The organism is Micromonospora wenchangensis, assembly GCF_002210435.1.
In the GTDB taxonomy this organism is placed as follows: Bacteria; Actinomycetota; Actinomycetes; order Mycobacteriales; family Micromonosporaceae; genus Micromonospora; species Micromonospora wenchangensis.
Genome location: NZ_MZMV01000021.1, coordinates 56143 through 111100, shown reverse-complemented (window position 1 = coordinate 111100; position 54958 = coordinate 56143). Strand labels below are relative to the sequence as shown.

Here is a 54958-nt window from a genome sequence, read left to right as displayed (position 1 = left end):
ACCCCGCCGCCCACCACGCCGCCGCCGACCACCCCGCCGCCCACCACCACCCCGCCGCCCAGCTCCGGGGCCTGCCGGGTCACCGCCAGCGTCAACGCCTGGAACAGCGGCCTGACCGAGAACCTGACCATCACCAACACCGGTTCCAGCGCCGTGAACGGCTGGTCCCTGGTGTTCACGCTGCCCGGCGGGCAGAGCATCACCTCCGGCTGGAACGCCACCTACTCCCCCTCGTCGGGGCAGGTGACGGCGCGCAACGCCAGCTACAACGGCACCATCCCGGCCGGCGGCTCGATCGACATCGGCTTCCAGGCCAACCACACCGGCAACACCGCCAAGCCCTCCTCGTTCACCCTCAACGGCGCGGCCTGCACGGTCGCCTGACCGACCCGGTCGACCACCGGGTGTGACCACCGTCCGTGCCCGGCCGCCCTGTTCCGGGCGGCCGGGCACGGCGGCCCCCGGCCCACCCCCGGGGGCACGGCACGGGTCAGGTGGCGGCGACGCCGAACCAGCGGGACAACCGGTCACGCAACTCCCGTTGGTCGTCACCCACCCACGCCACGTGCCCGTCGGGTCGCAGCAGCAGCGCGGGCACGTCCAGTTCCCCGCCGGCGTCGACGACGCGGTCGACCCGGTCGGTCCAGCCCGCCACCGAGAGTTCCCCGGTCTGGTCCAGCAGCAGCCCCCGGCCCCGGTGCATCAGCCCGTAGAGGCGTCCCTGCTTCAGCTCCACGTCCCGCAGCCGCCGGCCGACCAGGTCGTGGCCGGCACCGAGGTCGTAGCGGACCGAGATCGCGGTGATCTTCTCGATCAGGTACCGGTTCACCTGCTCGAAGTCCATCAGCTCGGTCAGCAGCCGACGCACCGCCTGCGGACCCGCCTCCAGCGACATCAGCTCCGACTGCGCGCGGGTGTTGTCCAGCACGTCCGCCGCCACCGGCCGGCGCTCCGCCTGGTAGGTGTCCAGCAGATCCGTCGGCGCCCACCCGGCGACCTGCGCGGCCAGCTTCCAGCCCAGGTTGAACGCGTCCTGGAGACCGAGGTTGAGCCCCTGTCCGCCCAGCGGCGGGTGCACGTGTGCCGCGTCGCCGGCCAGCAGCACCCGGCCGACCCGGTACCGCTCGGCCAGCCGGGTGGCGTCGCCGAAGCGGGACAGCCAGCGGGGCGAGTGCACCCCGAAGTCCGTGCCGGCGGTCGCCCGCAACTGCTGCCGGAAGTCCTCGATGGTCGGTGCGACCGCCCGGTCCGCACTGACCCCGGCGGCCGGTACGACGACGCGGTACAACCCCTCGCCGTCCCCGACCGGGCCGACCCCGAACCGGAGCTGCGTCCGACGTACCCGGGTCATCACCGCGACGACCTCGTCGGATGGCGCGGTCAGCTCCATCACGCCCAGCAGCGTCTCGTTCCTGGTGGGCTCACCGGGGAACCCGACACCCAGCAGCTTGCGCACGGTGCTGCGACCGCCGTCGCAGCCGACGAGATAACGGGTACGCAGGCGGGTGCCGTCGGCCAGCTCGGCGGTCACCGCATCCCCGTCCTGGCTGAGCCCGACCAGTTCACTGCCCCGCCGGATGTCGACGCCGACCGCGGTGGCGTGCTCGGCCAGCAGCCGCTCGGTGACCGGCTGCGGGATGCCGAGGACGTAGCCGTGTGCGGTGTCCATCCCCGACGGCCACTCCTTGGCGATCCCGGCGAAGTAGCCGCCGACCCGGAACTGTCTGCCGTGCGCGAGGAACCGCTCCAGCAGGCCCCGCTGGTCCAGCAGTTCGATGCTGCGTACGTGCATGCCGAGCGACCGCACCACGCTGGTCGGCTCGGCGTCGCGCTCCAGCACCACCACCCGTACGTCGTGCAGCCGCAGCTCGGAGGCCAGCATCAGGCCGGTCGGCCCGCCGCCCACGATGGTCACGTCGATCATGGATTCCCCGTTCGACCGCTCGCGTCGTCCGATGCGTCGATACCGACGCATGCTTCGCGAAGCTCGGATTTCGCCAGGTTCTGGCGTCGAGTGGAGATTCTGCACCGGCACCGGGGTCTTGCCACAAGACCCGGGGTGCGATATACGTTAGAAGTGGCAGGGAGAGTCTGACTCCCTGCCTTTGCTGTTTCCCCCGCAGCCCCGTCTGCGCCGCCGCTCGTTTCGGCAGGGGATTCCGCCGCTACCGGCTCAGCCGTTCGGCGTGCTCGTGACAGCTCTGCGTGGCGTGGGTGATGAATTCGAGGATGTGCGCCAGCGTCTGGTCGTCGTACCGCCGCAGGAACTTCTGTCCGTCGGTCACGATCGGTCCGTAGATCGCGCCGATCTTGCGGTTGGCCGCCTCGGTGGGGCGGACGGTCACCCGGCGGCGGTCGGCGCTGTCGCGTTCCCGGGTCGCGTACCCGGCGCGTTCCAGCCGGTCGATCGCGGTGGTGACACCGCCGGTCGTCATCCCGGCCGCGGCGGCCAGCTCGCCGGGGCTCGGGGGCTCCGGCGCAAACAGCAGCTCGAGGCAGCGCATGTCCGTGCGGTTCAGGCCGAGCAGGTCGGCGGCGCGCTGATCGAGCACGTCGACCGCGCGCTGGTACGCCTGCATCGCCTCGCCGAGCTGCTCCGCCAGACCCATGGTGGGAAATTCTAGCCAACCGTCGTACAGTACCTAGATAATCTAGTAATCAGAGTTTCTAGAGGAGCGGGGACATGGACGTACTCGTGATCGGCGCCGGGACCGGCGGGATGTGCCTGGCACACGGCCTACGGCAAGCCGGCATCAACGTCGCCGTCTACGAGCGGGACCGCACCCGCAGCGACGGCCTGCACGGCTACCGCGTCGGCATCGACCCGCACGGCAGTCGGGCGCTCAAGGCATGCCTGCCCGACCAGCTCTACCGCACGTTCGTGGCGACCTGCGCCCGCGCGCCGGAACACTTCGTGTTCTTCGACGAGCGGCTCCGGCCGACGCTCGCGCTGCCCCTGCGCCCGGCCACCGACGACGTCGACAGCGAGCGGTCGGTGAGCCGGATGACCCTGCGCCAGGTGCTCTTCACCGGTATGCAGGACGTCATCCACTTCGACAAGACCTTCGTCCGCTACCAGCACCAGGCCGACGGTCGCGTCACCGCGCACTTCGCCGACGGGACCACCGCGACCGGCGACCTGCTGGTGGCCGCGGACGGCGTCAACTCGGCGGTACGCCGGCAGTACCTCCCGCACGCCCGCACCGAGGACACCGGCATCGTCGCGATCGCCGCCAAGGTGCCGATGACACCCCGGACCACGGCGCTGCTGCCGACGCGGTTCTTCCCCGGCATCGGCATGGTCCTCGCGCCCGGTGGCAAGTCCTGCATCCTGCACTGGATGGAGTTCCCCTGGGACGACCAGGGCCGGCCGAGGAACGACGACGAACTGCTGGCGCGCTGGCCCGGCCTGCTGTTCGACAACACCCGCGACTACCTCAACTGGGGCATCGCGGCGGCGGCCGACAAGTTCCCCGCCGACGTCACCCGGTACGGCGGCGACGAACTCATCCGTACCGCCCTGCGGATGACCCCGACGTGGAGCCCCCGGCTTCGTGAGCTGTTCGCCCTCGGCGACCCGAGCACCGCGTTCGCCATCACCATCCGCACCTCGGTGCCGGTCCCGGCCTGGCCCAGCACGAACGTCACCCTGCTCGGCGACGCCATCCACACCATGACGCCGGGCCGGGGGGTCGGCGCCAACACCGCGCTGCGCGACGCGCAGCGACTGACCGACGAGCTGACCCTCGTCCGTGACGGGCGCAAGGGGCTGGTCGAGGCCGTCCACGACTACGAGACCAAGATGATCGAGTACGGCTTCCAGGCCGTCCGGGACTCCCGGGAGCAGATGACCGCCGACGCCCTGGTGCACAAGCCGGTGCTGGGTCGCGTCGCGCTGGCCGGCATGCGCAGCTACCTGCGCGTGGTCGACCGGGTGCCGGCGCTCAAGCGCAGGATGATCGACGGCCTGTACGAGTACCGCGGCGGCCAGGACTGACCGGCACCGGGCACCGGGCGCACCGGCTGTGGCTTGCGCTTCGGCGACCGTGCGCCCCGCTCGGACAGCCAGGCCGATGACCCTCGGGCGGCCTTGCCGTCAGGACGCGGCGAGAAGTCGGATCTCGCAGCGGATACCGCTGGCCTTGGCGAGCCGACCGTCACTGGTCACGAGTGGACAGGCCATCATTTCCGCCGCCGCGACGTAGGCCGCGTCGTAGGCCGTGACATTGCCTCGCAACTGCCACATCCGGTCGAGCAGTCCAGGAACACCAACCTCATCGATGACCAACGAGGGCAGGGTGTCGATCGCCTCCGCTGCCCGAGCGAGGCCGAGCTTCCCACCGAGGACCTTGCCTCTGACCACGGACATGACCTCGACCAGAAGATGACCCGGAGCGGCCCAGTGGGGATCTCCGGTCAGCTCCGCCCGCGCCGCGTCGCCGACCGGCCCGTCATCGACCAGAGCGTCGGCCAGAACCGACGCATCCACGACGATCACGCGGCGCTCCCCCACGGTCCGCGCTGCTCCCGCTGGTCGTTCAACTCGGCGGCGCTCTCCCCCGGCAGGGAGCGAGCACCGTCCGATCGGCCGGCGAAGCGATCAAGGACCGCCGTGTTACGCAGCCGGCGAGCCTGAGTCTCCACCAGTTCCAGCAGGTATGCCTGGAGGGACTGTCCACGCGCCTTGGCTTGGGCCGCCAAGGCGTCTCGCACTTCCTCCGGCACGTCACGAATCTGAAGAGCAACCATGCATTCATTATGCATGCAGCACCGCCTCAAGCACCCAGAAGACTCGACCCAGCCAAGAGCCACAGGTCAGAGAGGTGCGTGGGGCGGGCGGGGTTCGAACCCGCGACCGAGGGATTATGAGTCCCCTGCTCTAACCGGCTGAGCTACCGCCCCCGTACCGCGCCGGATCGTAACCCGCCCGACGAATCACCGGCCACCGCCGCAGCGGTGCCACCCGTCGACACCGGCCGGCACGATGGGCTACGCGAGGATAACAGTCAGCAGCGACTGCGGTGGCACCCGAATCAGCCCACCGCGCGCAGTTCCGCGAGCACCGCCCCGGCCGTACGCCAGCCGCTGGCCAATGCCCCCTGGATGGACGGGCTGTCCCGGTGGTCGCCGGCCACGAAGATCCCTCCGCCGAGCGCCACCGGCTTGCGGAGCCGCCCCTGCGGGGGTGGCGCGGCGGGCAGCGCCTCGGGGACCGACACCGTCGTCAGGTGTTCCCAGTCCGCTGTGGAACGCCCGTAGAGCCGGTCCAGTTCGGCCCGGATCGTCGGCTCGGGCGGGGCGGTGGGGCCGACCACGGAGGTCGCCACGAGGTGCCGGCCGGGCGGGGCGTACGACGGCGCGGCCCGGCTCACCACCACCGTGTTGGCGACGAGTTCCCGCCGGTCGCCGTCGACGAGCAGGATCGGTTCGTCGAGCGGCGGCTCGGGGGTGCTGTGGTAGTAGGTGGTGTAGCTGTGGGTGCGTACCCGGGGCAGGGTGGGCAGCAGCGTGGTCGCCGCCGTCGGGTCGGCGGCGACCACGACGGCGCGGCAGGTGATCTCACCGGCCGGGGTGCGGACCCGGCCGGGGGCAACCGAGGTGACCTGGGTGTCGCAGCTGATCAGGTCGGCGGGCAGCGGGGCTGCCACGGCCTGCGGTAGCGCGGCCATCCCCCGGGCGGGCAGGCCGATCCGGCCCCGGACGAAGGACCGCAGAATCATCGCCAGCACGTGGCTGGAGGTTTCCAGTTCCCGGTCGACGAGCACGCCGGACAGGAACGGCCGGATCAGCTCCTCGATGATGGTGTCGGACAGGCCGGCCCGGCGCAGGGCGGTCTCGCTGGTGGTCTCCGGCGCGTCGAGTAGCCGGTGTGCCGGCAGGGTGGCGCAGCCGGTGGCGAGGGCGGCGAAGCGCAGCCGGTCGGGCAGCGAGCCGACGCCGGCGAGCACGGTGGCGGGTGTGCCGCCGGGTTCGCGCAGCGGGTGGACCAGCCGGTCGAGCCGGTCGCCACGGCGGACCAGCACCCCGGAGGTGAACCAGCCCAGGTCGAGGGTGCCCAGGTCGAGCAGGGTGCCGAGCCTCGGGTAGGCGGTGTTGAGCACCTGGAAGCCCCGGTCGAGCAGGTAGCCGTCGACGGTGTCGGTGGCGACTCGGCCGCCGATCCGGTCTCCGGCCTCCAGCAGCCGCCAGGGCACCCCGGCCCGGTGCAGCCGGCGGGCGACGGCCAGCCCGGCGAGACCACCGCCGACGATCACCACGTCCGTCTCAGCGACCATGTGCCACCTCCGTGTCGTCGCGCGCCGACCGGGACAGTCGGCTCGGCCACCACACCGTGGGCCCGATGTCGTACGACAGGGCGGGCACCAGCAGCGAGCGGACCACGATGGTGTCCAGCAGTACCCCGACGGCGACCGCCACACCCAACTCGACGAGCACCACCAGTGGGAGCACGGCCAGCGCCGAGAAGGTGGCGGCGAGCACGATACCGGCCGAGGTGATCACCCCGCCGGTGACGGTGAGCCCGGCCAGCACCCCGGCCCGGGTGCCCCGCCGGGCGGACTCCTCGCGTACCCGGCTCATCAGGAAGATGTTGTAGTCGATGCCCAGCGCGACCAGGAAGACGAAGGCGAACAGCGGGAACGACGCGTCCACGCCGGGGAAGTCCAGCAGGTAGGTGAAGACCAGCGCGCAGAGCCCGAGGGTGGCCAGGAAGGACAGCACCACCGTCGCGATCAGCAGCACCGGCGCGACCAGCGCCCGCAGCAGCAGCGCCAGGATCACCGTGATCACCACGAGGACGACCGGGATGATGACGTTGCGGTCCCGGGTGGACGCGTCGGAGGTGTCCACGTCGATGGCGGTGAACCCGCCGACCACGGCGTCGGCGGCCGGCACCCGGTGCACCGCCTCGCGCAGGTTGCGGATGGTCCGGGCGGCGGCGTCGCTGTCCGGCGGGTCGGTCAGGGTCGCCTCCAGTTGCACCCGTCCGTCGACCACCAGCGGTGGCGCGTCCGGGTCGGGCGGGCCGGCCTGGTCCCGCCGGGTCACCGGGCGTACGGCGGCCACCCCGGGCACACCCTGCGCGACCTGGGCGACCTGTCCGGCGGTCTGCTGCCGGGTGAAGATGGTCGCCGGGCTGCCGGTGCCGCCCGGGTAGTGCCTGGCGATCACCTCCTGCCCGGCGACGGAGTCGGTGCGGTTGGCGAACAGTTCGGACTGGCCGAGGGTGGTGGCCCCGAGCTGGGTGAGGCCGAGGGTGAGCAGCGCCAGCACCACGGCGGTGGTCAGCCACACCACCCGGGCCCGGCGGGCGACGAAGCGGGCGATGCGGGCCCACAGCCCGTGTTCGGCCTGCGGGTCCGCCCGGTCCACCCCGGGGGTACGCGGCCAGAACGCCCACCTGCCGCCGAGCACCAGCAGCGCGGGCAGGAACGTCAGCATCACCAGCAGGGTGGCGGCGATGCCGATGGCGGCCACCGGGCCGAGCGCCCGGTTGGAGTTGAGGCTGGACAGCAGCAGGCAGAGCAGGCTCACGATGACGGTGGCCCCGGAGGCGGCGATGGCCGGGGCGGCACCCCGCCAGGCGGTACGCATCGCGTCCCAGGGACGCTCGTGCCGGTGCAGTTCCTCCCGGTAGCGGGCGATCAGCAGCAGCGCGTAGTCGGTGCCGGCGCCGAAGACGAGCACGGTGAGGATGCCCTGCGCCTGCCCGTTCAGCTTGATCACGTCGTGCTTGGCCAACTGGTAGACGAAGACCGCCGCCAGCGCGTACGACATCCCCGCCGCCAGCAGCGGGAAGACCCACAGCACCGGGCTGCGGTAGACGACCAGCAGGATGATCAGCACCACGACCAGGGTGACCAGCAGCAGTGGCCCGTCGATGGCCGAGAAGACCTCGATCAGGTCGGCGAGCAGACCGGCCGGGCCGGCGACGTCCACGGTGAGCCCGTCCCGGTCGCCGCCGGCGATGCTCCGTAACTCGTCGACCACCTGGCCGATCTGTTCGCCCTCGGCGTCGTCGATCGGCACCACCACCTGCAGGGCCTGCCCGTCCTGGCTGGGGATCGGCGGGGGCAGCGGCCCGGTCACCCCCTTGACCTGGGCGAACCGGGTGCTGTCGGCGACCGCCCGTTCCTTGTCGGCCCCGGTGATGCCGGTGCTGCGCGCGTACACCACCAGGGCGGGGGTGGTGGGTCGGGCGACGAAGCCGGTGGCGAGGTCCTGGGCCCGGGTCGCCTCGGCGTCGGCGGGCAGGAAGGCGGCGTTGTCGTTGGTGGCGACGTCGCTCAGCCTGCCGGCGTACGGTCCGGCGATGCCGCCGACGACCAGCCAGGCCAGGACGACCGCCACGGCGATCAGCGTGGCCGTGCCCCGGCCCCGTCCACCGGCCATCCCGGTCCACCCCTCAGTCGACGCACCGGTCGACGCGGCGGGAGTCCAGGTCGACATCCGCCATCCTGCCGCCCAGGTACGTCGTGCGGGGCCGAAACCGCCCATCCGGCGCACCCTGTTCGCGGTCAGCGTTGGTCGTCGGCGGCGGGGAAGGGATACGCGAAAAAGCCCGTCGGCGGGGCCGACGGGCGAGAGTGGGAGACTGGGCTCCCCCGTTTGGACTCGAACCAAAAACCTGCCGGTTAACAGCCGGCTGCTCTGCCAATTGAGCTACGGGGGACTGCTTCGCCGCGTCGTACCGGATCTCTCCGGCGCTCGGCGACGGCACAAGAGTACAGGACTTCGGGGGGGTTCGGTCCAGGGGGTTACCGCATTCGACCGCCGCGCTACCGCCCGGAACGATCGACGCCCACAATGCGGACAATTCGTCATCCCGGCACAACCAGGTATGAGCTCGGAGCAGGATGGGTAGTTAGCTGTCGACCGAGGAAAACGTGGGGCGCGACGATGGTCGGTCCCGACCGGGCACCACCGGCGGGAGCGACGGGAGCGTCAGGTACGGAAGGAGCCGCCATGCGCGGAAAGATCATGTTTCTTGGCGGGCTGGCTGCGGGCTTCGTCCTGGGCGCCCGTGCCGGCCGGGAGAAGTACGAGGAGCTGGTCGTGCGGGGCCGTAAGGTGCTCGACCACCCGACCGTCCAGGAGGCCGCCGGGGTCGCCCAGGCCCAGGCCACCCGCCTGTACAGCGAGGGCAAGGACAAGCTCGGCCAGTCCAGGCTCGGCGAGAAGCTGCACACCGGCAAGCCGGAGTTGACCCCGGCCGACGACGCCTTCGCCGGCACCCCGGCCACCGTCGGCGCCAAGTCGGGCGTCAGCCCGACCAGCTCGACCACCACCACCCCGAAGCCCAAGGCGCCGGGCACCGGCACCAACGGCAGCACCCTCTGATCGTCCGTACGTCGTCGGGCCGGTCGCCACGTGGCGACCGGCCCGACGGGTGTCTCAGTCCTTGCCGCTGCTGAACGCCGCGTCGAACGCCGCCGTCGGAGCGTCGAACGCCAGCCGGCGGACGAACTCCAGCGCCTCCGGCGCGCCGACCAGCCGGTCCATCCCGGCGTCCTCCCACTCCACCGAGATCGGCCCGGTGTACCCGATGGCGTTCAACGCCCGGAAGCAGTCCTCCCAGGGCACGTCACCGTGGCCGGTGGAGACGAAGTCCCAGCCGCGCCGCAGGTCGGCCCAGGGAAGGTGGGAGGCGAGCCGGCCACGCCGGCCGTCCCCGGTGCGCACCTTCGCGTCCTTGCAGTCGACGTGGTAGATCCGGTCGGCGAAGTCGAAGATGAAGTTCACCGGGTCCAGCTCCTGCCACACGAAGTGCGACGGGTCCCAGTTGAGCCCGAACGCGGGCCGGTGGTCGATCGCCTCCAGCGTCCGCTTGGTGGTGTAGTAGTCGTACGCGATCTCGCTGGGGTGCACCTCGTGGGCGAACCGCACCCCCACCTCGTCGAAGACGTCGAGGATCGGGTTCCACCGGTCGGCGAAGTCCTGGTAGCCGCGCTCGATCATCGCCGGCGGGACCGGCGGGAACATCGCCAGCGTGTGCCAGATCGACGACCCGGTGAAGCCGACCACCGTGTCCACGCCGAGCTTCGCCGCCGCACGGGCGGTGTCCTTGATCTCGTCGGCGGCCCGCTGGCGTACCCCCTCGGGTTCGCCGTCGCCCCAGATCCGGGCGGGCAGGATGTCCTGGTGCCGCTCGTCGATCGGGTGGTCGCAGACGGCCTGGCCCACCAGGTGGTTGGAGATCGTGAAGACCTTCAGGTTGTGCTTGGCCAGCGTCTCCTTCTTGCGCTCGACGTACGAGTCGTCGGCGAGCGCCTTGTCGACCTCGAAGTGGTCGCCCCAGCAGGCGATCTCCAGCCCGTCGTAGCCCCATTCGGAGGCGAGTCGACAGACCTCGTCGAACGGCAGGTCGGCCCACTGGCCGGTGAAGAGCGTGATCGGTCGCGCCATCGTCTGTCTCCCCTGTTGTGGTGGGGATTCCTGAGCTGACCGGGGCGAGGGTGACCGGGCCGGGCCGGTACGTCGACGGCCGTGCCGGGTCACCGGTGGGTGCACACGCACCTGGGCCCAACGGGTTGCGCCTCCCGTCGGGTCACCGGCCACCCGCAGGTCGCCGCCCACCACTCTAAGCCCACCCCACCCCCCACGAAACCCCTCTCCCCCACCCGCGCCCCACCGTCTCCCGCTCGCCCGCGCCCGCCCACCCACCCACTCACCCGCCCGCCCGCCCGCCCACGACGATCAAGAGGTTTGCGTCACGACGGGGCGACCCGCGTGACGCAAACCTCTTGATCACCGGTGCTCGGCCCGGCCCGCGGCCGGCGGGCCGGACGGGGCGGGGTGGGTTGGGGTTACTGGGGGAGGGTCCACTTCTGGTTGGGGGCGGAGGAGCTGCACGTCCAGAGCAGGACCACGGTGCCGTCGGCCGAGTTGTTGCCGGAGACGTCCAGGCACTTGCCCGACGCCGGGTTGCGCAGGGTGCCGTCGGACTGGGACGACCAGACCTGCGGGCTGCCACCGGTGCAGGTCCAGAGCTGGATCTTGGTGCCGTTGGCGGTGCCGCCACCGGAGACGTCCAGGCACTTGCCCAGCGCCTTGATCGGGCCGTTCGGGGTGACCGTCCAGGTCTGCCGGGCGCTGCCGTTGCAGGTGAAGATCTGGATCTGGGTGCCGTCGGCGGTGGCGCCGTTGCGCACGTCCAGGCACTTGCCGCCGAGTCCCCTGATCGGCCCGGTGCCGTTGGTCGGCGTGGTGCCGCCCAGCTCCTTGATCCGGATGTTGCGGAACGAGGCGTCGTCACCGGTGCCGTGGTTCTGGATGCCGATGTGGCCGGCGAGCGAGCGGACCGGGTCGGTGTTGGTGAAGTCGTTGATCTTCGACCCGTTGAGGAAGACCTGGAGCCGTTCCCCCTCGACCAGCAGCTCGTAGGTGTTCCACTCCCCCGGCGGGTTCAGCGCCGCGTCCCGGGCGGCCTGGTCGGCGGCCTGGAACGAGTAGACCGAGCCGGTGGTCCGGTCGGCGGTGTCGGTGGCGTCGATCTGCACCTCGTAGCCGTTGTCCATCGCCGAGTTCGGGTCGCTCGACGGCGGGAAGCCGATCAGGACGCCGGAGTTGTCGTCCCCGTCGACCTTCCAGTCCAGCTTCAGCGAGTAGTTGGTGAACTGCTTCGCGCTGTACCAGAGCATGCCCAGTCCGCCGACCGAGCTGAGGGTGGCGTTGGAGTTGGTGAAGCTGCCCGGCCCGGCCTGCGACCAGCCGTTGGTGGAGCCGTTGTAGAGCGCGGTGTAGCCGGTCTCCGGCCGGCAGTCGGCCTTCGTCCGGCCGGCCGCGTACCGGATGCCGCCGAGCAGGTGGGCCCGGAAGGCCGGCTCGGAGTACGCCGACTGGTTGTGCCCCGCGCCGGTGTAGAACGACCGGCCGCCGTTGTACGTCTTGCACCACACGTGCGGGTGGTCGGCCCCCATCCCACCCCCCGAGTACGACGACTCGTCGAGGTTGGCCAGCACGTGCGCGGTGGAGCGGGCGTTGGTGCGGAAGTTGTACCACTCGTCGGTGCGCTGCCAGGTCGGGCCGAGGTGGGCGGTGGCCGCGTGCGCGCGGTCCTCCACCCGTACGGTGGCCTGCTGGATGGCCGGGTGGGAGGCGAACCACGCCCCGACCAGGTTGCCGTAGAACGGCCAGTCGTACTCGGTGTCGGCGGCGGCGTGCACGCCCACGTACCCGCCGCCGGCGGCGATGTACGACTCGAAGGCGCTCTGCTGGCTGGCGTTGAGCACGTCACCCGTGGTGTTGAGGAAGATCACCGCCTCGAACCGGGAGAGGTTGGCGGTGGTGAACTGGCCGCCGTCCTCGGTGGCGGTGACGGTGAAGTTGTTCGCCGCCCCCAGGTCGCGGATGGCCTGGGTGCCGACCGCGATGGAGTCGTGCCGGAAACCTGCGGTCTTGGAGAAGACGAGCACGTCGTAGGCGGCGTCGGCGGCGGACGCCGAGGTGGCCGGGGCGGTGCAGGCGAGGGCGGCGAGGACGGCGGTGGCCGCGCCGAGGATCGGTCGGAGGAGTCTCATGTCGTGCTCCAGTACGCCGGGGGGCGCGGGACCGGACGGACCGGTCCCGCGCCCGTCAGGTCAGGGCAGGGTCCACTTCTGGTTGGCGGCGCCGCTACAGGTCCACAGCAGGACCACGGTGCCGTCGGCCGAGCTGTTGCCGGAGACGTCCAGGCACTTGCCCGAGGCGGGGTTGCGCAGCGTCCCGTCGGTCTGCGCCGACCAGACCTGCGGGCTGCCGCCGGTGCAGCTCCACAGCTGGATCTTGGTGCCGTTCGCGGTGCCGCCGCCGTTGACGTCCAGGCACTTGCCCAGCGCCTTGATCGGGCCGTTCGGGGTCACCGTCCAGGTCTGCCCGGCCCCACCGTTGCAGGTGAGGATCTGCACCTGGGTGCCGTCGGCGGTGGCCGCGTTGCGCACGTCCAGGCACTTGCCGCCGAGTCCCCTGATCGGCCCGGTGCCGTTGGTCGGCGGCGGGCCGGTGCCGGTGTTCAGGGTGAACGCGTCCAGGTCGTAGAGCAGTCCACTGCCACCGGCGAAGGTCAGGTAGAGCGTGGTGGTTCCGGTGGGCGCGCCGGACACCGTGCCGGTGACCGTGGTGAAGACGTCCCAGCCGCCGGTGACCGGCACGCTGGCCTGCCCGAGCACGGTGCCGGTCGGCGAGCCGGCGCGGATCTGGACGGTGCCGCCGGCACCGGCCGAGGAGACCCGCGCGGTGAACGAGGTGACGTTGCCGAGCTGGTACGGGGAGAACCCGATCCAGTCCCCGTTCTCGATGTTGCCGACGGTCTTGCCGCCCTCGGCGGGGGTCTTGTCGAAGGTGGCGACGCCGGACGAGGTCTTGAAGTGCTCGGCCTGCCGCCGCCGGGGCTGGAGGGTGTGCTGGGTGTGCGTGGTGAGCCCACCGGCGTCGGTGTACTCGGCGTCGAAGATCGCGAAGATGTTCGCCGCCTCGTCGTGCTCACCGTCGACCGGGATGGTGATCGTGCCGGAGCAGCCGTTGGCCGAGGTGATCTGGTGGCCGTGCTGGTCGTGGCCGAGCACGTAGGTCATCTTGACCTTGGTGCAGTCGATCGTGCCGTCCTCCGGGTCGGTGACGGTGATGCTGAACGGCACCGTGTCGCCGAAGGAGAACAGCGAGCCGTCGCCGGGGCTGTTGATGGTGACCGTCGGGACGGTGTTGCCGACGCTGACGGTCACGCTGCTGGTGCCGGTCGCCCCCTGCGGGTCACGCACGGTGAGCGTCGCGGTGTACGCGCCGTTCGCGGTGTACGTCTTGCTGGGGTTGGCCGCGGTGGAGGTGGTGCCGTCGCCGAACGCCCACGAGTAGGTGAGCGTCCCGCCCTCGGGGTCGGTGGACCCGGCCGAGGAGAAGTTCACGGTCAACGGGGCGGGGCCGGAGGTGCGGTCGGCAGTCGCGCGGGCGATCGGCGCCCGGTTGCCGCCACCGACGTAGTCGAAGCGGTACAGGGCGGAGTTGGCGTCGCCGTTGTAGTAGCCGGTGCCGTAGTCGAGCAGGTAGTACGCCCCGTCGGGGCCGAACGCGGAGTCCATCACCTGCTTGCCCGTCCAGGGGAAGCTGTCGATGGTGCCGGGCGACCCGTCGCTGTTGAGGTGGATCGGCTTGACCCAGCCCCGGCCGAACTCGGTGGCGAAGAACTGCCCGTCGAAGGTCTGCGGGAACTTCGTCACCGAGGGGTTGTTCGGGTCGTACCGGTAGACCGGGCCGGCCGCCGGGGACTCGGAGCCGCTGCCGAACGCGGCCGGGCTGCCGGCGTCGCCGCCGTACCTGATCCACGCGGGCTTGGCCGGCGGGAGGGTGCCCAGGCCGGTGTTGCGGAACGAGTTGTTGGTCGGCCCGCCGGTGCAGTTGAACTTGGGGCCGGTGGAGTTGGTGGCGAAGTTCCACTCGTTGTACGTCTCGGACGTGGTGTTGGTGCCGGTGCAGTACGGCCAGCCGTAGTTGCCGGGGCCCGTGACCCGGTTGAACTCGACCTGGCCGGAGGGGCCCCGGTTGGCGTTGGTGCTGCCGGCGTCGGGGCCGTAGTCGCCGACGTAGACCACGCCGGTGGCCTTGTCGACGCTGATCCGGAACGGGTTGCGGAAGCCCATCGCGTAGATCTCGGGGCGGGTCTTCGCGGTGCCCGGGGGGAACAGGTTCCCGCTCGGGATCGAGTACGTCCCGTCGGGGTTCATCTTGATCCGCAGGAGCTTGCCGCGCAGGTCGTTGGTGTTGCCGGCGCTGCGCTGGGCGTCGTAGGCGGGGTTGCGGTTGGTGCGCTCGTCCAGCGGCGAGTAGCCGGCGGAGTCGAACGGGTTGGAGTCGTCGCCGGTGGACAGGTAGAGGTTCCCGGCGGCGTCGAAGTCGATGTCGCTGCCGACGTGGCAGCAGATGCCCCGGTCGGTGCCGACGTCGAGCACGTCGACCTTGCTGGCCTGGTTGAGGGTGAAGTCGCTGTTCAGGGTGAACCGGGACAACCGGTTGACGCCCTGCCAGGCGGACCAGTTGCTGCCGGTGGCGGGCGCGTCGCCGCCGGGGGTGGACAGCGGCGGCGCGTAGTAGAGGTAGATGAACCGGTTGGTGGCGAAGTCCGGGTCGACCCCGAGGCTCTGCAACCCCTCCTCGTCGTGGGTGTAGACGGGGATCGTGCCTATCACCCGGGTCACGCCGGAGGCGTCGGTGCGCCGCACCGTGCCGTTGCGGGCGGTGTGCAGCACGGACCGGTCCGGTAGCACGGCCAGCGACATGGGCTCGCCCATCTCGTTGACGCCCCGGGCCAGTTCGACCTGCTGGAAGTCGCTGGCGTTGATGGTGTGGGCGGCGGCCGGGGCGGCCGGGCCGGTGGTGGCGGCGACCGTGCCGGCGGTGACGGCCAGCAGCAACGCGGCTGCCGAGGGTAGCCACCGTCGGGAACGGTGACCGGTGGAGTCCTTTGTGGACATTGGAGGACTGTCCCTTCCTGACGGATCACGGCCAGGGCGGGACGCGTGCCGCCGCGCCGGATGCCGGGTGGTGGGGTGGAATGGTGGGGTGTGGCAGGGCACGCCGGGCGGCCGGGGGTGCCCCGGTCGGCCGGTCGGAACCCTCGGCCGGGGCGCGAACCGCCCGACGGAAGGTCGCTCGTCGAGGGGTTACCGCGCCGCCGGTTCACCTTGACGAAACATGCCCGTGATGCACAAACATTAATGGTGACCTATATCAATGTCCATACCCTCTGCCCACCGTTGTGGGTTTTCATCAGATGAAGCCCACGCCCCGGCGCAACCGGCCTGGGCCCCCGGAACGACCACCCACGCGGACATCCACATACATCTGATGAAAGAGGGCCGACCCCTGCCGGCCGGAGCACCGCCCACACCACCGGCGTCCACGTCCCGGACCGCCACAGCGGCCAGGGCGACACGGCTCAGTGCTGCCGGTGCACGGCCTGATCGGCCAGGGCGGCCAGCGCGGCACGGGCCGGCTCCGCCAACGGCACCTCGGCGAGCGCCACCCGGGCGGCGTCGGCCCGGACCCGGATCAACCGCTCGATCTTCTCCCGCGCCCCGGTCGCCTCGATGATCGTCCGCAGCTCGGCGGCACCCGCCGCGTCCAGCTCGGGATTGCCGAACAGGTCCCGCAGCCGGGCGGCCTGGGCCCGGTCGGCGGCGTCGCGGGCCATCGCCATCATCACCGTCGGCTTGCCCTCCCGCAGGTCGTCCAGGATCGACTTCCCGGTCACCGCCGGATCACCGAAGACCCCGAGCACGTCGTCGCGGAGCTGGAACGCGTCACCCAGCGGGTCACCGAAGTCGACGAGCGCGGCGATCAGCTCCGCCGGGGCCCCGGCCAGCGCCGCACCGATCTGCAACGGCCGGGTCACCGTGTACCGGGCCGCCTTCATCCGGATCACCGTCAGCGCGCTGGCCACCGAGCCGTCCCCGACCCCGGACACCAGGTCCAGGTACTCCCCGGCGATCACCTCGGTGCGCATCCGGGCGAACACCCGGTACCCCTGCCAGATCTGCGCCGAGGTCATCCCGCACTCGTGGAACATCTGGTCCGACCAGGCCGCGCAGAGGTCCCCGCAGAGCAGCGCGGTGTTACGACCGTACGTCTCCGGGTCGCCCCGCCACGCCGAACGGGTGTGCAGCTCGGCGAAGACCCGGTGCACCGACGGCGCGCCCCGGCGGTGGTCGCTGCCGTCCAGGATGTCGTCGTGGATCAGCGCGAACGCGTGGAACAGCTCCAACGCCGCCGCCGCCACCACGATCGGGCGGTCGTCCACGCCGCCGGCCCCCCGCCAACCCCAGTAGCAGAACAGCGGACGCAGCCGCTTCCCGCCGGCCAGCACGAACCGGTGCAGGGCGGAGAAGATGCCGCGCGGGGCACCGTCCGGCCAGTCCGGGCCCTGCCGGTCGAGGAACGCCACCAGCTCGGCGTCGAAGCGGGTGCGCAGCTCACTGGCGTCGGTCGGGGCGGCGGTGAGCGTCACCGCCGCTCCCCCGCGCCCGGCGGGCCGGACGGGGCCGTCGACGCCCCGTCGGCACCGGCTCCCAACCCGGCCAGCTCCAGCAGCAACGCCTTGACCTCGGTCGCGGCGAAGGTGTCCCGGGCCGCCGACGGGTCGGAGCAGAGCAGCACCGGACCGTCCGCCGGGTCGGCCGGCAACCGGCCGTGCGAACCACGCACCGCCCGCGCCCCCGCGTCCAGACCCACCACGCTCATCAGGTAGCGCATGCCGAGCTTCTTGCGGGCCAGCGCCACCCCCGCCCGCCGCTTCGCCGCACCCGGCGCGGCCGGGTCGAAGAACAGCTCCGCCGGGTCGTACCCGGGCTTGCGGTGGATCTCCACGTTGCGGGCGAAGTCCGGGGCACGGGCGTCGTCGAGCCAGTAGTAGTAGGTGAACCAGGAGTCCGGCTCGGCCACCAGCACCAGTTCACCGGCCCGCTCGTGGTCCAGCCCGGCCGCCGCCTTGCCCTCGGCGTCCAGCACCTCGGCCACCCCGGGCAGCCCGGCGCAGAGCTTCGCCACCGCCGCCACGTCCGCCGGGTCCTTCACGTAGACGTGGGCGACCTGGTGGTCGGCGACGGCGAACGCCCGCGACGTCCACGGGTCCAGGTACTCCATGCCGTCCTGGGTGTAGACCCGCAGCAGCCCCTCGGCGCGCAGCAGCCGGTTGACGTCCACCGGGCGGGAGACGTCGGTGATGCCGTACTCGGACAGCGCCACCACCGTCGCGTCGGCGGCCCGCGCGGCGTCCAGCAGCGGGGCGAGCACCGCGTCCAGCTCCGCCGCCGCGGCGGCGGCCCGGGGCGAGGACGGGCCGAAACGTTGCAGGTCGTAGTCGAGGTGCGGGACGTAGACCAGGGTCAGGTCGGGGGCGTGGTCGGCGAGGATGCGCTCGGCCGCCCGGCAGATCCACCGGGACGACGGCAGCCCGGCACCCGGCCCCCAGTAGGTGAACAGCGGGAAGGTGCCCAGCGCGTCGGTGAGCGTGTCGTGCAGTTCCGGCGGGTCGGTCCAGCAGTCCGGTTCCTTGCGCCCGTCGGCGTAGTAGATCGGGCGGGGCGTGACGGTCCAGTCGACGTCCGCGCCCATCGCGTACCACCAGCAGACGTTGGCCACCGTGTAGCCGGGCTCGACCCGGCGGGCCGCCTGCCACACCTTCTCCCCGCCGACCAGCGCGTGGTGCTGCCGCCACAGCAGCACCTCGCCGAGGTCGCGGAAGTACCAGCCGTTGCCGACGATCCCGTGCCCGGACGGCTGCTCACCGGTCAGCAGGGTGGCCTGCGCCGAGCAGGTCACCGCCGGCAGCACGGTGCCCAGTCCGGCGGAGAACCCCTGCTCGGCGACGGCGCGCAGCCGGGGCATGTGGGCCAGCAGCCGGGGGGTCAGGCCGACCACGTCCAGCACCACCAGCCGGCGGCTCATGCCGACACCCCGCTGCGTCCGGCGCGGCGGTGGCACCTCGTCGTGCCGGGTCGGTGACGCTCGCTCATCGTCGTACTCCCAGGGTCGTCGGGACGGCTCGTCCGGCCGGGGTGAGGCCGAGGGTGACCAGTTCGTCGCGGGCGAAGGCCAGTTCGGCGGCGATGCCCGCGGCCAGTTCCGCGTCGGTGCGCGGCCGCCGCGCCGCCGGCAGCACCCCCCACGTGTACGTCTCGACGTCCAGGTGGTCGCAGCCGGCGGTGGGGCCGGCGAGCAGCGCGGCCAACGCGGCGCGCAGCACCGGCACGGTGGAGGTCAGCGGCGGCTCGGGCGGGGCGTGCAGCGGCACGTGGTAGTGCACCCGCCACGCCCCGGGCAGCCGCGCGGCCAGCGCCTCGTCCAGGTCGTCGGCCGCGTACGCCGGGTCGGCCGGGTCAGCGGCGTGGGCGCAGCCGGCGGTCCGGGTCTGGTGCAGGAACCGGGGCTCCACCCAGCGGCCCAGCGCCCCGGCGTCGGCGACCGGGTCGGTCGACTCCAGCGCGGCGGACACCTGCACCTTGACCACCGGCAGCCCGGCGGCGCGCAGCCGGGCCAGCGCCTCGGCGGGCTCCTCCCAGGCGCAGGCGAGGTGGGCCAGGTCGAGACAGATCCCGAGGCGTTGCGGGTCCAGGTCGGCCAGGAGCGTGGCGGCCTGCCCGCTGCTCTCCACCACGCAGCCCGGTTCGGGTTCGAAGGCGACCCGCACCACCCGGCCGGTGTCGCGTTCCACCTCGGCCAGGCCGGCGCTGAGCGCGTCGAGCCGGCGACGGGCGGTGTCGGCGTGGGCCGCGTCCCAGGGGTGCCGCCAGGCCAGCGGCAGGGTGGAGATGGAGCCCCGGGCCGCGTCGTCGGGGAGCAGGTCGGCCAGGATCCGGGCCAGGTCGAGGGTGTAGCGCAGCCGCTCCCCGGTGGTCCAGTCCGGGTGGTACACCGCGCCCTTGACCACCGGGGCCTGGAAGGCCGCGTACGGGAAGCCGTTGAGGGTGACCACCTCCAGCCCCCGGTGGGTCAGCTCGGCGCGCAGCCGGCGGCGGGCGGCCGGGTCGGCGGCCAGCTCGGCGGCGACCGGGGCGGCCAGCCACAGCCCCAGGCCGAGCAGGTCGGTGCCGAGCGCCTCCCGCACCGGCAGGGCGTACGTGTCGAGTTGGGCGAGGATGCCGGCGGCGTCCTCGGCGGGGTGCACGTTGGTGCAGTAGCCGAGGTGGACGGTGCTGCCGTCGGCGTGCCGCAGCCGCATCAGTCGCCGCCGCGCAGGATGGAGTTGCCCTCGAAGGTGCCGCTGGTCGGGGTGTCCAGGTCGGTCAGGTCGAGCCGGCCGGACTGCCCGTAGAACTCCACCGGGTTGCGCCAGAGCACCAGGTCGACGTCGTCGTCGGTGAACCCGGCGGCCAGCATCGCCTCGCCGGTGGCCCGGGTGAGCAGCGGGTCGGACCGGCCCCAGTCGGCGGCCGAGTTGACCAGCATCCGCTCGGTGCCGTACGTGCGCAGCAGCTCCACCATCCGCGGCGGCGACATCTTGGTGTCGGGGTAGATGGAGAAACCCAGCCAGCAGCCGCTGTCCCGGGCCAGCTTCACGGTGACCTCGTTGAGGTGGTCCAGCGCCACCCGGCCGGGCGCGATGCCGCTCTCGGCGACCACCGCCAGGCTGCGTTCGACGCCGCGCGCCTTGTCCCGGTGCGGGGTGTGCACCAGGGCCGGCAGGTCGTGGTCGACGGCGAGGGCGAGCTGGGTGGCGAACGCCTCGTCCTCGGCCGGGGTCATGTCGTCGTAGCCGATCTCGCCGACCGCGACCACGGCGTCCTTCTCCAGGTAGCGGGGCAGCAGGTCGAGCACCGGCCGGCAGCGGGGGTCGTTGGACTCCTTCGGGTTCAGCGCCACGGTGGCGTGGTGCCGGACCCCGAACTGCCCGGCCCGGAACGGCTCCCAGCCGATCAGCGAGTCGAAGTAGTCGGCGAACGAGGCGGCGCTGGTGCGCGGTTGTCCCAGCCAGAAGGCCGGCTCGACCACGGCGCGGACCCCGGCGGCGGCCATCCGCTCGTAGTCGTCGGTGGTCCGCGACGTCATGTGGATGTGGGGGTCGAAGATGCGCATTCACGCCTCCCTGATGGTGAGCCGGTCGAGCAGTGCGGTGGCGTCGGCGGGGAGCTGCCGACCGGCGGCGTGCCGTTCCGCGGCGAGCGCGGCGAGCATGGTGGCCAGTTCCCCGTCGGCACGGTCGTCCAGGTCGGCGACGACGGCCAGCGGCACCCCGATGAACACGCACTTGAGCACCGCCTGCCGCCAGGCGTCGGCGGTCAGGTGCCGGGCGTACGGGCCGAGCGCGGCGGCGACCAGCCGGGTGTCGTTGGTGCGGATCGCGTCGTGCAGCAGCGGCACCCCGGCGTCGCCGACCGGCAGCAGCGGCAGGGCCCTGAGCACGGCCCGCTTCTCGGCGGCGTCGCCGTACCGGTAGACCTGCTCGACCTGCCCGGCGGCCCGGTCGGCGGGCAGGGCGGCCAGCAGCAGCGCGCGGGCCGCCTCGTCGGCGCTCCAGCCGGGTGCGCCGGGCAGTTCGTGCCGGCCGCACCGGCGGGCGGCGGCCGGGAAGTACCGCGCGACCGTGTCGGGCTCGGCCGCGACGTGCCGCAGCGCGGTGTCCAGCCAATCGGGATCGGGTGCGCCCTCGAGCGCGGCCCGCAGTCGATCCGGTGTCATCCGTCTTCCCTCCCCAGGTGCGTACGGTCGGCGGTGGTCAGTCCGCCCCGGTGGTGCCGGCGGGCACGGGTGGCGCGCCCACCGCGAGACCGGCCTGCCGGGCGGCGGTGCGCAGGAAGTCCAGCGACCGGGCGGCCACGGTGGGCGCGGCGTGCGAGTGCCGGGGCAGCTCCACGGCGACGAGTCCCCGGTAGCCGCCGTCGGCCAGGGCCCGCAGCACCGGCGGGAAGTCGATCTCGCCGGTGCCGAACTCCAGGTGTTCGTGCACGCCCCGGCGCATGTCGTCGATCTGCACGTTGACCAGGTGGTCGGCCACCTGGCGTACACACTCCGGCACGGTCGCCGACTCCAGGCAGCGGCAGTGTCCGATGTCGAGGGTGATGCCGAAGCACGCCGGCTCGCCGAGGGCCCGGTGCAGCCACCGCCAGCCGGCGATGTCCTCGACCAGCATCCCCGGCTCCGGTTCGAAGCCCAGGGTGACCCCGACCCGGTCGGCGGCGGCCACCACCGTGGCGCAGCCGGCGACCAGCCGGTCCCGGGCCACCTCCGCGGGGACGTGGCCGGGCCGGACCCCGGCCCAGAACGAGACCGCCTCCGCGCCGAGGTCCGCGCCGACCCGCACCGCCCGTTGCAGGAAGTCGATCCGGCCGGCCGGGTCGTCGTGCAGCAGCGTCGGGGCGTGCTTGCGCCACGGGTCGAGCAGGTAGCGGGCACCGGTCTCGACCACCACGCCGAGGCCGAGCGCGGCCAGCCGGTGCGCCACCGCGTCGACCCGACGGGCCAGCCCCGGCGCGTACGGGTCGAGGTGGTCGTGGTCGAGGGTCAGCGCGACCCCCTCGTAGCCGAGGTCGGCCAGCACCGTCAGGGCGTCGTCGAGCCGGTGGTTGGCGAAGCCGTTGGTGCCGTAGCCGAACCGCAGCCGCTCCACGGCCGGCTCGTCGGCGGGGGTGGTGGGCGGTGGGGCGGTCATGTCGGGGAGAGCTTCCGGGCCAACCGGCCGCCCAGCGGCGCGGCGAGCGCAACCAGCGCGCCGACCAGCCCGGCGCCGGCCCGCGCGGTGAGCGCGCCCTGCAACGAGGGCAGCCCGGTGATGCCGGCCCCGACGGCGGCCCGGACCCGGCCGGCGGTGGGCTCGGCGGCGACCCGGGCCTGCGCGCCGCCGTACTGGGCGACGTACCAGCCGGCCAGGCCGACCGGCAGCGCGGCGGCGACCATCCCGGCCAGGGGACGCGGGGACGGCTCGGCGGCCAGGGGACGCGGGGACGGCTCGGCGGCCCGGGGGTGCGGGGCCGGCGTCGGGGTGGCGCGGCGGGGCAGGGTGGTGGCGGCCAGCGCGACCAGGGCGGTGCCGGCGAGGGTGCGCCGGGGCAGCGCCGCGTCGGCACCGCTGACCTCACGTCGGGACAGGGCGGTGACCGTCCAGGTGTGCGCGGCGACGGTGAGCGCCGCCGGCAGCGCCCGGACCGGCCGGCCGGGTGACGCGCCGAGCAGCACGTCCAGCCCCCGGCAGGCAGCCATCACGGCGGGACCGGCGGCGGTGTTCTTCGCCGCGAGGTCGTACCCCCAGATGGTGGCGGCGAGCGGGAGCGCGACGGCGGCGGCGCGGCGACCGCCCACGGCGGCGGCCAGGCCCAGGCCGGCGGCGGTGAGCCCGGCGGCGACCCCGGCGGCGGCGGCCGGGGTGATCCGGCCGCTCGGGATGGGCCGTTCCGGGCGTTCCTCGGCGTCCAGCCCCCGGTCGGCCCAGTCGTTGGCGGCCATCCCGGCCCAGTAGAGCAGCACCGACGCGCCGGCCAGCCCGGCGGTACGCGGGCCGAGCACCCCGGCCGCCGCCGCCCCGGCCACCAGGTCCCCCGGTACGGACAGCGCGGCCGGTGCCCGGACCAGCTCGGCCAGGTCGGCCAGGCTGGTCATCCGGCACCGCCGGCGTGCAGCTCCCGGGTGAAGTCGACGAGCCGCTGCCACTGGGTGCTCAGCGAGTGGGTGGGCGAGTCGATCGGGTCCTTGAAGAAGAACGCCAGTTCGGGCAGGGGGCCGACCCGGCCGGCGGCGTGCGCGGCGGCGGTGAGCCGGGCCAGGTCGAGCACCAGCGGGGCGGCCAGCGCGGAGTCGCAGCCGTGCCAGGTGAACTCCATCCGCATCCCGGTGCCGAGGAACCCGGCGAAGGTGATCAGATCCCAGGCGGTCTTGAAGTCGCCGAGGTCCTCGACGTAGTCGATCCGGGTGCCGCCCTGCGGCACGTAGCCGAGGGTCTCGCCGAGGACCCGCTGCTTGCTGTCCACCTTGGCGGCGTTGGCGCCCGGCTCGGCCAGGGTCGCCCCGTCGCCGCCGCCGAGCAGGTTGACCCCGGACCAGGAGCGGACCGCGAGGTTGCGCATCGCGAACATCGGGGCGAGCACCGACTTGACCAGGGTCTCCCCGGTCTTCCCGTCGTGCCCGGCGTACGGCAGGCCGCGCTGGGCGGCCAGCGCCGCGAGCGCCGGCAGGCGCAGCCCGGTGGACGGGGTGAAGTCGACGTACGGGCAGCCCGCCTCGACGGCCGCGTACGCGTAGAGCGAGCTGGGCGGCAGCACCTCGTCGGTGCCGGCGAGGGCGGCCCGCAGGGCGTCCGGGTCGGCGTGGCCGGGGTGCGTGGCGGGGGCGGGTTCGGTGGCGGAGACGTTGACCACCACCACCCGGTCCAGCCGGTGCCGGTCGCGGAACGCGGTCAGCTCGGCGGCGATGGCGGCGGCCCGGTCGGCCTGGCTGCCGCCGGTGGGCGCGGGCCGCAGGTCCTCCTCGACGGCGGTCAGGTCGGCGACGAGCGCGGCGGCCAGCCGGCCGGGCAGCACCCCGGCGGCGGCGAGCGCCTCGGCCCGCTTGGTCAGCGGGGTGGTGGCCACGTCGTGACCGCCGAAGACCAGGTCGGCGAAGGTGGGCAGGGCGGGCCCGCGCAGGTCGGGAAGTTCGGTGACGCAGCCGGTGGGGCCGGTGAGACCGGCCCGCAGGGCGAGGCCCCCGACGATGGCGGTGGTCGCGACGGAACCGCGCGCTCCCACCAGCCAGACACCCGTTCTCATGGTGCTCCTTCCGTCGGGTGGAAACGTCGCGTCGGTCGAGTCGTACGGTGGGGCGCGGGGTGGCCCCGCCCGCCCGTCGTGCGGGATGGCACCGGGCACGGCGACGACGTCGGCGGCATCGTCACCGCATCCGGTTCCCGTACGGCGTGCGGACGGGGCTGGCAGGCAGGGCCGGTTCGGCGTCTCGGCCCTGCCTCCCCGCATCCGGCCGACGGCGGCGGCGCGCCTCCGGCCGGACGACTGTGGTGGTGATCCGGTTTATCGAATCACGTTCATCAATGTTCTAACAGGCGGCCCTCCGGTGCGACCGGGGAATCCCGGTCCGGCCGCACCGGACGGCCGACGTGCGCGTGCCCCGGGCCGACGGCCCGGCGCACGCCCTCCGACACCGACCCCGGCCCGGCCGCGGGGCGCAACCGCGGCCGGTCCCTCGCCGGTCGGCGGCGGAGGTGGCTGGTCAGACGGCGAGCGCGGCCAGGGCCGGCTCGACGTCGGTCCACTGGGAACCGAGTTCCGCCGAACGGGTCACCGCGTCCAGCACGAGCTGGACCTGCAACGCGTCGGCGAACGACGGGGTCGGGTCGACGCCGGTGGCGACCGCCTCGACGAAGTCGCGCATCTCGTGCGTGAAGGAGTGCTCGTAGCCGATGATGTGACCCGGCGGCCACCAGGCCGCCATGTACGGGTGCTCGGCCTCGGTGACCAGGATGCGGGCGAACCCCTGCTCGGCCGTCGGCCGGGTGGCGTCGTAGAACTCCAGTTCGTTGAGGCGTTCCAGGTCGAACACCACCGAACCGAGCGATCCGTTGATCTCCACCCGGAGGGCGTTCTTGCGGCCGGTGGCGAACCGGGTCGCCTCGTACGTGGCCAGTGCCCCGTCGTCCAGCCGGGCCACGAAGATCGCGGCGTCGTCGACGGTGACCGTGCCGGTCGCCGTGGCGTCGCCGTCGACCTCGGCGGCCAGGCCGCTGGACGCGCCCGGCAGCGGACGCTCCTTGACGAACGTCTCGGTCACGGCGCTGACCCCGGTGATCCGTTGCCCGGTCACGTACTGGGTCAGGTCGATGATGTGCGCCCCGATGTCCCCGAGGGCACCGGAGCCCGCCTTGTCCTTCTCCAGCCTCCAGACCAGGGGGAACTGCGGGTCGACGATCCAGTCCTGGAGGTACGTCGCGCGGACGTGCCGGATCGTCCCGAGCCGTCCTTCGGCGACGAGCTGTCGCATCAGGGCGACGGCGGGCACCCGGCGGTAGTTGAACCCGCACATGGACCGGACCCCGGCGGCTGCCGCGGTGGCCGCGGCGGCGGTCATCGCCCGCGCCTCGTCCACCGTGTTGGCCAGCGGTTTCTCGCAGATCACGTGCTTGCCGGCGGCGAGCGCGGCGAGGGCGATCTCGGCGTGGCTGTCACCTGGTGTGCAGATGTCGACCACGTCGATGTCGTCCGAGTTGACCAGGGCACGCCAGTCGGTGGTGTGCGCGTCCCAGCCCAGCCGGTCGGCTGCCTCGGCGACCTTCGCGGCGTCCCGGCCGCAGATCTTCGCCATCCGAACCCGGGCGGGCAGGTCGTACACCCGGTTCACGGTGCGCCACGCCTGTGAGTGCGCGGCGCCCATGAACGAATACCCGATCATCCCGATCCGGAGTTCGCTGTCGTGAGTGGACAAGGTGGGTCTCCCCCCGTGTATCAGAACCCGAGCTTGAGGTAGTTGCTCGCGTTCTCCTTGGTGATCGTCTCCGAGGCGAGCACGATCTCCTTGGGCACCTGGAGTTCCACCAGGTCGGACATGCCCTTGCCCTGGGCGATGAGGCGGGCCAGGGAGATGGCCGAGGAGGCCATCGACGGGCTGTAGGTCACGGTCGCCTTGAGCACCGTGTTGTCGGCCTGGATGTCCTCCATGGCCTTCTTCGAGCCGGCGCCGCCGACCATGAAGAACTCCTTGCGGTTGGCCTGGTTGACCGCGGCCAGGACACCGATGCCCTGGTCGTCGTCGTGGTTCCAGACCGCGTCGATCTTCGGCAGGGCCTGGAACAGGCCGGTGGCCGCCTGCTGGCCGGAGTCGGCGGTGAACTCGGCCGGCCGCCGGTTGGCCACCTTGAACCCGGCCGTGGCCAGGGTGTCGGCGAAGCCCTTGGAGCGCTGCTGGGTCAGCTCCAGCGAGTCGATGCCGGGGATCTCACCGATCACCGGGTTGCTGACGCCCTTGGCCTTGAGCTGCTCCACGATGAAGTTCGCGGCGGCCACGCCCATGCCGTAGTTGTCGCCCATGATCTGCAGCCGGTAGGCCAGCGCGTCGGGGAACGCCCGGTCCAGGTTGACCACCGGGATGCCGGCCTTCATCGACTCCAGGCCGAACGCGTTGAGCTCCTTGCCGTCGTGCGGCAGCACCACGATGACGTCCGGCTTCTGGGCGACCAGGGTGGACAGCGCCGCCCGCTGGGCCGCCGCGTCCGCGCCGGCCTCGACGGTCTTGAAGTCCACGTCCGAGTACGCGCCGGCCTGCGCCTTGGCGTTGTTGGTGATGGCGGCGATCCAGCCGTGGTCGGCGGCGGGGGCGGAGAAGCCGATGGTGACCTTCTTGCCGGGGGCGGCGTTGCCGCCCTCGGCGTTGTCGGCCGCCTTGGTCTGCGCCGCGGTCGGTGTGGACTCGTTGCTGGTGCAACCGGCGAGGAGCACACCGGCGCCGACCGCCGCGCCGCCGAAGAGCAACCGGCGACGGGACAGGTCACGGGGCTGGGTCATGACGACCTCCAGGAAATGACGGATGGTGGGGGTGAAAAAGGTTGTGCTGATCCCGGCCACCGTCGGTGGCCGCCGGAATGCGGTGATGCGGAGGGTCGGGACGCGCCCGGTGGGGCGACGCGTCCGGGTCAGGCGGGGGTGGTCAGCTTGTTGCGGCTGAGGAACTGGGTGACGCTGCGGAACTGCACCTGCTGGATCAGGACGGCGCCGACGATGATGCCGCCCTTGACCATGTTCTGGGCCTCGGTGGACAGGCCGTTGATGGCGAAGAGGTTGGTGATGGTGGAGAAGATCAGCACCCCGAGCAGGGAGCCGATGATCGTGCCCCGGCCACCGCTGAGCAGCGTGCCGCCGATGATGGCCGCGGCGATCGCGTCCAGCTCGTACAGGTTGGCCATGGCCGCCTGGGCGGAGTTGGCCTGCGCGGTCAGCATGATCGCGGCGATGCCGCAGCACAGCCCGGACAGCGCGTAGAGCAGCAGGGTGTGCCGCCGGACGTTGATGCCGGCGAGCCGGGCCGCCTCCGGGTTGCCGCCGACGGCGACCGTACGCCGGCCGAAGGTGGTGCGGTTGAGCAGCACCCACCCGGCGGCGACCACGGCGGCGAGGATGTAGACCAGCAGCGGAATGCCGAGCAGGTCGGTGCTGGCGATGCCGTTGATGAAGGAGTTGTTCGACACCTGGGTCTGCTTGCCGGAGATCTGGGCGGCCAGACCCCGGGCGGCGACCATCATGGCCAGCGTGGCGATGAACGCCACCAGCCGCCCGTACGAGATGAGAATCCCGTTGACCAGGCCGACCGCGACACCCACCACGATCGCCGTGAAGATCATGCCGCCCGCGCCGTAGCTCTGGGTGGCGACCGTGGTCGCCCACACCCCGGCGAGGGCGACGATCGCGCCGACCGACAGGTCGATGCCGCCGCCGATGATCACGAAGGTCATCCCGACGGTGACCACCCCGACCACCGAGGCGAGCTTGAGGATGGTCAGCGTGTTGCCCCACACCCAGTCCGGGTTGGAGTAGAGATCCCAGCGGGTCGCGGCACCGATCACGATCAGCACCACCAGCACGCCGATCAGGCCGAGGTTACGCTTCGCGCCCTCGCCCCCGTCGCCGCTCCAGAACGACAACCCGCCCGTCCGCGGCTTCTCCTTGAGCGACGCCGTCACCGCCGGGTCTACCGGCGGGGACTGCGCCGGCAGGTCCGCCGGCCGGTCCGGCGTCGCGGTCCCGGTCGACTCACTCATGCCGTCACCTCGTTATGTCCACTGCGCTCGCTCATGCCGGCGCGCCTTCCATCAGAGACCCCGCCATGACGAGGTCGAGCACGGTGTTCTCGTCCAGTTCGCCGGCGGGCGCCTCGCGCACCATCCGGCCCTCCCGCATCACCAGCACCCGATCGGCCAGGCCGAGCACCTCGGGCACCTCGCTGGAGACCAGCAGCACGCCGACCCCCTGGGCGGCCAGGCCGCGGATCACCCGGTACAGCTCGGCACGGGCCCCCACGTCCACCCCCCGGGTCGGCTCGTCGAGCAGCAGCAACCGGGTGTCGCCGAGCAGCCAGCGCCCGACCACCACCTTCTGCTGGTTGCCGCCGGAGAGGGTGCGTACCGCCCGGCGCACGTCGTTGGGCCGGAGCTGGAGGTCGTCGGCGATCCGTTCCGCCTCGGCCCGCTCCCGCCCGGCGTTGGTGAAGCCGAGGCGGGCGTACCGGGTGAAGGTCGCCAGGGTGACGTTGCGGTGGATCGGCTCGCCGAGCAGCAACGCCTGGCTCTTGCGTTCCTCGGGGGCCATGCCCATGCCGGCCCGGACCGCCGCGCCGACGCTGCCCGGCCGCAGGGTCCGACCGCCCATCCGGATGGTGCCGGACTCGGCGCGCCGGGCCCCGTAGATCGTCTCCAGCAGTTCCGAGCGGCCGGAGCCGACCAGCCCGGCGATGCCGACGATCTCGCCGGGACGGACGCTGAGCGAGACGTCGGCGAACTCGCCGGTCCGGCTCAGCCCGTCGACCCGCAGCAGCTCGTCGCCGGTGGCCGGCGCGGCCGGGCGGTCCGGGAAGACGTACTCGATGGTCCGGCCGGTCATCCGGGCGACCAGGTCGCGGGTCGGGGTGTCGCGGGCCGGCAGGTTCGCCGCGGTGGTCCGGCCGTCCTTGAGTACGGTGACCCGGTCGCCGATCTCGCGGATCTCCTCCATCCGGTGCGAGATGTAGATGACCGCGATGCCCTGGGCGGTGAGTTCCCGGATGATCCGGAAGAGGTTGTCCACCTCGTCGTGCGCCAGCACCGCGCTCGGCTCGTCCATGATGATCAGCCGGGCCTCGTGGGACAGCGCGCGGGCCATGCTGACCACCTGCTTGCCGGCCGCCGGCAGCGCGCGCACCATCCGGCCGGGCGGGATCTCGCCGTGGCCGAGCCGGCTCAGGATCTCCCGGGTACGCCGGGCCATCAGGCCGCGCCTGACGAAACCGGCGACCTTCGGCTCGTGCCCGAGGAAGGCGTTCTCGGCGACCGACAGGTCCTCCACCAGGTCGAGTTCCTGGTAGATGGTGGCGATGCCGGCGCGCATGGCGGCCTGCGGGTTGGCGAAGTGCGCCGGTTCGCCGCGCCACTGCACCTGCCCGGAGTCGGGGCGGTGCACCCCGGCGAGCACCTTGATCAGGGTGGACTTGCCGGCGCCGTTCTGCCCGAGCAGGCAGTGCACCTCGCCGGCCCGCACCTCGAGCTGCACGCCGTCGAGGGCGCGGACGCCGGGGAAGGTCTTGACCACGTCGGTCAGCCGCAGCACCACCTCACCGGCGACGGTGTCGGCGGGGGCCTCGACCAGCGGGGCCTTGTCCCCGGTGGGGGAGGTCGGTTCCTTGCTCATGATGCCTCCCCGAAGGCGACGTCGCTGGCGAGGACGGCCGCGCCGGCCACTCCGGCGCGCGGTCCCAGCTCGGACAGGACGACCGGCAGGTTGCCGGTGGCCAGCGGCAGCGAACGGCGGTAGACCACGCTGCGGATCTCGGCGAGCAGGATGTGCCCGAGGTGGGCGAGCCCGCCACCGATGACGATCATCGACGGGTTGGTGAAGCTGACCAGGCCGGCGAGCACCTGGCCGACCCGGCGGCCCCCGTCGCGGATGAGCTGGATGCAGGTGACGTCGCCCTCGATGGCCGCCTCGGCGACGTCGCGGGCGGAGACCGCACCCCGGGCGGCCAGCCGCTCGGCCAGCGCCGGCGAGGTGCCGGTACGCGCCGCGATGGAGGCTTCCCGGGCCAACGCCGCCCCGCTGAACACGGCCTCCAGGCAACCGGCGTTTCCGCAGGTGCAGGCCGGTCCGCCGGCCTCGGCCTGGATGTGTCCGATGTCGCCGGCGCAGCCGTCGGTGCCCCGGTAGACCTCGCCGCTGAGGTAGATCCCGCACCCTATTCCGGTGCCGATCTTGACGAAGAGGAAGTCGTCGACCGAGTGGGCCACGCCGCCGTGCCGCTCGCCGATCGCCATGATGTTCACGTCGTTGTCGACCACCGCCGGGCACCCGTGCTCGCGGCTGATCAGCTCGCGTACCGGGTAGCGGTCCCAGCCCGGCATGATCGGCGGCGAGACCGGCACCCCGTCGCGGAAGCTGACCGGGCCGGGGACGCCGATGCCGACGCCGTTGAGCCGCTCGTACGCCCCGTCCACCCGGGCCTTGTGCAGCAGGTCGTTGACCCGGTGCAGGATGGCTTTCGGGCCGGAGCGGATGTCGGCCGGCTCGGCGTACGCGGCGATCGGTTCGAGCCGCCCGTTGACCACCTCGACGTCGATCGAGCTGGCGCCCATGTCGATGCCGGCGAACCGCAGGTCCGGGTTCAGCTCGACCAGGGTCGACCGGCGGCCGCCCCGGGACGCGGCCAGTCCGGCCTCGGCCACCAGGCCCAGCCCGACCAGCCGTTCCAACTCGGCGAGGAGCCGGGGCCGGGGCATCTGCAACCGGTCGCCCAGCTCGGCCCGGGACGCTGGCCCCTCGTCACGGAGCAGCCGTAACAGCTGCACGTGCAGGGGATCTGCCGTCCGCACGGGACTCACCTCCGCCTCAGGGTTCACATTGACGTCACGCCGTTGTGTTGTGGTCGACACAGTAGGAGACTTCCGTGGCACGTGTCCATAGCTTCGGTCGTTCCTCCGGCAACTTTCGTCCGAACGAACAAAAGCTACTAGTCGATCAAGAAAAGGTTGACAGACCGAGAAATCTCCGCAACGACCTGCTACGGGCACCGGGTGAGCGCTGCCCGTCGGGCCCGCAGCGGGCGGGGGAAGCATTACCGGACCGACCCCGGACATGACAAGACCCCGCCCCGCCACGGTCGACGCGGCAGGGCGGGGTCGGCAGGTCCGGCGGGCCTCCGGGGCCCGCGACGCGGGTCAGCGACCGGGGGCGGCGTTGCGCTTCTTGCGCAGCTTGCGGTCGTCACGCAGCTCGACGTACGGCTCCTCGTCCGGGTCGTGGCCGGCGGAGATGGCCCGGCCCCGCTCCAGCTCGGCGTCGAACTCGGCACCGAGCAGGATCGCGATGTTGCTCAGCCAGAGCCAGACCAGGAAGATGATCACGCCGGCCAGCGCCCCGTAGGTCTTGTTGTAGGACCCGAAGTTGCCCACGTACAGGGCGAACAGGCCGGAGACCAGCAGCCACAGCAGCACCGCCAGCACGCCACCCGGGCTGACCCAGCGGAACCCGCCGTGCCGGGCGTTCGGCGACGCCCAGTAGAGGATCGCGAACATCAGGCTGACCAGCACCAGCAGCACCGGCCACTTGGCGATGTTCCACACCGTCACCGCCGTCGAGCCCAACCCGATCGCGCTGCCGGCCTGCTCGGCGAGGCCACCGGTGAAGACCACGATCACCGCGGCGGCAAGCAGCAGCACCCCCACCAGGGCGGTCACCCCGAGCCGGATGGGCAGCGTCTTCCACACCGGCCGCCCCTCCGGCACGTCGTAGATGCTGTTCGAGGCGCGCATGAACGCGCCCACGTAGCCGGAGGCCGACCAGAAGGCGGCGACCAGACCGATGACGGCGGCGACGCTGGCCAGCCCACCCGACTGGCCGGCCTGGTCGATCGCGGTCTCGATGATGGTGCGGATGTTCTCCTCCGGCACCACCTGGCCGACGGTGTCCCGGACCCCGCTGGTGGCCCGCTCGCCGAGCAGCCCGAGGATCGAGATCAGCACCAGCATCCCGGGGAAGATCGACAGCACCCCGTAGTAGGTCAGCGCGGCGGCCCAGTCGGTCAGGCTGTCCTCCTGGAACTCCCGCCCGGTGCGCTTGAGCGCCGCCTTCCAGTCCGCCCGGTGCAGGTCGGTCGGGCTGTCCGGGCCGTCGTCGGGACCGACCGGCCGGGTACGCGCGTCGGCCTCCCACCGGTCGCCGCGCCGCCGGTCACCGGACCCGGGCTCACCCGACGGGCGGTCACCGGACCGCCGGTCCCCCGACCGGTCCCGGTCGTGCGGGGCTGCGGTCACGGTGGCCGCGTCGTCGCGGTCGGCGTGGGTCTCGTCGGAGGCCATCGCCCCTCCTCGGGGATCTGCGGATGTCGCCCTCCGACATGCCCCGCCGCAGCCGCCGCCTAACCACCGACCAGCGGCAGAGGTGACGACGGGCACTCCCCCGCCGCCGGGCGTGCCTGCATCGACCCGGGATCGGGCCGCCGGCCCGCTAAGCCTTTCTCGCCGTTGCGGCGACGAATGCCCGCCAGGCGTACGGGTCGAAGGCCAGCACCGGCCCACCCGGGTCCTTGGAATCCCGCACCATCACCACGCCGGAAAGCTCGTCCGCCACCTCGACGCAGTTTCCTCCCTGACCGTTACTACGGGTGCTCTTGCGCCACCGGGCGTCGCTCAGGTTCATGTCTCCGCCACTTCCGTCATCAGCTCAAGGCACTGCTGCTGCAATGGTGTCTCACCACTCCCGCCACGAACTCACGCCACGTGTCGGGGCCAAAGGCGAGCACCGGCCCCTCCGGGTCCTTGGAATCACGCACGGCCACCACGCCGGACAGGTTGTCGGCCACCTCGACGCAGGCCCCACCCTGCCCGTTGCTGCGGCTGCTCTTACGCCACCGGGCACCACTCAGTTCCATGTCTCCGCCATTTCCGCCATCAACTCAAGAGACTGCTGCTGCGATAGGGCCTCGCCCCGGATCGACTCCCACACCTCGACCATCTGCCGCAGAAAGTCGGAACGGTCGATCACCTGCCCGTGGAGCTGACCTTCCTGGTAGACGACATCCTCCCCCTGCCCAGAGGTGGCGATCACGAAGGGGCCGTTGATGCCAGGGTACGCGCCGGCAGTTTGCGGGACGACCTGGATGCGGACCCGGGGGAGCGCCGAGCCAAGCTTCACCAGATGATGCAGTTGCTCACGCATGACCTCCGATTCTCCAATGCGGCGACGCAGCACATATTCGTCAATGACGGCAGTGAGCAGCGGTGGCCGGTCGCGGGAGAGGACGGCCTGACGATCCAGCCGAGCCGTCACCTGCTGCTCGATCTCGTCAGGTGCGAACAGCCCACCGCCAGACAGCAGCGCATGGGCATAAGCCTCGGTTTGCAATAGGCCCGGCACGCAGATCGGCTCGAACCAGCGCAGCGCCGTCGCCTCGTACTCGATGCCGGTCCAGTCCCGCGCCCAGGGCACCACGGTTTCCCGGCTGATCCGGCGTTGGATTCGTTCGAAACGGCCGTCGGTGGTGAACACCGTGTCGCAGCGGCGGGCGAAGTCCAGGCTCGGCCGACGTTCGCAGGTCTCCACCTTGGCGACCAGGGCACCCGAATAGCTCAGCGCCTCGGCCAGCGCCGCCTGGGACATGCCGTGACCGGCCCGGGTGAGCCGCAGTTCCTCCGCGAAGTGGTCCAGCATGGACGAGCGTTCCACCAGACAGCCTCCGTACATGTTCGTACCGCCCGGGAGCGGCCGGCCCACGCCCCGGTCGTCGGTAGGGCGGACCTCCCACCGTAGTCGGATCATCAACAGACTGTCACCCAGCGGGACCGCTCCCGGGATCGGACGGTGGGCGGAACCAGGCCGGGAGCGTCCGTCGGTGTCGTCGGCGGGCGCTCCCCTCCAGCATCGACGGAGGCTCGACCATGCGACAGGTTCTCGGATCGCGCGGCGGATTCCCGGGGCACCCCGGCCCCCGCGCCGGTCGACCGGATCGGCCCCCACCGGGCCACGACGGGTCGGGGCGCAGCCGCCCGGCCTGCGGTGATCCCGGCCGGGGCAGGTCGGGCGGCGGCCATTGCACCCGGGTCGGGCCGGGTGGAAACGTGCGGGCGGGTCGGCGCTGATGCCCCGGTACCGTCCCCACGTGGCCGCCCGCCCCTCCTGGCGGTGCCGGGTGTGCGGGGCGGCCTGGCCGTGCTCCCCGGCCCGGCTGGCGCTGCTCGGCGAGTACCGCGAGGATCGCACCGCCCTGCTCGTCTACCTGGGCCTCCTGCTGGGCGAAGCCATGGACGACCTCGCCGCCCTGCACGACGGCGTCGCACCACCCGGCCTCACCGACCGCATCGTCACCTGGGCACGATCCCGGCGACCCGACCACCCCGGCACACCTGACCCCGCCGACCGCTGACGCACGGTTGCGTGGGGATCTTGGAGGTCTTCGGCCCTCCCGGGGGCCATTTGCCACCAAGATCCGTCGCGGCAAATCATGATCGACTCAGCGGGGTCGATACAGCGGCATCAGGTCGCGGTGATACCGCTATGTCGCCGACTGAGCGCGATCTCCACCCCGCGACCAGGCCGAAGGCGGTACGGGCGATCGGCCGCCCCACGACCACGCCGAGGGGTCAGAGGTCGGCGGGGGCGGTGGCGGCGCGGGCGGCGGCGACGAGCTGGTCGGTCTCGGCGCGTACCTCGTCGGCGTCGACCGGGGTGCCGGGGTCGTAGCGGACCGTCCAGGTCAGACCGTCCGACCCGGCCACCCGCCGGGCCGCGATCCGCCCCGAGCCGCCGGGCACCGGGTGCTGCTGGGTGTACGCCACCGAGCGGGTCACCCTGGCCCGCACCTGGTGCGGCAGGTCACCCGGGTCGAGCAGCAGGTACGTCTCGGCGGGACCGTCGGCGACCACCAGGTAGCCGTCCCGCTCGGCAGCCGTCGCGGCCGGGGTGACCGTCAACTCCCGCCCGGACCAGACGGCCTTGAGGATGTCGTGCCAGCCCAACCGCTCCGCCCGGCCCGGCAGCCAGAGCCCGAGGTTGGTGGCCACCAGCACCCCGTCACCGGCAGCACCACCACCGGCACCGGCCGACTCACCGCCACCGGCCGACGTGCCCTCGGCAGGCGGCGCGCCGCTGCTGCCGCCCTTGCCGGGGGCGGCCCAGGCCAGGACGCGTTCACCGGCGGCCAGGGGTGGGCGGACGGCGGACGGCATCCTGCGTTTGCGGCCGAACAGTCCCATCAGAGTCCTCCCGCGGCCTGCTCGCGTAGGGCCCGCGCGTGCTGTTCCAGCGAGAGCAGTTCCCCGAACAGGGCGAAGTACTCGTCCTTCTGGTTGACCGGGTTGATCCGCTGGATCTTGGACTTGAGGTCCCTGATCCGGGCGGTCACCGAGCCCCACTGCAACCGGGCCATGGTGATCGAGACGTACCTCGGGTCGGGCTCGCCGTCGAGCCGCAGCGGTTCCACGGCCAGCTCGCCGACCAGCGCCTGGGCGGCCAGGTCGGTGCAGGCGTCCCGGACCGCCTCGATCCACACCGCGCCGCCGGCCGCGACGGCCACCCCGCCCGCCGCCGCGATCGCGGTACGCACCTCGACGTGCACCGGGTGCCGGTACTCGGCGGCCTCGACGGCGTCGAACATCGGGCCGGCGAGGACGGGCTCCTGGAGGGCGAGCTTCAACGCCTCCCGCTCGACCATCGACTCCGGACTGTCCACGGCGGGCACGGCGGGCCGGGCCCGACCCCGGGGCGGGGCCGGGGCCTCCCGCTCACCGGGAGCGTTGGCGGCGGCCAGCACCGCCCGCTGCACCGGCTCGATCTCCATGCCGAGGTCACCGGCGAGCTTGCGGACGTACTCGGGACGCTTCTCCAGGTCTTTGATCTTGGCAACCAGCGGGGCGGCCCGGCGCATCGCCTCCACCCGGCCGTCCACCGTGTCCAGGTCGTAGCGGTTGAGCACGTGCCGCAGGGCGAAGTCGACGAGCGGCTCGCGGCGGGCCACCAGGTCACGGATCGCCAGGTCGCCCTTTGCCAACCGCAGGTCGCACGGGTCCATGTTGTCCGGGCTGACCGCGATGAAGGTACGCCCGACGAAGCGCTGGTCGTCCTCGAAGGCGCGCAGCGCGGCCTTCTGCCCGGCGGCGTCCCCGTCGAACGTGAAGATCACCTCACCGGCCACCGCGTCGGTGTCGAGCAGCAGCCGGCGCAGCACACCGATGTGGTCGGTGCCGAAGGCGGTGCCGCAGGTCGCCACGGCGGTGGGGACGCCGGCCAGGTGGCAGGCCATCACGTCGGTGTAGCCCTCGACGACGACCACCCGGCCCTGCTTGGCGATCTCCCGTTTGGCCTGGTCGATGCCGTAGAGGACGTGCGACTTCTTGTAGATCGGCGTCTCGGGGGTGTTCAGGTACTTCGGGCCGTCGTCCTCGTCGAAGAGTTTCCGCGCCCCGAAGCCGATCACGTCACCGGCGATGTCCCGGATCGGCCACATCAGCCGGCGGCGGAACCTGTCGATCAGGGTGCCCGAGCGCGACGGCCGGGACAGCCCACCGGTGACCAGCTCGTCGTGGCTGAACCCCTGCTGGCGCAGGTGCTTGGTGAGCAGGTCCCAGGCGTCCGGGGCGAAGCCGCAGCCGTACCGCTGCGCGGCGGCCCGGTCGAAACCGCGCCGGGCCAGGAACTCCCGCGCCGGACGCGCGCCGGCCGTGGTGAGCTGCGCCTGGTAGAACTCCACGGCGGCGGCGTGCGCGGCCACCAGCCGCTGCTTCTGCCCCTGCTGCGGGCGGGCCCGGGGGGCCGACTGGTCGTTCTCGACGTACCGGAGCTGGATGCCGGCGCGGTCGGCGAGCCGCTCGACGGACTCGACGAAGGTGAGATGCTCGGCGTCCATCAGGAACTTGATCGCGTCGCCGCCGACGCCGCAGCCGAAGCAGTAGAAGACGTTACGGGCCGGCGAGACGTTGAACGACGGGCTCTTCTCGTCGTGGAACGGGCACAGCCCCTTGAGGTTGCCGCCGCCCGCCGACTTGAGGGTCACCGTGTCCGAGATCACCTCGGCGATGGAGGTGCGCTCGCGGACCAACGCGATGTCCTCGTCCCTGATCCGCCCAGCCATGCGGTGCCACCCCCTCGGCCCTCCATCCTGCCCTGCCGGGCCGACGATCCGTCGGGCGGGGGACGGGCGGGTGGCGGACGCCCGGCTCAGCGGGGAGGACGGTGCAGCCAGCGGGTGACCGGTGGCGCGTCCTCCTCGTCGTACGACCGGGCGGCCCGCACGGCGGCGGCCAGGCCGGACCGGCGGCCCCGGTCCGGGTGCCCGGCGACCGCCGGGTCCCAGGCCATGTCGCGCAGCAGCGCCACGGCGAGTCCGAGCATCACCACCACGAACGGCAGCGCCACCATGATGGTCGCCTGTTGCAGGGCGGCCAGGCCCCCGGCGAGCAGCAGCGCGGCGGCGACCGCCCCGATCAGCACCCCCCAGAGCACCACGAGTACGCGGTGCGGGCGCAGTGCGCCGCCCGAGGTGAGCGACCCCAGCACCAGCGACGCCGAGTCGGCGCTGGTCACGAAGTAGAGCGCGATGAGCACCATGGCCAGCACGCTGGTGACGGTCCCCAGCGGGAGCGCGTCCAGCAGCCCGAACAGCGCCTGCTCGCTGCCCGCCCCGACGTCCGCCACCAAGTCGCGGGTGCCGCTGGCCTGGGTACGCAGGGCGCTGCCGCCCATGATCGCGAACCAGATCGCGCTGGCCCCGCTGGGCACCAGCAGGACCCCGACCAGGAACTGACGTACGGTCCGCCCGCGCGAGATCCGCGCGATGAAGGTGCCGACGAACGGCGCCCAGGAGATCCACCAGGCCCAGTAGAAGATCGTCCAGGACCCGAGCCACGCCGGGTCGGAGAACGCGCCGGTACGGGTGGACATGAACACCAGGCGACTGAGGTAGTCACCGACCGACGCGGGCAGCACCTCCAGCGTGTAGATCGTCGGCCCCACCACGAACACGAAGACCATCAGCAGTACGGCCAGCAGGACGTTGGTGGTGGACAGCCACTTGACGCCCCGGTGCAGGCCGGAGAAGGCCGAGACGACGAAGGCCAGGGTGAGCGCGCCGATCACGGTCAGCTCCACCGACCTGGTGTCCGGCACCCCGGCCACCAGGTCCAGACCGGCGGCCACCTGGAGCGCGCCGAGGCCGAGGCTGGTGGCCGAACCGAAGACCGTGGCGAAGACGGCGAGCAGGTCGACGGCCCGACCGGCCACCCCGTCGGCCCGCGCGCCGAACAGCGGGCGGAACGCGGCCGAGATCCGATTGTCCCGCCCCCTACGGAAGGTCGAGTACGCCAGCGCCAGCGCGGTGACGGCATAGATGCCCCACGGGTGCAGCGTCCAGTGGAAGAGCGTGTACTGCATGGCCGCCGCACCGGCAGCCGGGGTCTGTGCCGCGACGCCGGTGGCCGGTGGCGGGGTGGCATAGTGCTGGATCGGCTCGGCCACCGCGAAGAAGACCAGACCGATGCCCATCCCTGCGCTGAACATCATGGCGACCCAGGCCAGCGTGTCGAACTCCGGCTGGTCGTCGTCGGCACCCAGCCGGATCCGGCCGTAGCGGGAGGCCGCGACGACCACCGCGAGCACCAGGAACGCGTCCGCCGCGACGACGAAGAACCAGCCGAAGGTGCCGATCACCCAGGCCAGCCCGGACTCGCCGAAGTCGGCAAGCGAACCGCGCGCGGACACCCCCCAGAGCACGACCGCCAGCACCCCGCCGACGCCCAGGGCGAGCACCACCGGGTCGGGCCTGCCACCCGTTCGCGTACCTACGTCCCGCGCCCCCTCGGCCATGGTCACATCGTCCCGGCCGGCGGGCGCGGCAGCGGGCGCTTTCCGCCCATTTCCACGCCCCGTGGACGGCCGAGGTCGTGAACCGCACGCGGCGACGACCGATCCGGGTCACCCCGCTCAGCCGACGGCGGCCGCCTCCTCGGCCTCGACCTGCCGGTTCCAGTCGGGCTTGGTGGAGCGCCAGCCCTCGTCGTCCATGCCCTGCCGCCAGTAGCCGGAGATCGACAGCGCCTCCCGGGGCACCGACCGCTCGACCCGCAGCAGCCGGCGCAGCTCCTTGACGAAGGTGGCCTCGCCGTGCACGAAGGCGTGCACCCGGCCGGGCGGGAACTCCAGCGCCCGTACCGCCTCGACCAGCGCCGCGCCGACCGGCCGGTCGCCCCGGTGCAGCCAGGTCAACGCCACCGCGCCGGGGCTGGGCAACGACTGCTCGTCGGCCGGGTCGGCGATCTCGACCAGGACGACCGCCGGGGCACCCTCGGGCAGCCGCTCCAGCGCCGCGCCGATCGCCGGCAGGGCGCTCTCGTCACCCACCAGCAGGTGCCAGTCCGCCGTCGGGTCCGGCGCGTACGCCCCGCCGGGGCCGACGAACAGCACCTCGTCGCCGGGACGCAGCCGGGCCGCCCACGGGCCGGCCAACCCCTCGTCGCCGTGGTGCACCACGTCGATGGTCAGCTCGCCGGCCGCCGCGTCCCAGGCCCGCACGGTGTACGCGCGCAGCCGGGGCCACTGCTCCCGGGGCAGCTCCCGCTTGACCGCCGCCAGGTCCAGCGGCCTCGGCAGGTCCACCCCCTCGGGCGGGAAGACCAGCTTGACGTAGTGGTCGGTGAACTCCCCCACCGGCAGGCCGGCCAACTCCTCCCCACCGAGAACGAGCCGGACCAGGTGCGGGGTGGGCCGTCCGGTCCGCACCACCCGCGTCGCAGTAACCATCTTGGAGCGCTCCGCCATAGAACTAAGGCTACCCTAACTCCCCAACCCCCTCCCTCCCCCACCCCCGCTCCCCACTCCGCGGTGATCAAGAGGTTTGCGTCAACCTCCCCGGTGATCAAGAGATTCGCGTCAATCCAGAGATCAACTTTGACGCAAACTTCTTGATCAACTGACGCAAACCTCTTGATCACCGGAGCGAGGGGCTGGGGCGGGAGCGAGGGGCGCGGGCGCGGGGGCGAGTGCGGGAGCGGGAGCGGGAGCGGAGAGGGGTGGGGCCTGGCTTCAGGTGAGGTGGGTGTGCCAGGTCAGGGCGGCGGGGTCGGTGAGGGAGGCGACCTGGTCGATGACGACGCGCAGCCGGGCGGGGTCGTCTCCGGCCTGCCGCCACAGCGGGGCGAAGACCGGGTCGAGGGCGTCCGGGGCGCGGTCGGCGAGCACGGTGACCAGTTCGGTGAGGACGTCCCGCTGACGGTCGTAGCGGGCGCGGGCGTCCGGGCGGCACATCACGTACCGCCAGGCGATGCCCTTGAGCAGGGCACACTGCGCCCTGATCCGGCGTGGCACGACCAGGTCGGCGGCGTAGCGGCGGTGCGGGCCGGGGCCGAAGCGGTCCCGGGTCGCCCCGACCACGGTCGCCACGAACCGGCCGGTGAGCACACTGGTGGTGGCCTTGAGGGCGACCTGCGCGCGGTGGCTGCCGTCGTACCCGGCCAGCGGGGTGAGCGCCGGGTCGGCGAGCAACTCGACGAGCACCCCGCCGAGGTCGTCCGGGGACTCCCCGGAGTAGACGGCGGCCACGTCGACGCAGAGCGCGGCGCGTTCGTCCGGGTCGTGCAGGAGCGGACGCAGCGAGACGTAGCCGCCGTGGATGCCGTCCTCGACGTCGTGCACCGAGTACGCCACGTCGTCGGCCCAGTCCATCACCTGCGCCTCCAGGCAGCGGCGGGCCCCACCGGACGGGTCGGGATCGGCGGGGGCGGGGCTGCCGGCGCGCAGCCAGTCGAAGACCGGGCGGTCGTCGCCGTACACGCCGAACTTGCGCAGCCCGGGGCGGCGGGGCCACGGGTACTTACTGACCGCGTCGAGCGCGGCCCGGGTGAGGTTGAGCCCGGCGGGGCTGCCGTCCGGGGCGAGCACCTTCGCCTCCAGCCGGGTGAGCACCCGCAGCGTCTGCGCGTTGCCCTCGAAGCCGCCGCAGGACGCGGCGAGCCCGTCGAGGGTGTCCTCGCCGTTGTGCCCGAACGGCGGGTGCCCGAGGTCGTGGGCCAGCCCGGCGGTGTCCACCAGGTCGGGGTCGCAGCCGAGCCGGGCACCCATCTCCCGGGCGATCTGCGCCACCTCCAGCGAGTGGGTCAACCGGGTACGCAGGAAGTCGTCGGTGCCGGCCACGTGCACCTGGGTCTTCGCGGCGAGCCGGCGGAACGCCGCCGAGTGCAGCACCCGGGCCCGGTCCCGCTCGTACGGGGACCGGCCGTGGCCGGTGTCCTTGGGCGTCTCCTCGACCCACCGTTGCGCGTCGGCCGGGTTCCCCTCGACGCCTGGTGGTCGGGCGGGCGGCTCCACCATCCGGCCTCCCCTCCACGTCGTACCCCATGGTCGCGGGAGCCCAGGTTACGCCGCACCGCGCCGCAGGGCGCGCGCACCGGGAACCCCGCGACCCGGCCGGGCACCGACGCCGCGTGACGCCCACCGGCGGTGGGCCGGTGGGCGTCGCGGGCGGTCAGCGGCTGTCGGAGCCGGTGGTCTCGATGGCGGCCCGGCCGGCCTCCAGCCGGGCGACCGGCACCCGGAACGGCGAGCAGGAGACGTAGTCCAGCCCGACCTCGTGGAAGAAGTGCACCGAGTCGGGGTCGCCGCCGTGTTCGCCGCAGACGCCGAGCTTGAGCCCGGGGCGGGCGGCCCGGCCCTCCTCGGCGGCGATCCGGATCAGCCGGCCGACGCCGTCGCGGTCGATCGACTCGAACGGGGAGATGCCGAAGATGCCCAGTTCCAGGTAGCGCCAGAAGAACGCGCCCTCGACGTCGTCGCGGGAGAAGCCCCAGCCCATCTGGGTGAGGTCGTTGGTGCCGAAGGAGAAGAACTGCGCCGCCTCGGCGATCTGCCCGGCGGTCAGCGCCGCCCGAGGCACCTCGATCATGGTGCCGATCAGCACCTCGACCCCGCTGTCCCCGACCACCTCGGCGATGATCTTCTCGGCTTCGGCGCGTACCGTCTCCAGCTCCTGGACCGCGCCGACCAGCGGGACCATGATCTCCGGGCAGGCCGTGCCCCCGTCGCGGGTGACCGCGACGGCGGCCTCGGCGATGGCGCGGACCTGCATCGCGAACAGGCCGGGGATGACCAGGCCGAGGCGCACGCCGCGCAGGCCGAGCATCGGGTTCTCCTCGTGCATCCGCCGGACGGCGGCGAGCAGCGCCTCCTCCTTGGCGACGTCCTCGCCGCGTTCCTGGGCGACGGCGACGTTGACCGCTAACTGTTCCAGCGGGGGCAGGAACTCGTGCAGCGGCGGGTCGATCAGCCGGACGGTGACGGGCAGCCCGGCCATCTCGCGGAAGATCTCCACGAAGTCCTGGCGCTGCAGGGGCAGCAGAGCGGCGAGCGCGTCGGTGCGCTCGGCGTCGGTGGCCGCGAGGATCAGCCGTTCGACAAGTTCCCGCCGGTCGCCGAGGAACATGTGCTCGGTGCGGCACAGGCCGATGCCCTCGGCGCCGAAACGCCTGGCACGGGCCGCGTCGGCCCCGGTGTCGGCGTTCGTCCGCACGGCCAGCCGCCGCCGCGCGTCGGCGTGCGTCATGATCCGGTGTACGGCCCGGACCAGCGCGTCGTCGGTCCGTTCCGGGTCGAGGGTGCCCTCGAAGTACTGCACCACCTCGGACGGCGTGACCGGCACCTCACCCAGGTAGACCTTGCCGGTGGTGCCGTCGATGGAGACGACGTCGCCCTCGGAGACGGTGTGCCCGCCGACGGTGAACCGCTTGGCCGGCACGTTGACCTCGATCCCGTCGGCCCCGGAGACGCAGGTCTTGCCCATTCCCCGGGCCACCACGGCGGCGTGGCTGGTCTTGCCGCCGCGCGAGGTGAGGATGCCCTGGGCGGCGATCATGCCGTTGAGGTCGTCGGGGTTGGTCTCCCGGCGGACCAGGATCACCGACTTCCCCTCGGCGGCCAGCTCGACCGCGCGGGCGGAGGTGAAGACCACCGCCCCGGAGGCGGCCCCCGGGGAGGCCCCGATGCCCTGGGCGACCGCCTCGAACTCGTGGTCGAGCTGGAAGCGGGGGAACATGAGCTGGGCGAGCTGCGCCCCGTTGACCCGGTGCAGCGCCTCGTCGAGGTCGATCAGGCCCTCGTCGACGAGCTGACCGGCGATGACGAACGCGGCGGCGGCGGTCCGCTTGCCCACCCGGGTCTGGAGCATCCAGAGCTTGCCGCGCTCGATGGTGAACTCGATGTCGCAGAGGTCCTGGTAGTGCCCCTCCAGTCGGGCCATGATGTCGAGCAGTTGGTCGTAGGAGGTCTTGTCGAGCCGTTCCAGTTCCTGCAACGGCACGGTGTTGCGGATGCCGGCGACGACGTCCTCACCCTGGGCGTTGGCCAGGTAGTCGCCGTAGATGCCCTGCGCGCCGCTGCCCGGGTCGCGGGTGAACGCGACGCCGGTGCCCGAGTCGGGGCCGAGGTTGCCGAAGACCATCGCCACCACGTTGACGGCGGTGCCCAGGTCGGCGGGGATGCGCTCCTGGCGGCGGTAGAGGATCGCCCGCTCGGCGTTCCACGACTCGAAGACCGCCCGGATGGCCAGGTCGAGCTGTTCGCGCGGCTCCTGCGGGAACTCCCGTCCGGTGTGCTTGGCGAAGATTTTCTTGTACGTCTCCACCAGCCCGCGCAGGTCGTCGGCGTCGAGGTCGAGGTCGTCGTGGGTGCCCTTGGCGCGCTTGGCCTCGTCGAGGGCGTGTTCGAACTCCTCGCCCGGCACCTCGCAGACGGTCTTGCCGAACATCTGGATCAGCCGGCGGTAGGAGTCCCAGGCGAACCGGTCGTTCTGCCCTGCCTGGTCGCTCAGTCCTACGACGCTGCGGTCGTTGAGCCCGACGTTGAGGACGGTCTCCATCATGCCGGGCATCGAGAACCGGGCGCCGGAGCGTACCGAGACCAGCAGCGGGTCCTGCGGATCGCCGAGGCGTCGGCCCATCGCGCGTTCCAGCGCCTCCAGGTGGGCCTCGATCTGCCCGGCCAGCCCGTCCGGCTCCCGTCCGGTCGCCAGGTACGCCTGGCACGCGCCGGTGGTGATGGTGAAGCCCGGTGGCACCGGCAGGCCGAGATTGGTCATCTCGGCGAGATTGGCACCCTTTCCACCGAGCAGGTCCTTGAGATCCTTGTTGCCCTCGGCGAAGTCGTAGACGTACTTGTCCGTCTCGTGCGCTGTCACCAGAAGCCTCCCACGCGCGCCGGAATTGACACTTAACGAAGGTTCAGTTCTGACTTACCCCGGGGCTGACCACCGGCAATCCGGCCTGGTCAGCGTTCGGTGGGCGAAGGTTAAGCGAACATCGGGTGGGCTGGGACCGTTCGGTGACAATAGGCACAGCCGTCACGACTATCCGCGTTCACGCCGGTTTCTGGGAACGCTTCCACGAGCACGATCACGCAATTCCGGTTCCTCCTCGTACTCTTGACGTCACCCGTTGCACCAAACCTGACCTTTGCCATATCCCTCGCGAATACACCCCTCGGAGCCGCCCCGTGTCGCGCACCCCACGTACCGGCGTCGCCCCCGTCCCCGAGCAGCCGCCGGGCCCCGACGCCGCTCCGGCCCCGGCCGTCCCGCCCACGGTCACGCCGGCCGCGGGCACGCTGGCGCGCAGCGCCGCGCAGGCCGCCGGGCGGCTGCTCACCCGGCCGCCCGTCGGCCTGGGTGACGTGGTGCCGGCGCCCGCGTCGGTCCGGCCGCAGCCGGCCGCCGACTTCGTCCTCCCCGCCGACGCGGCGGTACGGGTCAGCGCCGACGCGGACGCCCGCGAGGTCGCCGGCCACCTCGCCGAACTGCTCCGCCCCGCCACCGGCTACCCGCTCCCGGTCGCCGACCTGCCGCCCGCCCCGGGCCCGCTCCAGCTCACCCTCTCCGCCGCCGCGCCGCGCGGCCCGGCGGCGACGGTGTCCGGCGACGCCGAGGGCTACCGGCTCGACGTCGACCCCGACGCGGTACGGATCACCGCCGGCACCGCCACCGGCCTGTTCCACGGCGTGCAGACGCTGCGGCAACTGCTGCCGGTGGCCGTGGAGAGCCGGACCCCGGTGGCGCAGCGCTGGGTGGTGCCGGGCGGCACGATCGTCGACCGGCCCCGCTTCCCCTACCGGGGGGCGATGCTCGACGTGGCACGGCACTTCTTCGGCGTCGAGGACGTCTGCCGGGTGATCGACCACCTGGCCCGGTACAAGCTCAACCACCTGCATCTGCACCTCACCGACGACCAGGGCTGGCGGATCGCCGTCGACTCCTGGCCCCGGCTGGCGACCGTCGGCGGGCGCACCGCGGTCGGCGGCGGCCCCGGCGGCTGGTACACCGCCGCCGACTACCGACGCATCGTCGCCTACGCCGCCCGGCGGCACGTCACCGTCGTCCCCGAGGTGGACCTGCCCGGCCACACCAACGCGGCCCTGGTCGCGTACCCCGAGCTGGCCCCGGGCAGGGTCGCGCCGCCGCCGTACACCGGCACCGAGGTCGGCTTCAGCTACGTCGACCCCACCGACGAGCGCACGTACGACTTCGTCGCCGACGTGCTCGGCGAGGTGGCCGCGCTGACCCCCGGGCCGTGGCTGCACATCGGCGGGGACGAGGCGTACAAGGTCAAGGGGGCGGCGTACACCGGTTTCGTGGAGCGGACGCAGCGGATCGTCGCCGGGCTGGGCCGGACCGTGGTCGGTTGGCACCAGATCGCGCCCGCCGGGCAGGTCGACGGCCGGGTGCTCCAGTGGTGGGGCACCGACGGCGACGACCCCACGGTGGCCGAGGCGGTACGCCGGGGCGCCCGGGTGATCCTCTCCCCCGGCAACCACGCCTACCTGGACATGAAGTACGCCCCGGACACCCCCATCGGGCACGACTGGGCCGGCCTGATCGACGTGCACCGGGCGTACCACTGGGATCCCGCGACCCACCTGACCGGCGTCCCCGCCGAGGCGGTGCTGGGCGTGGAGGCCCCGCTCTGGACGGAGTCGGTGACCTCGTTGGCCGAGATCGAGTTCCTGTTCTTCCCGCGCCTGCCCGCCCTCGCCGAGGTGGCCTGGTCAGCGCCGTCCACCCGGAGCTGGACCGGCTTCCGGGAGCGGCTGGCCGGCCACGGCCCGCGCTGGCGCACCGCCGGCATCGCCTTCCACCCGTCCCCGGAGATCCCCTGGCCCACCGCGCCGGCCGGGCCGCACCTCCCCGACGCCGCAGGTACGCACCGGAATCCCGCCCCCGACCAGCCCGCACCGGGCCGGGACACCACCACACCCGCCACGCGTTGACCCGATCTGCCGGAGGAGCGCCGGCCGACCCTCCGCCGCCCCACCTCCGATCACCGTCAGTAACTCCCGACCCGAACAGCCACAGACATCACACAGAGTAACCATCCTCGGATCATGATCAGAGACCACCTGAACCCCACCCACCCCAACCATCCCTGAGCTGCCCATTCTCGCCACCCTCCGGCAACCACCACATACCTCCCTCGCACGCTTTGCTCTGCTGCTCCATACGCACCGGGCACACGGAGTGACTGTCGCGGAGAGGGCAGCAGAGCAAAGCGTGTGGAGGGGTACGTAGCATGGAGAGTGGATTGTGACTTTGAGTGACCGGGCGGTGGGTTGCCGACGGGTGTCGTCGGTAGCGGAGTTGCGATGACGGATCGGCCCACCGGCGGGTGACGGGGGCCACCCGTGGGGCGGAATCGTGGGCCGGCCGGGGTCGTTACACCTGGTATCCGCGATCGCCCCGGCCGGTCGCCGACCCGGTCCAGCCCGGGTCCGGTCCAGCAGGGCGGCGTTGCGCCATCCGGCACCCGGCCGGCAAAGCCGAGCCACCCGGGCCGGCACGGCCCGCCCAGGCCCGCGCGACCGTGGAATGCCTGAACCGGCGAACCGGTTGTGCCTCCCCGACCGGCGTCCCGCGATCGCCGGTCCGATCTTCCTCTTCACCTGCCGAAGTGGCACCACCACGTCGCCGCACCCCCTGCGGGACGCGCCGTGGCACCCCCGACATGCAGAGGAGCACCATCATGCGTACCGACATCCTGCGTAGGACCGTGCTGACCGCTGCCGGCCTGGCCGTCACCGCCGGTGGCATCGCCGGCCCCGCGCTGGCCGCGCAGGCCGCCGAGACCACCCGGCCCGCCGCCGTCGTGCAGCACGACCGTAAGCCCGCCGGGGAGCGTGAGCTGAAGGTCGACTACGCCGCGCAGCCCAACTTCTACTACTGCGGCCCCGCCGCCGCCCGCAACGCGCTGAGCGTGCAGGGCAAGAACATCGACGTGGACGCCATGGCCAAGGAGATGGGCACCACCGAGAGCGGCACCGACAGCATCAACGACATCACCCCGATCCTGAACAAGGAGATCGGCCGCAAGGACGCGTACCGCAGCACCGAGATCCCGGCCGGCAAGGTCGACGGCAAGCGGATCGACCGGCTGCGTGCCGACATCGTCCGGGCGGTGGACGACGGCCGCGCCGTGGTCGCCAACATCGCCGGCACCGCCACCGACACCGACGGCAACACCCACTCCTTCGAGGGCGGGCACTACATCAGCGTCGTCGGCTACCGCGACGGCGGGCGGGTCGTGACCATCGCGGACTCCGCCAACCCGGACACCGCCTCCTACCGGATCGACGTCGGTGAGCTGGCCCACTGGATCGCCAGCCGCGGCTACGCCTCCTGACCCGTCCCACCGGTCATCCGCAGGGCCGGCCCCCTCGGGGGTCGGCCCTGCCGCCGTCGGCACCGCCGGGCGGCGGACGGCGGCCGGCTCGGTCGGTGCCTCAGCCGCCCGAGTCGTCCAGCTCGGCGCCCTCGGGGACGGTGTCGTCGTCCCGGCTGTCCAGCCAGCCCTCGGGCAGGAAGACCTTGCCTGGAGAGTTCGTCCGGCCGCGCGGCTGACCGAGGGCGGCCACCGGGAACGGCTCGGCCGCGTCGAGCTTGCCGAGCAGGTCGTCGAGCTGGGCCAGGCTCTCGATCATGGCGAGGTCCCGGCGCAGTTCGCTGCCGACCGGGAAGCCCTTCAGATACCAGGCGACGTGCTTGCGGAAGTCCGTGCAGCCGTCCCGCTCGCCCCGGGCCGGGGTACGCGAGCCGGCGGTGAACTGGTCCACCAGCAGTTCGGCGTGCCGCCGCATGGTCACGGCCACCTCGCCGAGGCTCGGCAGCCGACGCTCCGGCCGGCCCTCGAACGCGGCCTGCAGGTCGGCGAAGAGCCACGGCCGCCCCAGGCAACCCCGGCCGACGACCACCCCGTCCACCCCGGTGTGGGCCACCATCCGCAGCGCGTCGTCGGCCTCCCAGATGTCGCCGTTGCCGAGCACCGGCACGTCGAGCGCCTGCTTGAGGGTGGCGATGGCGTCCCAGTCGGCGGTGCCGGAGTACCGCTGCGCGGCCGTGCGCCCGTGCAGAGCCACCGCCGCCGCCCCGGCGTCCTGGGCGGCCAGCCCCGCCTCGACGTACGTCAGGTGGTCGTCGTCGATGCCCTTGCGCATTTTCACGGTGACCGGCACCCCGGCGGGTGACGCGGCATCCACCGCGGCCCGCACCAGCCGGGCGAACAGCCGCCGCCGCCACGGCAGGGCCGAGCCGCCGCCCCGGCGGGTCACCTTGGGCACCGGGCAGCCGAAGTTCAGGTCGATGTGGTCGGCCAGGTCCCGTTCCGCCACGATCCGCACCGCCTGGGCGGTGATCTCCGGGTCGGTGCCGTAGAGCTGGAGGCTGCGCGGCCGCTCGTCGGCACCGAAGGCGATCATGCGCAGGGTCTTCGGGTTCCGCTGCACCAGCGCGACGGTGGTGATCATCTCGCAGACGTAGATGCCGCCGCCCTGCTCCCGGCAGAGCTGCCGGAAGCCGACGTTGGTGATGCCGGCCATCGGCGCGAGCACCACCGGCGGCCACACCTGGTGGGGGCCGATGGTGAGCGGGCGCAGGACCGCAGCGGGACTTGTCACGTACCCAAGAATCCCATGCCGGCGGTGCTCCGCCCACGGCCGGTGGCCCTGACCCTAACGACGGGTCAGGATCAGGGCCGAGACGTCCACCACCACCGAGGCGGCCGCGCGCACGTGCAGGGCGAACGCGGCGGTGTCGGGATCGGCCGCGTCGCGCTCGTAGGAACCCAGCGGCACCTCCACCAGGTTGGACAGGATCTGGTTCGGCCCCCACCAGTTCACCGAGGAGGTGTCCGGCCTGGCGGCCCCGGCCGCGAAGGCGGTGAGCACTCCGCCGGAGACCGTGTTCGCCACCGTGATGTTGAGGTAGGCACCGATCGGCTCGTAGCGGGACGCCGGCACGAAACCCACGGTGAGGTACAGCGTCCGGCCCGCCTGCAGCCGGCCCGACACCACCCCGTCGGCACCGGCGAGGACGTTGGCGGAGTAGCTGGCCAGCGCCCGGGTGTCCAGCAGCCGCACCGGCGGAACGGCGACGATGCGGTTGGCCCAGCGCGACGTGTTGACGTACGCCCGGCGACCGTCCCGACCGCCGACCACCAGCTCGGCGGTGGGGGTGACGGCGAGCGAACCGGTCGGCAGCTCCGCCGGGATGGCGTCGTCCGGCGTCGGGAACAGCCGCAGCATCGGGTCGGTGCCGGCCAGCGCCAGCGTCGGGTTCGCCGACGAGCCACCGACCAGCACCGTCTCGGCCTCGCCCGCGTCGTTGAGCTGGCCGCCGATCACCGGGGCACCGGGCGCGGCCTCGGCCGGCGTGCCGGCCAGCGCCGTCGCGCCGACACCGACGCCGACGGCCACCCCGGCCCGGATGACCGTACGGCGGTTGGTGGACGGGGTCTCGTCGGTGTTCATGTCCCGCTTCCCGGTTCCGTGGTCACGCATCGGCCCGCACCGCCCGGTCGCCGCGCTCGGCGGCCCGCCTGATCGCCCGCGCCCGGGCCCGACGGCCGGCGGAGCCGGCGGCGGTACGGCTCGACATCGGGGTGTCGACGACTGCGGAATCCGGGTGGCGCACCAGCAGGCCGGTCGCGTCCAGGATCACCGCCGCCGCGCTCTTGCGCAGGTAGATGCCGACCACGTCCGGGTAGTAGTCGCCGCCGACCGTCTCGTAACCGCCGAGCTGCGTGATCACGCCGTTGGAGAGCAGTTGGCCGGCGGTCCACCAGTTGATGGTGGAGGCGGTGGGCAGGCTGCCGGTGCCCCACACCGTGGCGAAGCCGCCCTGGGTGGTGTCGGCCACGGTGATGTTACCCAACATCCCGTCGCCGTACTCGACGATGTCACGCAGGTGCACGATCAGCAGTGTCTCGGCCAGCACCCGGCCCCGGGCGTCGATCCGGCCGACGCCCTCCAGCAGCCGGGCCCGGCCGGCGGCGCTGCGGGTGTCGAGGAGCCGGGTCGGTGCGACAGGCACCAGCATGGTCGCGTTCGACGTGCTGAACGCCATGTCCGAGATCGGTCCCACGGAGGTGCCGTTGCCTACGGTCAGCCCGGCCGTGTTGACACTGAGGGTGCCCACGGCGAGATCGCTCGCCACGTGCAGGTCGCTGTGGGTCAGCTCCAGTGTCGCCCCGGTCGGGTTCCGCAACGCCAGGGTGGCGGCCCCGTCCGGGGCGGCGCTGGTCACGGTGGTGACGCCGGGGCTGTTCCGCTGGCCGAGGACTACCGGCTGACCGGGGGCGGCCGCCGCCGGGGCGGGGCCCACCGGGGGTGCGGCCGGATCGGCGGCGCTTGCGGGGGCGGCCCCGCCGCCGACCGTGACGACCTGGCTCGGGTGGCCGACCAGCAGGCTGGTCAGGTCGACGATCACGTGGGTCGGCGCGGAGACCTGCACCGTCAGCACGCTGCGGTATCCGCCGAGGGTGCCCAGCTCGGCGAAGAGGAAATTCGACAGGATCTGACCGCCGGCCGACCAGTTCACCGTCGACACGGTCGGCCGGGCGCCGCTGCCCCAGGCCGTCAGGAAGCCCGGACCGGTCATACCGACCACTGTCACGTTGCCCTTGAGGGCGTAGCCGTCGCGGACCAGGTGGTCCAGGCTCAACACGATCGGGTTACCGGGGGTGAGCCGGCCCGTCGGGTCGAGCGTCGAGGCGCCCGCGACGATGGTGCGGCGCAGGTCCGGGTCCCGGCTGTCCAGCACCCGGGTCGGCCGCACCGGGACCGAGGTGGTCGCCCACTCGCTCGTCCACAGCCAACTGTTGACCTCGTCGCCGGGCCAGCCGGCCTGTACGAACACGTCGCCGAGCGGGTCCACCGCGATGGTGCCGGTCGGCGCGTCCAGCACCTGCGGGTAGACCTGCTCGCCGGGCACCAGCCGCAGCGGCGCACCCGCGGTGTTCCTCAGGGTGAGCCCGGCGTAGCTGAGGCTGAGGGTGGTGGTCGCCGACCCGGCGTCGTTGGTCGTACCCATGGTGAGGTGGTCGCCCGGGGCGGCGCGGGCGGTGCCGGGCAGGCCGACGGCGGCGGCGACACCCGCGCCGGCCGTGGTCGCGGCGACCGCGGCGGCCCGGCGCAGGAGGCGGCGTCGCTCCGGAACATGATCATGGTCGGGTTGCGGCTCGCGCGTCATTCCCACCCCCGTGTCGATATTCAGCACCGGGAATGCTGGCACGGCACGGCGACCGACTCAAGGACCGGGCGGACGAAGATCCCGATCGATGCCGGGGCGGTCGTGCCCGCCGGTCAGCAGCCGGGCAGGCGCTCGATCAGGTAGCGCTCGACCTGGTCCAGGGCCACCCGCTCCTGGGCCATGGTGTCCCGGTTCCGCACGGTCACCGCGTCGTCGTCGAGGGTGTCGAAGTCGACGGTGACGCAGAACGGGGTGCCGATCTCGTCCTGCCGGCGGTAGCGGCGGCCGATCGCCTGCGAGTCGTCGAACTCGACCACCCAGCGCTTGCGGAGCTGGGCGGCGAGCCCCTTGGCCTTGGGCGACAGCGCCTCGTTGCGGGACAGCGGCAGCACCGCCACCTTGACCGGGGCCAGCCGGGGGTCGAAGCGCATCACGGTGCGCTTGTCGACGCCGCCCTTGGTGTTCGGGGCCTCGTCCTCGTCGTACGCCTCCAGCAGGAACGCCAGCACCGCGCGGGTGAGGCCGGCGGCCGGCTCGATGACGTACGGCACCCAGCGCTCGTTGCGGGTCTGGTCGAAGTACGACAGGTCCACGCCGGAGTGCTTGCTGTGCGTGGCCAGGTCGAAGTCGGTGCGGTTGGCGACGCCCTCCAGCTCGGCGAACTCGGTGCCGCCGAACCGGAACCGGTACTCGATGTCGACGGTGCGCTTGGAGTAGTGGGAGAGCTTCTCCTTGGGGTGCTCGTAGAAGCGCAGGTTCTCCTCGGACAGGCCGAGGTCGAGGTACCAGTTCCAGCGCTCCTGCAACCAGTACTCGTGCCACTGCTCGTCGGAGCCGGGCTCGACGAAGAACTCCATCTCCATCTGCTCGAACTCGCGGGTGCGGAAGATGAAGTTGCCCGGGGTGATCTCGTTGCGGAACGACTTGCCGGTCTGCGCGATGCCGAACGGCGGCTTCTTGCGGGCGGCGGTCGCCACGTTGTTGTAGTTGACGAAGATGCCCTGGGCGGTCTCCGGGCGCAGGTAGTGCAGGCCCTCGTCGCTCTCCACCGGGCCGAGGTAGGTCTTCATCAGGCCGTTGAACATCTTCGGCTCGGTGAAGGTGCCCTTGTTGCCGCAGTTGGGGCAGTTCAGCTCCTGCAACGAGGTCAGCGGCTGGCCGTGCTTCTCGGCGTACGCCTCCTCCAGGTGGTCGGCGCGGAACCGCTTGTGGCAGGACTGGCACTCGGTCAGCGGGTCGACGAACTCGGCGAGGTGGCCGCTGGCCTCCCAGACCTTGCGGGCGAGGATGACCGCCGAGTCGAGGCCGACGACGTCGTCGCGCTGCTGGACCATCGCCTTCCACCACTGCCGGCGGACGTTCTCCTTCAGCTCCACGCCGAGCGGACCGTAGTCCCACGCCGACCGGGTGCCTCCGTAGATCTCGCTGGAGGGGAAGACGAAGCCTCGGCGCTTGGCGAGGCTGACGACGGCGTCGATACGGTCGGCTGGCATGTTTCCTCCTACGCCGGCTGGCGGTCGGCGTGGCCATGAAGACGGGTGGGACCGGACGGCCCGGGACAACGGTACGACCAGCAGCGCCCCGGGCCCAGCAGAATACCGGGGAGGGCTCAGCTCACCCCGCAGACCTCCATGCCGCCGCTCTGCTGGTCGGCGGCGAGGGTGACCTGCTGGGTGTCCCGCCCGCCGCCGCTGAAGGTCACGTCGACCGGCACGGTCAGGGTCTGCGGGTCGACGTCGCCCACCCGGTAGCTGGCGACCGCCGGCTCCTCGGCGATCCGGCGGGCGAACTCGCCCCGCGACTCCCGCCGCCGCGCGTCCTCGCAGAGCGCGTCGTACGCCTTGCCGTACTCCTTGGCGACCAGGGCGCGGTAGTAGTCGTCGGTGACCGCCTGGCCCTGTTCCTCGATGGCCTGCACGTTGCTGACCACCAGCCCGACGGCTGCCGCGCCTCCGCCGCCGCAGCAGATCAGCAGGGCCAGCGCGCCGACACCGAGGCCCAGCCAGAGCCGCTTGCGGCTGCCCTCGGTGGGCGGGGCGGCGAACGGCGGGGCCACTCCGGGCCCCTGGGGCGGCGGGGGCACCCCCGGGTCCGACGGCGGGGTGGGCACGCCCGGGGCACCCGGCGGGAGGGGCGTCCCCGGGCCACCCGGGGCGGTGGGCGGCGGTGCGCCGTCCGGGCCGGGTGTCGCGGGGTACGGCGGTGGGGCTGCCGGGCCGGGAGCGGTCATAGGAGCAGGGTAGTGCCCCCGGGCCCGACGCTGCGGACTCGCGGCCCGGTTTGGCTCAGCGGTGCGGACGCGCGGCCCGGTCGCTGTCGACGACGACCACCTCGCTGTCGGGGGCCGCGCCGGCCAGCGTCTCGTACGCGGAGGGTTCGTCGACCGACTCGGCGAGCAGCGGCACGGCGGTGATCTTGACGTCGAACCCGCCCAGCGCCCGCCGGTACGTCCCGACCGACTCCCACTCGGTGAGCAGGCACCAGTGCCGGGGGTCGTCGAGGGCCCGCAGCAGCTCACCGCGCAGGTAGCCGGGGCGGGCGGCGAGCGCGGCCAGCGCGGCGTGCGCCCGGGCGGTGAAGTCGTCCGCCGCCTCGACGGCGACCACGAACCGGTTGGTGACCAGCACCGGGTTCCTCCTCGTAGAGTCTGTGGGATGCAGCCTACGCAGCGTCCCGTGCTGGCCCGGTTGGCCCGGGCGAACCCGACGTCGGTGTTCCTCGCCACCCTGGCGCTGGTGCTGGTGGCGCTCTTCGCGCCCGGCCCGGTCGGTGGCCTGCTGCTGCTGGCGCTGGCCGCCGGGCTGGTCTACCTGCTGACGGTCACCTGGCCGGTGCAGGCGCCGCAGACCCGGCTGATCCGGTTGGTGATGGTGACGCTGCTGGTGGCGGTGGCCCTGGTCAAACTCTTCTGACATGCACCCATGCGTTTTTGACAATCATTCTCGTTTTCACGGACAGTTGCCGACATGACCACCCGCACCCGCCTGCGCGCCCTGACCGCCGCCACCGCCCTGCTCGCCCTGACCGGTCTCACCGCCTGCTCGACCGAGGGCGCCGGGGCCGACCCGGACCGGGTGGACGTGGTCGCTGCCTTCTACCCCCTCCAGTTCGTCGCCGAGCGGGTCGGCGGGGACGCCGTCACCGTCACCAACCTCGCCAAGCCGGGCGCGGAGCCGCACGACCTGGAACTCAACCCGCGCCAGGTCGGCCAGGTCAGCGAGGCCAAGCTGGTCTTCTACCTCAAGGGCTTCCAGCCGGCGGTGGACGAGGCCGTCGCGCAGAACGCCGCCGACCGGGCCCTCGA

46 protein-coding genes and 2 tRNA genes (1 of these 48 cut by a window edge) are annotated in these 54958 nt (G+C 72.6%); 8 read left to right on the top strand and 40 right to left on the bottom strand.

The window, feature by feature from the left end:
- Positions 1-384 (top strand): cellulose binding domain-containing protein (locus B5D80_RS14820; protein ID WP_211291492.1); only part of this gene is annotated, 384 nt, incomplete at its 5' end.
- A 106-nt stretch (positions 385-490) separates the two neighbouring features.
- On the opposite strand, the gene rox is transcribed toward B5D80_RS14820, so the two are convergent.
- Together rox and B5D80_RS14810 are read right to left on the bottom strand one after the other, a co-directional pair.
- A complete protein-coding gene (gene rox / locus B5D80_RS14815; protein WP_088644449.1) occupies positions 491-1924 on the bottom strand; it encodes a rifampin monooxygenase in 1434 nt (477 codons plus the stop codon).
- A 241-nt stretch (positions 1925-2165) separates the two neighbouring features.
- Positions 2166-2609: a MarR family winged helix-turn-helix transcriptional regulator gene (locus B5D80_RS14810; protein WP_088644448.1), complete on the bottom strand. Its 444-nt coding sequence runs from the start codon at positions 2607-2609 to the stop codon at positions 2166-2168.
- Positions 2610-2683: 74 nt separating this feature from the next.
- Between B5D80_RS14810 and B5D80_RS14805 the strand changes: the two genes are divergently transcribed.
- On the top strand, positions 2684-3997 hold the full coding sequence (locus B5D80_RS14805; protein WP_088644447.1) for an FAD-dependent oxidoreductase: 1314 nt from the start codon (positions 2684-2686) through the stop codon (positions 3995-3997).
- Positions 3998-4096: 99 nt separating this feature from the next.
- Here B5D80_RS14805 and B5D80_RS14800 read toward each other — a convergent pair whose 3' ends face one another.
- The 6 genes from B5D80_RS14800 to B5D80_RS14775 all read right to left on the bottom strand — a co-directional run bounded on the left by B5D80_RS14800 (position 4097) and on the right by B5D80_RS14775 (position 8671).
- A complete protein-coding gene (locus B5D80_RS14800; protein WP_088644446.1) occupies positions 4097-4513 on the bottom strand; it encodes a type II toxin-antitoxin system VapC family toxin in 417 nt (138 codons plus the stop codon).
- The gene (locus tag B5D80_RS14795; RefSeq protein WP_088644445.1) at positions 4495-4749 is read right to left on the bottom strand and encodes a FitA-like ribbon-helix-helix domain-containing protein; all 255 of its coding nucleotides are present in this window, start codon (positions 4747-4749) and stop codon (positions 4495-4497) included. The genes B5D80_RS14800 and B5D80_RS14795 overlap by 19 nt, the downstream gene beginning before the upstream one ends.
- A 79-nt stretch (positions 4750-4828) precedes the next feature.
- Positions 4829-4902, bottom strand: a tRNA-Ile gene (locus B5D80_RS14790).
- A gap of 131 nt (positions 4903-5033) precedes the next feature.
- Positions 5034-6275, bottom strand: coding sequence for an NAD(P)/FAD-dependent oxidoreductase (locus B5D80_RS14785; RefSeq protein ID WP_088644444.1), 1242 nt, complete (start codon positions 6273-6275; stop codon positions 5034-5036).
- Positions 6265-8391: an MMPL family transporter gene (locus B5D80_RS14780; protein ID WP_088644443.1), complete on the bottom strand. Its 2127-nt coding sequence runs from the start codon at positions 8389-8391 to the stop codon at positions 6265-6267. The genes B5D80_RS14785 and B5D80_RS14780 overlap by 11 nt, the downstream gene beginning before the upstream one ends.
- 207 nt (positions 8392-8598) lie before the next feature.
- Positions 8599-8671 (bottom strand) — tRNA-Asn (locus B5D80_RS14775).
- A 293-nt stretch (positions 8672-8964) separates the two neighbouring features.
- Between B5D80_RS14775 and B5D80_RS14770 the strand changes: the two genes are divergently transcribed.
- Positions 8965-9339: a hypothetical protein gene (locus B5D80_RS14770; protein ID WP_088644442.1), complete on the top strand. Its 375-nt coding sequence runs from the start codon at positions 8965-8967 to the stop codon at positions 9337-9339.
- Between the two features lie 54 nt (positions 9340-9393).
- Here the strand turns inward: B5D80_RS14770 and B5D80_RS14765 are convergent, their stop codons facing one another.
- The 20 genes from B5D80_RS14765 to B5D80_RS14670 form a co-directional block, all read right to left on the bottom strand.
- Positions 9394-10404, bottom strand: a complete 1011-nt coding sequence (locus B5D80_RS14765; protein WP_088644441.1) for a sugar phosphate isomerase/epimerase family protein — start codon at positions 10402-10404, stop codon at positions 9394-9396.
- Positions 10405-10805: 401 nt separating this feature from the next.
- Positions 10806-12518 (bottom strand): ThuA domain-containing protein, encoded by a 1713-nt coding sequence (locus B5D80_RS14760; protein ID WP_088644440.1) that lies wholly within the window; start codon positions 12516-12518, stop codon positions 10806-10808.
- Between the two features lie 60 nt (positions 12519-12578).
- The gene (locus B5D80_RS14755; RefSeq protein ID WP_088644439.1) at positions 12579-15440 is read right to left on the bottom strand and encodes an RICIN domain-containing protein; all 2862 of its coding nucleotides are present in this window, start codon (positions 15438-15440) and stop codon (positions 12579-12581) included.
- Between the two features lie 464 nt (positions 15441-15904).
- Positions 15905-16972: a polyprenyl synthetase family protein gene (locus B5D80_RS14750; protein ID WP_088644438.1), complete on the bottom strand. Its 1068-nt coding sequence runs from the start codon at positions 16970-16972 to the stop codon at positions 15905-15907.
- Positions 16969-18411: an alkaline phosphatase family protein gene (locus B5D80_RS14745; protein WP_088644437.1), complete on the bottom strand. Its 1443-nt coding sequence runs from the start codon at positions 18409-18411 to the stop codon at positions 16969-16971. Before B5D80_RS14745 ends, B5D80_RS14750 begins: the two co-directional genes overlap by 4 nt.
- A 64-nt stretch (positions 18412-18475) precedes the next feature.
- Entirely contained in the window at positions 18476-19684 is a 1209-nt protein-coding gene (eboE, locus tag B5D80_RS14740; RefSeq protein WP_088644436.1) for a metabolite traffic protein EboE, read from the bottom strand.
- A complete protein-coding gene (locus B5D80_RS14735; protein WP_088644435.1) occupies positions 19684-20538 on the bottom strand; it encodes a TatD family hydrolase in 855 nt (284 codons plus the stop codon). The genes eboE and B5D80_RS14735 overlap by 1 nt, the downstream gene beginning before the upstream one ends.
- A complete protein-coding gene (locus tag B5D80_RS14730) occupies positions 20539-21141 on the bottom strand; it encodes an EboA domain-containing protein (protein WP_088644434.1) in 603 nt (200 codons plus the stop codon).
- 37 nt (positions 21142-21178) lie between these two features.
- Positions 21179-22111, bottom strand: coding sequence for a sugar phosphate isomerase/epimerase family protein (locus B5D80_RS14725; RefSeq protein WP_088644433.1), 933 nt, complete (start codon positions 22109-22111; stop codon positions 21179-21181).
- Entirely contained in the window at positions 22108-23055 is a 948-nt protein-coding gene (locus B5D80_RS14720) for an SCO3242 family prenyltransferase (protein ID WP_088644432.1), read from the bottom strand. Before B5D80_RS14720 ends, B5D80_RS14725 begins: the two co-directional genes overlap by 4 nt.
- Entirely contained in the window at positions 23052-24200 is a 1149-nt protein-coding gene (locus B5D80_RS14715; RefSeq protein ID WP_088644431.1) for an inositol-3-phosphate synthase, read from the bottom strand. The genes B5D80_RS14720 and B5D80_RS14715 overlap by 4 nt, the downstream gene beginning before the upstream one ends.
- Before the next feature lie 457 nt (positions 24201-24657).
- Positions 24658-25866, bottom strand: coding sequence for a Gfo/Idh/MocA family protein (locus B5D80_RS14710; RefSeq protein ID WP_088644430.1), 1209 nt, complete (start codon positions 25864-25866; stop codon positions 24658-24660).
- 20 nt (positions 25867-25886) lie between these two features.
- Positions 25887-26942 (bottom strand): substrate-binding domain-containing protein, encoded by a 1056-nt coding sequence (locus tag B5D80_RS14705; RefSeq protein WP_088644429.1) that lies wholly within the window; start codon positions 26940-26942, stop codon positions 25887-25889.
- A gap of 128 nt (positions 26943-27070) precedes the next feature.
- Positions 27071-28192, bottom strand: a complete 1122-nt coding sequence (locus B5D80_RS14700) for an ABC transporter permease (RefSeq protein WP_088644428.1) — start codon at positions 28190-28192, stop codon at positions 27071-27073.
- 31 nt (positions 28193-28223) lie between these two features.
- Entirely contained in the window at positions 28224-29813 is a 1590-nt protein-coding gene (locus B5D80_RS14695) for a sugar ABC transporter ATP-binding protein (RefSeq protein WP_088644427.1), read from the bottom strand.
- Positions 29810-30988 (bottom strand): ROK family transcriptional regulator, encoded by a 1179-nt coding sequence (locus B5D80_RS14690; protein WP_088644426.1) that lies wholly within the window; start codon positions 30986-30988, stop codon positions 29810-29812. The genes B5D80_RS14695 and B5D80_RS14690 overlap by 4 nt, the downstream gene beginning before the upstream one ends.
- Before the next feature lie 345 nt (positions 30989-31333).
- Positions 31334-32473, bottom strand: coding sequence for a YihY/virulence factor BrkB family protein (locus tag B5D80_RS14685; RefSeq protein ID WP_088644425.1), 1140 nt, complete (start codon positions 32471-32473; stop codon positions 31334-31336).
- 148 nt (positions 32474-32621) lie between these two features.
- Positions 32622-32813 carry a DUF397 domain-containing protein gene (locus tag B5D80_RS14680; RefSeq protein ID WP_088644424.1) on the bottom strand — a complete coding sequence of 64 codons (192 nt, stop codon included), beginning with the start codon at positions 32811-32813 and terminating at the stop codon, positions 32622-32624.
- 19 nt (positions 32814-32832) lie between these two features.
- Positions 32833-33045 carry a DUF397 domain-containing protein gene (locus B5D80_RS14675; protein WP_088644423.1) on the bottom strand — a complete coding sequence of 71 codons (213 nt, stop codon included), beginning with the start codon at positions 33043-33045 and terminating at the stop codon, positions 32833-32835.
- On the bottom strand, positions 33036-33839 hold the full coding sequence (locus B5D80_RS14670; RefSeq protein ID WP_245854578.1) for a helix-turn-helix domain-containing protein: 804 nt from the start codon (positions 33837-33839) through the stop codon (positions 33036-33038). Before B5D80_RS14670 ends, B5D80_RS14675 begins: the two co-directional genes overlap by 10 nt.
- 433 nt (positions 33840-34272) lie before the next feature.
- On the opposite strand from B5D80_RS14670, the gene B5D80_RS14665 reads away from it, so the two are divergent.
- Positions 34273-34536, top strand: a complete 264-nt coding sequence (locus tag B5D80_RS14665; RefSeq protein ID WP_245854576.1) for a flavin reductase — start codon at positions 34273-34275, stop codon at positions 34534-34536.
- Positions 34537-34753: 217 nt separating this feature from the next.
- Here the strand turns inward: B5D80_RS14665 and B5D80_RS14660 are convergent, their stop codons facing one another.
- From B5D80_RS14660 to ppdK, 6 genes are all read right to left on the bottom strand, one after another.
- Positions 34754-35365, bottom strand: coding sequence for a hypothetical protein (locus tag B5D80_RS14660; RefSeq protein WP_088644421.1), 612 nt, complete (start codon positions 35363-35365; stop codon positions 34754-34756).
- Positions 35365-37239: a DNA primase gene (gene dnaG / locus B5D80_RS14655; protein ID WP_088644420.1), complete on the bottom strand. Its 1875-nt coding sequence runs from the start codon at positions 37237-37239 to the stop codon at positions 35365-35367. The genes B5D80_RS14660 and dnaG overlap by 1 nt, the downstream gene beginning before the upstream one ends.
- Before the next feature lie 86 nt (positions 37240-37325).
- On the bottom strand, positions 37326-38969 hold the full coding sequence (locus tag B5D80_RS14650) for a BCCT family transporter (protein WP_088644419.1): 1644 nt from the start codon (positions 38967-38969) through the stop codon (positions 37326-37328).
- A gap of 117 nt (positions 38970-39086) precedes the next feature.
- Positions 39087-39920, bottom strand: a complete 834-nt coding sequence (locus B5D80_RS14645; RefSeq protein WP_088644418.1) for a siderophore-interacting protein — start codon at positions 39918-39920, stop codon at positions 39087-39089.
- A gap of 264 nt (positions 39921-40184) precedes the next feature.
- On the bottom strand, positions 40185-41468 hold the full coding sequence (locus B5D80_RS14640) for a deoxyguanosinetriphosphate triphosphohydrolase (protein WP_088644417.1): 1284 nt from the start codon (positions 41466-41468) through the stop codon (positions 40185-40187).
- A gap of 154 nt (positions 41469-41622) precedes the next feature.
- Positions 41623-44325 (bottom strand): pyruvate, phosphate dikinase, encoded by a 2703-nt coding sequence (gene ppdK / locus B5D80_RS14635; RefSeq protein ID WP_088644416.1) that lies wholly within the window; start codon positions 44323-44325, stop codon positions 41623-41625.
- Positions 44326-44639: 314 nt separating this feature from the next.
- Between ppdK and B5D80_RS14630 the strand changes: the two genes are divergently transcribed.
- Positions 44640-46406 (top strand): beta-N-acetylhexosaminidase, encoded by a 1767-nt coding sequence (locus B5D80_RS14630; RefSeq protein WP_245854575.1) that lies wholly within the window; start codon positions 44640-44642, stop codon positions 46404-46406.
- Between the two features lie 749 nt (positions 46407-47155).
- Positions 47156-47812 (top strand): C39 family peptidase, encoded by a 657-nt coding sequence (locus B5D80_RS14625; RefSeq protein WP_088644415.1) that lies wholly within the window; start codon positions 47156-47158, stop codon positions 47810-47812.
- A gap of 100 nt (positions 47813-47912) precedes the next feature.
- Here B5D80_RS14625 and dusB read toward each other — a convergent pair whose 3' ends face one another.
- From dusB to B5D80_RS14595, 6 genes are all read right to left on the bottom strand, one after another.
- Positions 47913-49082 (bottom strand): tRNA dihydrouridine synthase DusB, encoded by a 1170-nt coding sequence (gene dusB / locus B5D80_RS14620; RefSeq protein ID WP_088644414.1) that lies wholly within the window; start codon positions 49080-49082, stop codon positions 47913-47915.
- Between the two features lie 54 nt (positions 49083-49136).
- Entirely contained in the window at positions 49137-49964 is an 828-nt protein-coding gene (locus B5D80_RS33360) for a hypothetical protein (protein WP_158224177.1), read from the bottom strand.
- The gene (locus B5D80_RS14610) at positions 49957-51654 is read right to left on the bottom strand and encodes a hypothetical protein (RefSeq protein ID WP_088644412.1); all 1698 of its coding nucleotides are present in this window, start codon (positions 51652-51654) and stop codon (positions 49957-49959) included. The genes B5D80_RS33360 and B5D80_RS14610 overlap by 8 nt, the downstream gene beginning before the upstream one ends.
- Positions 51655-51767: 113 nt before the next feature.
- The gene (locus B5D80_RS14605) at positions 51768-53147 is read right to left on the bottom strand and encodes a glycine--tRNA ligase (RefSeq protein ID WP_088644411.1); all 1380 of its coding nucleotides are present in this window, start codon (positions 53145-53147) and stop codon (positions 51768-51770) included.
- Positions 53148-53263: 116 nt separating this feature from the next.
- The gene (locus tag B5D80_RS14600) at positions 53264-53737 is read right to left on the bottom strand and encodes an Rv0361 family membrane protein (protein ID WP_088644457.1); all 474 of its coding nucleotides are present in this window, start codon (positions 53735-53737) and stop codon (positions 53264-53266) included.
- Positions 53738-53939: 202 nt separating this feature from the next.
- Positions 53940-54281: an antibiotic biosynthesis monooxygenase family protein gene (locus B5D80_RS14595; RefSeq protein ID WP_088644410.1), complete on the bottom strand. Its 342-nt coding sequence runs from the start codon at positions 54279-54281 to the stop codon at positions 53940-53942.
- A 27-nt stretch (positions 54282-54308) separates the two neighbouring features.
- Between B5D80_RS14595 and B5D80_RS14590 the strand changes: the two genes are divergently transcribed.
- Together B5D80_RS14590 and B5D80_RS14585 are read left to right on the top strand one after the other, a co-directional pair.
- Positions 54309-54566, top strand: a complete 258-nt coding sequence (locus B5D80_RS14590; protein WP_088644409.1) for a DUF6703 family protein — start codon at positions 54309-54311, stop codon at positions 54564-54566.
- 54 nt (positions 54567-54620) lie between these two features.
- Positions 54621-54958: the start of a metal ABC transporter substrate-binding protein gene (locus tag B5D80_RS14585; protein WP_088644408.1), read on the top strand. Its footprint extends 607 nt past the window's final position; only the first 338 of its 945 coding nucleotides appear in the window; it begins with the start codon at positions 54621-54623; its stop codon lies off the right edge, out of view.

What these genes read in the sequence shown, in the direction of transcription:
- rox (WP_088644449.1), bottom strand. Translation starts at nt 1,924, where the DNA reads ATGATCGACGTGACCATCGTGGGCGGCGGGCCGACCGGCCTGATGCTG.
- B5D80_RS14810 (WP_088644448.1), bottom strand. Translation starts at nt 2,609, where the DNA reads ATGGGTCTGGCGGAGCAGCTCGGCGAGGCGATGCAGGCGTACCAGCGC.
- B5D80_RS14805 (WP_088644447.1), top strand. Translation starts at nt 2,684, where the DNA reads ATGGACGTACTCGTGATCGGCGCCGGGACCGGCGGGATGTGCCTGGCA.
- B5D80_RS14795 (WP_088644445.1), bottom strand. Translation starts at nt 4,749, where the DNA reads ATGGTTGCTCTTCAGATTCGTGACGTGCCGGAGGAAGTGCGAGACGCC.
- B5D80_RS14785 (WP_088644444.1), bottom strand. Translation starts at nt 6,275, where the DNA reads ATGGTCGCTGAGACGGACGTGGTGATCGTCGGCGGTGGTCTCGCCGGG.
- B5D80_RS14780 (WP_088644443.1), bottom strand. Translation starts at nt 8,391, where the DNA reads ATGGCCGGTGGACGGGGCCGGGGCACGGCCACGCTGATCGCCGTGGCG.
- B5D80_RS14770 (WP_088644442.1), top strand. Translation starts at nt 8,965, where the DNA reads ATGCGCGGAAAGATCATGTTTCTTGGCGGGCTGGCTGCGGGCTTCGTC.
- B5D80_RS14765 (WP_088644441.1), bottom strand. Translation starts at nt 10,404, where the DNA reads ATGGCGCGACCGATCACGCTCTTCACCGGCCAGTGGGCCGACCTGCCG.
- B5D80_RS14760 (WP_088644440.1), bottom strand. Translation starts at nt 12,518, where the DNA reads ATGAGACTCCTCCGACCGATCCTCGGCGCGGCCACCGCCGTCCTCGCC.
- B5D80_RS14755 (WP_088644439.1), bottom strand. Translation starts at nt 15,440, where the DNA reads ATGTCCACAAAGGACTCCACCGGTCACCGTTCCCGACGGTGGCTACCC.
- B5D80_RS14745 (WP_088644437.1), bottom strand. Translation starts at nt 18,411, where the DNA reads ATGAGCCGCCGGCTGGTGGTGCTGGACGTGGTCGGCCTGACCCCCCGG.
- eboE (WP_088644436.1), bottom strand. Translation starts at nt 19,684, where the DNA reads ATGCGGCTGCGGCACGCCGACGGCAGCACCGTCCACCTCGGCTACTGC.
- B5D80_RS14735 (WP_088644435.1), bottom strand. Translation starts at nt 20,538, where the DNA reads ATGCGCATCTTCGACCCCCACATCCACATGACGTCGCGGACCACCGAC.
- B5D80_RS14730 (WP_088644434.1), bottom strand. Translation starts at nt 21,141, where the DNA reads ATGACACCGGATCGACTGCGGGCCGCGCTCGAGGGCGCACCCGATCCC.
- B5D80_RS14725 (WP_088644433.1), bottom strand. Translation starts at nt 22,111, where the DNA reads ATGACCGCCCCACCGCCCACCACCCCCGCCGACGAGCCGGCCGTGGAG.
- B5D80_RS14720 (WP_088644432.1), bottom strand. Translation starts at nt 23,055, where the DNA reads ATGACCAGCCTGGCCGACCTGGCCGAGCTGGTCCGGGCACCGGCCGCG.
- B5D80_RS14715 (WP_088644431.1), bottom strand. Translation starts at nt 24,200, where the DNA reads ATGAGAACGGGTGTCTGGCTGGTGGGAGCGCGCGGTTCCGTCGCGACC.
- B5D80_RS14705 (WP_088644429.1), bottom strand. Translation starts at nt 26,942, where the DNA reads ATGACCCAGCCCCGTGACCTGTCCCGTCGCCGGTTGCTCTTCGGCGGC.
- B5D80_RS14700 (WP_088644428.1), bottom strand. Translation starts at nt 28,192, where the DNA reads ATGAGTGAGTCGACCGGGACCGCGACGCCGGACCGGCCGGCGGACCTG.
- B5D80_RS14695 (WP_088644427.1), bottom strand. Translation starts at nt 29,813, where the DNA reads ATGAGCAAGGAACCGACCTCCCCCACCGGGGACAAGGCCCCGCTGGTC.
- B5D80_RS14685 (WP_088644425.1), bottom strand. Translation starts at nt 32,473, where the DNA reads ATGGCCTCCGACGAGACCCACGCCGACCGCGACGACGCGGCCACCGTG.
- B5D80_RS14680 (WP_088644424.1), bottom strand. Translation starts at nt 32,813, where the DNA reads ATGAACCTGAGCGACGCCCGGTGGCGCAAGAGCACCCGTAGTAACGGT.
- B5D80_RS14675 (WP_088644423.1), bottom strand. Translation starts at nt 33,045, where the DNA reads ATGGAACTGAGTGGTGCCCGGTGGCGTAAGAGCAGCCGCAGCAACGGG.
- B5D80_RS14660 (WP_088644421.1), bottom strand. Translation starts at nt 35,365, where the DNA reads ATGGGACTGTTCGGCCGCAAACGCAGGATGCCGTCCGCCGTCCGCCCA.
- dnaG (WP_088644420.1), bottom strand. Translation starts at nt 37,239, where the DNA reads ATGGCTGGGCGGATCAGGGACGAGGACATCGCGTTGGTCCGCGAGCGC.
- B5D80_RS14650 (WP_088644419.1), bottom strand. Translation starts at nt 38,969, where the DNA reads ATGGCCGAGGGGGCGCGGGACGTAGGTACGCGAACGGGTGGCAGGCCC.
- B5D80_RS14645 (WP_088644418.1), bottom strand. Translation starts at nt 39,920, where the DNA reads ATGGCGGAGCGCTCCAAGATGGTTACTGCGACGCGGGTGGTGCGGACC.
- B5D80_RS14640 (WP_088644417.1), bottom strand. Translation starts at nt 41,468, where the DNA reads ATGGTGGAGCCGCCCGCCCGACCACCAGGCGTCGAGGGGAACCCGGCC.
- B5D80_RS14625 (WP_088644415.1), top strand. Translation starts at nt 47,156, where the DNA reads ATGCGTACCGACATCCTGCGTAGGACCGTGCTGACCGCTGCCGGCCTG.
- B5D80_RS33360 (WP_158224177.1), bottom strand. Translation starts at nt 49,964, where the DNA reads ATGCGTGACCACGGAACCGGGAAGCGGGACATGAACACCGACGAGACC.
- B5D80_RS14610 (WP_088644412.1), bottom strand. Translation starts at nt 51,654, where the DNA reads ATGACGCGCGAGCCGCAACCCGACCATGATCATGTTCCGGAGCGACGC.
- B5D80_RS14605 (WP_088644411.1), bottom strand. Translation starts at nt 53,147, where the DNA reads ATGCCAGCCGACCGTATCGACGCCGTCGTCAGCCTCGCCAAGCGCCGA.
- B5D80_RS14590 (WP_088644409.1), top strand. Translation starts at nt 54,309, where the DNA reads ATGCAGCCTACGCAGCGTCCCGTGCTGGCCCGGTTGGCCCGGGCGAAC.